Origin of the sequence: Actinomadura sediminis (genome assembly GCF_042675525.1) — a bacterium.
Taxonomy (GTDB): Bacteria; Actinomycetota; Actinomycetes; order Streptosporangiales; family Streptosporangiaceae; genus Spirillospora; species Spirillospora sediminis.
Window position 1 is genome coordinate 1 of sequence record NZ_JBHTJA010000050.1, and the last position, 48,957, is coordinate 48,957.

The 48,957-nt window shown below is 74.6% G+C and carries 46 protein-coding genes and 1 pseudogene; 31 read left to right on the forward strand and 16 right to left on the reverse strand.

Annotation, left to right across the window (positions count from 1 at the left end; translation table 11 throughout):
- Together ACFQ11_RS22630 and ACFQ11_RS22635 are read right to left on the reverse strand one after the other, a co-directional pair.
- Positions 1-580 (reverse strand): carbohydrate kinase family protein (locus ACFQ11_RS22630; protein ID WP_378301791.1); only part of this gene is annotated, 580 nt, incomplete at its 3' end.
- The gene (locus ACFQ11_RS22635; protein ID WP_378301793.1) at positions 577-1,452 is read right to left on the reverse strand and encodes a BtpA/SgcQ family protein; all 876 of its coding nucleotides are present in this window, start codon (positions 1,450-1,452) and stop codon (positions 577-579) included. The genes ACFQ11_RS22630 and ACFQ11_RS22635, both read right to left, overlap by 4 nt.
- 150 nt (positions 1,453-1,602) lie before the next feature.
- Between ACFQ11_RS22635 and ACFQ11_RS22640 the strand changes: the two genes are divergently transcribed.
- Both ACFQ11_RS22640 and ACFQ11_RS22645 read left to right on the forward strand, forming a co-directional pair.
- Positions 1,603-2,619, forward strand: coding sequence for a LacI family DNA-binding transcriptional regulator (locus ACFQ11_RS22640; RefSeq protein WP_378301795.1), 1,017 nt, complete (start codon positions 1,603-1,605; stop codon positions 2,617-2,619).
- 16 nt (positions 2,620-2,635) lie between these two features.
- On the forward strand, positions 2,636-3,736 hold the full coding sequence (locus ACFQ11_RS22645; RefSeq protein WP_378301797.1) for a M20 family metallopeptidase: 1,101 nt from the start codon (positions 2,636-2,638) through the stop codon (positions 3,734-3,736).
- Between the two features lie 119 nt (positions 3,737-3,855).
- On the opposite strand, the gene ACFQ11_RS22650 is transcribed toward ACFQ11_RS22645, so the two are convergent.
- The 4 genes from ACFQ11_RS22650 to ACFQ11_RS22665 form a co-directional block, all read right to left on the reverse strand.
- Positions 3,856-4,521, reverse strand: a complete 666-nt coding sequence (locus ACFQ11_RS22650) for an RlpA-like double-psi beta-barrel domain-containing protein (protein ID WP_378301799.1) — start codon at positions 4,519-4,521, stop codon at positions 3,856-3,858.
- 952 nt (positions 4,522-5,473) lie between these two features.
- On the reverse strand, positions 5,474-6,022 hold the full coding sequence (locus ACFQ11_RS22655) for a hypothetical protein (RefSeq protein WP_378301801.1): 549 nt from the start codon (positions 6,020-6,022) through the stop codon (positions 5,474-5,476).
- Between the two features lie 352 nt (positions 6,023-6,374).
- Positions 6,375-6,545 carry a hypothetical protein gene (locus ACFQ11_RS22660; RefSeq protein WP_378301803.1) on the reverse strand — a complete coding sequence of 57 codons (171 nt, stop codon included), beginning with the start codon at positions 6,543-6,545 and terminating at the stop codon, positions 6,375-6,377.
- Between the two features lie 151 nt (positions 6,546-6,696).
- Entirely contained in the window at positions 6,697-6,981 is a 285-nt protein-coding gene (locus ACFQ11_RS22665; RefSeq protein WP_378301805.1) for a hypothetical protein, read from the reverse strand.
- Positions 6,982-7,250: 269 nt separating this feature from the next.
- Between ACFQ11_RS22665 and ACFQ11_RS22670 the strand changes: the two genes are divergently transcribed.
- The 4 genes from ACFQ11_RS22670 to ACFQ11_RS22685 all read left to right on the forward strand — a co-directional run bounded on the left by ACFQ11_RS22670 (position 7,251) and on the right by ACFQ11_RS22685 (position 11,384).
- Positions 7,251-8,183, forward strand: a complete 933-nt coding sequence (locus ACFQ11_RS22670) for a LysR family transcriptional regulator (protein WP_378301807.1) — start codon at positions 7,251-7,253, stop codon at positions 8,181-8,183.
- Between the two features lie 10 nt (positions 8,184-8,193).
- On the forward strand, positions 8,194-9,285 hold the full coding sequence (locus ACFQ11_RS22675) for a winged helix DNA-binding domain-containing protein (protein ID WP_378301809.1): 1,092 nt from the start codon (positions 8,194-8,196) through the stop codon (positions 9,283-9,285).
- A 142-nt stretch (positions 9,286-9,427) separates the two neighbouring features.
- Positions 9,428-9,706 carry a hypothetical protein gene (locus ACFQ11_RS22680; RefSeq protein ID WP_378301811.1) on the forward strand — a complete coding sequence of 93 codons (279 nt, stop codon included), beginning with the start codon at positions 9,428-9,430 and terminating at the stop codon, positions 9,704-9,706.
- A 397-nt stretch (positions 9,707-10,103) separates the two neighbouring features.
- Positions 10,104-11,384, forward strand: coding sequence for a DUF2786 domain-containing protein (locus ACFQ11_RS22685; RefSeq protein ID WP_378301813.1), 1,281 nt, complete (start codon positions 10,104-10,106; stop codon positions 11,382-11,384).
- Positions 11,385-11,485: 101 nt separating this feature from the next.
- Here the strand turns inward: ACFQ11_RS22685 and ACFQ11_RS22690 are convergent, their stop codons facing one another.
- Positions 11,486-11,698, reverse strand: coding sequence for a helix-turn-helix domain-containing protein (locus tag ACFQ11_RS22690; RefSeq protein ID WP_026402102.1), 213 nt, complete (start codon positions 11,696-11,698; stop codon positions 11,486-11,488).
- Between the two features lie 263 nt (positions 11,699-11,961).
- On the opposite strand from ACFQ11_RS22690, the gene ACFQ11_RS22695 reads away from it, so the two are divergent.
- Both ACFQ11_RS22695 and ACFQ11_RS22700 read left to right on the forward strand, forming a co-directional pair.
- A complete protein-coding gene (locus ACFQ11_RS22695) occupies positions 11,962-12,921 on the forward strand; it encodes a hypothetical protein (protein WP_378301816.1) in 960 nt (319 codons plus the stop codon).
- A 233-nt stretch (positions 12,922-13,154) separates the two neighbouring features.
- Entirely contained in the window at positions 13,155-14,489 is a 1,335-nt protein-coding gene (locus ACFQ11_RS22700) for a hypothetical protein (protein ID WP_378301818.1), read from the forward strand.
- 196 nt (positions 14,490-14,685) lie between these two features.
- Here ACFQ11_RS22700 and ACFQ11_RS22705 read toward each other — a convergent pair whose 3' ends face one another.
- Positions 14,686-15,453 carry a hypothetical protein gene (locus ACFQ11_RS22705; protein WP_378301819.1) on the reverse strand — a complete coding sequence of 256 codons (768 nt, stop codon included), beginning with the start codon at positions 15,451-15,453 and terminating at the stop codon, positions 14,686-14,688.
- 178 nt (positions 15,454-15,631) lie between these two features.
- Between ACFQ11_RS22705 and ACFQ11_RS22710 the strand changes: the two genes are divergently transcribed.
- The 6 genes and pseudogenes from ACFQ11_RS22710 to ACFQ11_RS22735 all read left to right on the forward strand — a co-directional run.
- A complete protein-coding gene (locus ACFQ11_RS22710; RefSeq protein ID WP_378301822.1) occupies positions 15,632-16,570 on the forward strand; it encodes an aldo/keto reductase in 939 nt (312 codons plus the stop codon).
- Between the two features lie 72 nt (positions 16,571-16,642).
- Positions 16,643-17,545, forward strand: coding sequence for a serine/threonine-protein kinase (locus ACFQ11_RS22715; protein ID WP_378301878.1), 903 nt, complete (start codon positions 16,643-16,645; stop codon positions 17,543-17,545).
- Positions 17,546-18,101: 556 nt separating this feature from the next.
- Positions 18,102-19,385, forward strand: coding sequence for a citrate synthase (locus ACFQ11_RS22720; protein ID WP_378301824.1), 1,284 nt, complete (start codon positions 18,102-18,104; stop codon positions 19,383-19,385).
- 139 nt (positions 19,386-19,524) lie between these two features.
- Positions 19,525-20,433: a hypothetical protein gene (locus ACFQ11_RS22725; protein ID WP_378301826.1), complete on the forward strand. Its 909-nt coding sequence runs from the start codon at positions 19,525-19,527 to the stop codon at positions 20,431-20,433.
- Between the two features lie 11 nt (positions 20,434-20,444).
- Positions 20,445-21,068 (forward strand): hypothetical protein, encoded by a 624-nt coding sequence (locus ACFQ11_RS22730; RefSeq protein WP_378301828.1) that lies wholly within the window; start codon positions 20,445-20,447, stop codon positions 21,066-21,068.
- A gap of 132 nt (positions 21,069-21,200) precedes the next feature.
- A pseudogene (locus ACFQ11_RS22735) lies at positions 21,201-21,398 on the forward strand (hypothetical protein); the annotation flags it as partial.
- A gap of 383 nt (positions 21,399-21,781) precedes the next feature.
- Here the strand turns inward: ACFQ11_RS22735 and ACFQ11_RS22740 are convergent.
- The gene (locus tag ACFQ11_RS22740) at positions 21,782-22,378 is read right to left on the reverse strand and encodes a DUF4291 domain-containing protein (RefSeq protein ID WP_378301830.1); all 597 of its coding nucleotides are present in this window, start codon (positions 22,376-22,378) and stop codon (positions 21,782-21,784) included.
- Positions 22,379-22,536: 158 nt separating this feature from the next.
- Here ACFQ11_RS22740 and ACFQ11_RS22745 point away from each other — a divergent pair, with 158 nt between their 5' ends.
- Positions 22,537-23,211: an alpha/beta fold hydrolase gene (locus tag ACFQ11_RS22745; RefSeq protein ID WP_378301832.1), complete on the forward strand. Its 675-nt coding sequence runs from the start codon at positions 22,537-22,539 to the stop codon at positions 23,209-23,211.
- 3 nt (positions 23,212-23,214) lie between these two features.
- Here ACFQ11_RS22745 and ACFQ11_RS22750 read toward each other — a convergent pair whose 3' ends face one another.
- Entirely contained in the window at positions 23,215-23,937 is a 723-nt protein-coding gene (locus ACFQ11_RS22750; protein WP_378301834.1) for a TetR/AcrR family transcriptional regulator, read from the reverse strand.
- 85 nt (positions 23,938-24,022) lie between these two features.
- Between ACFQ11_RS22750 and ACFQ11_RS22755 the strand changes: the two genes are divergently transcribed.
- Positions 24,023-24,928: a TIGR03620 family F420-dependent LLM class oxidoreductase gene (locus tag ACFQ11_RS22755; protein WP_378301836.1), complete on the forward strand. Its 906-nt coding sequence runs from the start codon at positions 24,023-24,025 to the stop codon at positions 24,926-24,928.
- On the opposite strand, the gene ACFQ11_RS22760 is transcribed toward ACFQ11_RS22755, so the two are convergent.
- A complete protein-coding gene (locus tag ACFQ11_RS22760) occupies positions 24,925-25,593 on the reverse strand; it encodes a response regulator (protein WP_378301880.1) in 669 nt (222 codons plus the stop codon). The genes ACFQ11_RS22755 and ACFQ11_RS22760 overlap by 4 nt on opposite strands.
- A gap of 2 nt (positions 25,594-25,595) precedes the next feature.
- Positions 25,596-26,744: a sensor histidine kinase gene (locus tag ACFQ11_RS22765; RefSeq protein WP_378301839.1), complete on the reverse strand. Its 1,149-nt coding sequence runs from the start codon at positions 26,742-26,744 to the stop codon at positions 25,596-25,598.
- Between the two features lie 157 nt (positions 26,745-26,901).
- Here ACFQ11_RS22765 and ACFQ11_RS22770 point away from each other — a divergent pair, with 157 nt between their 5' ends.
- On the forward strand, positions 26,902-27,807 hold the full coding sequence (locus tag ACFQ11_RS22770; RefSeq protein ID WP_378301841.1) for an ATP-binding cassette domain-containing protein: 906 nt from the start codon (positions 26,902-26,904) through the stop codon (positions 27,805-27,807).
- Entirely contained in the window at positions 27,804-28,682 is an 879-nt protein-coding gene (locus tag ACFQ11_RS22775; RefSeq protein WP_378301843.1) for an ABC transporter permease subunit, read from the forward strand. The genes ACFQ11_RS22770 and ACFQ11_RS22775 overlap by 4 nt, the downstream gene beginning before the upstream one ends.
- 104 nt (positions 28,683-28,786) lie before the next feature.
- On the opposite strand, the gene ACFQ11_RS22780 is transcribed toward ACFQ11_RS22775, so the two are convergent.
- Positions 28,787-29,098: a hypothetical protein gene (locus tag ACFQ11_RS22780; RefSeq protein ID WP_378301845.1), complete on the reverse strand. Its 312-nt coding sequence runs from the start codon at positions 29,096-29,098 to the stop codon at positions 28,787-28,789.
- A gap of 886 nt (positions 29,099-29,984) precedes the next feature.
- Here ACFQ11_RS22780 and ACFQ11_RS22785 point away from each other — a divergent pair.
- The 10 genes from ACFQ11_RS22785 (at position 29,985) to ACFQ11_RS22830 (ending at position 39,758) form a co-directional block, all read left to right on the forward strand.
- Positions 29,985-30,851 carry a helix-turn-helix domain-containing protein gene (locus tag ACFQ11_RS22785; RefSeq protein WP_378301882.1) on the forward strand — a complete coding sequence of 289 codons (867 nt, stop codon included), beginning with the start codon at positions 29,985-29,987 and terminating at the stop codon, positions 30,849-30,851.
- Between the two features lie 86 nt (positions 30,852-30,937).
- Positions 30,938-31,339, forward strand: a complete 402-nt coding sequence (locus tag ACFQ11_RS22790) for a nitroreductase family deazaflavin-dependent oxidoreductase (protein WP_378301847.1) — start codon at positions 30,938-30,940, stop codon at positions 31,337-31,339.
- A 93-nt stretch (positions 31,340-31,432) separates the two neighbouring features.
- Positions 31,433-32,593: a phosphotransferase enzyme family protein gene (locus ACFQ11_RS22795; protein WP_378301849.1), complete on the forward strand. Its 1,161-nt coding sequence runs from the start codon at positions 31,433-31,435 to the stop codon at positions 32,591-32,593.
- 74 nt (positions 32,594-32,667) lie between these two features.
- Positions 32,668-33,534: an NAD(P)-dependent oxidoreductase gene (locus ACFQ11_RS22800; protein WP_378301851.1), complete on the forward strand. Its 867-nt coding sequence runs from the start codon at positions 32,668-32,670 to the stop codon at positions 33,532-33,534.
- Positions 33,535-33,625: 91 nt separating this feature from the next.
- Positions 33,626-34,012, forward strand: coding sequence for a VOC family protein (locus ACFQ11_RS22805; RefSeq protein WP_378301853.1), 387 nt, complete (start codon positions 33,626-33,628; stop codon positions 34,010-34,012).
- A 25-nt stretch (positions 34,013-34,037) separates the two neighbouring features.
- Positions 34,038-34,685, forward strand: coding sequence for a class I SAM-dependent methyltransferase (locus ACFQ11_RS22810; protein ID WP_378301855.1), 648 nt, complete (start codon positions 34,038-34,040; stop codon positions 34,683-34,685).
- Between the two features lie 58 nt (positions 34,686-34,743).
- Positions 34,744-35,739 (forward strand): hypothetical protein, encoded by a 996-nt coding sequence (locus ACFQ11_RS22815; protein WP_378301857.1) that lies wholly within the window; start codon positions 34,744-34,746, stop codon positions 35,737-35,739.
- The gene (locus ACFQ11_RS22820; RefSeq protein ID WP_378301859.1) at positions 35,736-36,842 is read left to right on the forward strand and encodes a hypothetical protein; all 1,107 of its coding nucleotides are present in this window, start codon (positions 35,736-35,738) and stop codon (positions 36,840-36,842) included. Before ACFQ11_RS22815 ends, ACFQ11_RS22820 begins: the two co-directional genes overlap by 4 nt.
- 7 nt (positions 36,843-36,849) lie before the next feature.
- Positions 36,850-38,340, forward strand: a complete 1,491-nt coding sequence (locus tag ACFQ11_RS22825; protein ID WP_378301861.1) for a hypothetical protein — start codon at positions 36,850-36,852, stop codon at positions 38,338-38,340.
- The gene (locus tag ACFQ11_RS22830; RefSeq protein ID WP_378301864.1) at positions 38,337-39,758 is read left to right on the forward strand and encodes an AAA domain-containing protein; all 1,422 of its coding nucleotides are present in this window, start codon (positions 38,337-38,339) and stop codon (positions 39,756-39,758) included. The genes ACFQ11_RS22825 and ACFQ11_RS22830 overlap by 4 nt, the downstream gene beginning before the upstream one ends.
- Positions 39,759-39,764: 6 nt before the next feature.
- Here ACFQ11_RS22830 and ACFQ11_RS22835 read toward each other — a convergent pair whose 3' ends face one another.
- Positions 39,765-40,565 carry an ABC transporter ATP-binding protein gene (locus ACFQ11_RS22835; RefSeq protein WP_378301866.1) on the reverse strand — a complete coding sequence of 267 codons (801 nt, stop codon included), beginning with the start codon at positions 40,563-40,565 and terminating at the stop codon, positions 39,765-39,767.
- Positions 40,566-40,797: 232 nt separating this feature from the next.
- Here ACFQ11_RS22835 and ACFQ11_RS22840 point away from each other — a divergent pair, with 232 nt between their 5' ends.
- The gene (locus ACFQ11_RS22840; RefSeq protein ID WP_378301868.1) at positions 40,798-41,313 is read left to right on the forward strand and encodes a hypothetical protein; all 516 of its coding nucleotides are present in this window, start codon (positions 40,798-40,800) and stop codon (positions 41,311-41,313) included.
- 110 nt (positions 41,314-41,423) lie between these two features.
- Positions 41,424-42,113: a hypothetical protein gene (locus ACFQ11_RS22845; RefSeq protein ID WP_378301870.1), complete on the forward strand. Its 690-nt coding sequence runs from the start codon at positions 41,424-41,426 to the stop codon at positions 42,111-42,113.
- Between the two features lie 54 nt (positions 42,114-42,167).
- Here ACFQ11_RS22845 and ACFQ11_RS22850 read toward each other — a convergent pair whose 3' ends face one another.
- Positions 42,168-43,649 (reverse strand): coiled-coil domain-containing protein, encoded by a 1,482-nt coding sequence (locus ACFQ11_RS22850; RefSeq protein ID WP_378301872.1) that lies wholly within the window; start codon positions 43,647-43,649, stop codon positions 42,168-42,170.
- Positions 43,650-43,855: 206 nt separating this feature from the next.
- Positions 43,856-47,824, reverse strand: a complete 3,969-nt coding sequence (gene hrpA / locus ACFQ11_RS22855) for an ATP-dependent RNA helicase HrpA (protein WP_378301874.1) — start codon at positions 47,822-47,824, stop codon at positions 43,856-43,858.
- Positions 47,825-48,063: 239 nt separating this feature from the next.
- Here hrpA and ACFQ11_RS22860 point away from each other — a divergent pair.
- A partial coding sequence (locus tag ACFQ11_RS22860) for a serine/threonine-protein kinase (RefSeq protein ID WP_378301876.1) occupies positions 48,064-48,957 on the forward strand: 894 nt, incomplete at its 3' end.

The following is a 48,957-nucleotide window of genomic DNA, read 5'->3' on the forward strand; positions in this document are numbered from 1 at the left end:
CGGTGACCACCAGGTTCACCCGGTGCGCGGCGGCCGCGGCGAGCAGCGCCGCGTCCGCCTCGGCGCCGGTGACCGCGCCGGCGGCCCGCATCGCGGCGGGCCCGTCGCAGCCGTCGAGGTCGACGACCAGGCGCGGCCGCCCGGGACCGGCGAGCACGTCCGCGGCCTCGGGGAACCGGTAGCCGTCCAGGTAGAGCCACGCGCCGGCCTGCCGCGCGGCCGCCGCCGCGGACGCCACGTGCCCGGCCGTCACCAGGTCGTCCTGGCTGATGATGGAACGTTCCCCGTCCGGGGTGAGCAGGACGACGGCCGTGGTGAGGACGCCCGACCGGGACGTCCAGCGGGTGTCGACGCCGTCTCCGGCGAGCGCGGCGAGGAACGCGGTGCTGTCCGGGCCGGCGCCCACGACCCCGGCGAACCGGGCGTCGGCCCCCATCCGGGCGGCCGCCACCGCCGCGTTCGCCGCCATCCCGCCCTCGCCGCGCCGGACGCGGGTGGCCTGCACGCGCGCCGCCGGACCGGGCAGCACGGGAACCTCGACCGTCAGGTCGACGTTGGCGTACCCGCAGAAGACGATCACGGCAGGTCCGCTCCGGCCTTCGCCGCGGCGGCGGTCAGCTCGCGGACCTTCGCCGGCTCCACGCGGCCCCACCAGCGGCCGTTGTCCTTGACCGACGACGCGACGATGACGCCGTCGCAGGCGGGCAGCAGTTCCCCGATGTTCCCGGGCGTGATGCCCGACCCGATCACGACGGGCAGTCCGGTGTGCGCGGCGATGCCCTCGACCTCGTCGAGGGCCGCGGCGTCGCCCGTCCGGGAACCGGTGGCGATCAGCACGTCGGCGCCGAAGAACTCGGCGTCCTCGGTCTGCTCGGCGAGGGTGCGGTCCGCGACGATCGCGTGCGCCCCGTGCTTGACGTGCACGTCGGCGAAGACCTTCACCGGCCCGGCGCCGATCCGGCTGCGGTAGCGGGCGGCGTGCGCGGCCTGACCCTCGATGATCCCCTCGTTGGCGACGTAGGCGTTCGCCCACTGGTTCACGCGGACGAACCCGGCGCCGCCCGACCACGCGGAGGCGATCGAGCACTCGGCCGCGTTGGACAGCACGCTGACGCCCGTCCGCCCGCCGGTGGCGTGCCGGACCCGGTCGGTCACGACGGCCATCGCGGCGGCCGTCTCGTAGCCGTGCTCGCCGGGCTTGAGGAACGGGATGTCCCAGTGGTTCTCGACGATCACCCCGTGGCAGCCGCCGTCGAGGTAGGCGCGCGCCTCCTCGACGGCGAACGCGCAGACGTCGTCCATCGGGACGCCCTCGTAGTGCGGGCTGCCCGGCAGCGGCGGCAGGTGCACGACGCCGATGACGACCTTGCGGGTCCCGAACAGCTCCTCGATCGCGTTCGGCCTGGGCGGGAAGACGCCCAGCGCCCGTTCGTGCCCCGTCGCCGCCGCCATGCCGCCTCCTGTGTAATCGATTGCAGTGAAGTTCCGAGAACCGTAGGTTTCGGATCCCCAGGCCGTCAAGGGGGTATAGTCACCACATCGCAACTTGATCTGCCAGAGTTCGGCGTCGGCGGCGGCTGGAGGAGTAATCGATTGCAGCGGGTGACGATCGCACAGGTCGCCGAGCGGGCGGGGGTGTCCACCGCGACGGTCTCACGCGTCCTGTCGGGCCGCGGGCCGGTCTCCGCGGCGGTGCAGCGCAGGGTCAGGACGGCCGCCGACGAGCTCGGCTACCAGGTCAACTCGATCGCGCGCGCCCTGCGCAACAGCCGCACCGACACCGTCGGCATGGTCGTGCCGAGCATCTCCAACCCGTTCTTCACCTCGCTGGTGGAGCGCGTCGAGCACGCCCTCGGCCGCGAGGGCAAGGAGCTGCTGCTGTGCGACGCCCGCTCCGACCCCGCCGTCGAGGCGCGGCGGCTCGCGACGCTCGTCGCCCGCAACGTCGACGGGATCATCGTCAGCCCGAGCCACGGCACGCTGAGCGGCGCCGCCGTGCAGGAGACGGCCGACCGGCTGCCGCTCGTCCAGCTCGACCGGTTCGTCGGCGGCACCAGCACCGACTGGGTCGGGGTGGACGACGTCGCCGCGATGCGCCAGGTCATGGACCACCTGCACGCGGGCGGGGCGCGCTCGGCCGCGTTCGTCGGCTCGCTGCTCACCAACTCCTCGACCGAGCAGCGTTTCGCCGGGTTCCGCCGCCGCGCCGACGACCTCGGCATCGCCGTGGCGTCCGAGCACGTCCTCCTCGGCGACTACAGCGTGGAGTGGGGCGAGACCGCCGCCGCGCGGCTCATCGCCGCGGGCGGCCCGCCGGACGCGATCGTGTGCGCCGACGACCTGATCGCCCTCGGCGTCACCCGCGCGTGCCGCGCGCACGGCGTGGACGTCCCGGGCCGGGTGCAGGTGACCGGCTACGACAACATCGAGTTCGCGCGGCTGGGCGAGCCCGCCCTGACGACCGTGGACCAGCCCCGCGAGCGCATCGCGGCCGAGGCCGTCCGGCTGCTGGCCGCGGCGGCCGCGGACGGCGCCGGGCGGGAGGCGCGCGGGCCGTCCGCGCACATCGCGCTGGTGCCGAGCCTGGTCGTGCGCGACAGCACCCGCGCGGACGCCTGAGCGGGAGGATCCGGGAATGGACACGGCGGACCGGACGATCGACGCGCTGGAGCTGGCGCGGCGGCTGGTGCGGACCGACACCCGGGCCGGCGGCGAGCGCGCCGCCGCCGACCTGGTCGCGGGAGTGCTCGACGGCGCGGGCTTCGACGTCCGCGTCGACGAGCCCGAGGCGGGACGCGCGAACGTCGTCGCGCGCCGCGGCCCGGCCGTCCCGCGCGTGCCGGTCACGCTCACCGGGCACCTCGACACCGTGCCCGCCGACCCGTCCGGCTGGTCGTTCGACCCGCTGGGCGGCGAGGTGCGGGACGGGCGGCTGCTCGGGCGCGGCAGCAGCGACATGAAGGCGGGCGTGGCCTGCCAGATCGCGGCCGCGGCGGGCGCCGCCCGCGACCGTCCGGTGCAGCTGGTGTTCACGTTCGGGGAGGAGACCGGCTGCGACGGCGCCGCGCGGCTGGACCCGGCGTCGCTCGTCCCGGCGGACCTGCTGGTCGTCGCGGAGCCGACCGCGAACCGGACGGTCCTCGGGCACAAGGGCGCGCTGTGGCTGCGGGCGACCGCGCGGGGGGTGTCGGCGCACGGCTCGCGTCCCGAGCTGGGCCGCAACGCGCTCGCCGCGCTCGCCGCCGCGGCGACGCGGGTGCACGAGCATCGCGGGTGGCCGGTGAGCCCGACGCACGGGCCGGGGACGGTGAACGTCGGCACCTTCCACGCGGGCGTGCAGCCGAACCTCGTGCCCGACCACGCGGAGATGCGGCTGGACGTCCGCACCGTCCCCGGGTTCGGGTCGGACGCGGCCGTCGCGGCGATCGCGGAGCTGTGCGGGCCGGACGTCGGACTCGAGCGGCTCGTCGACCTGCCCGGCGTAGCGACGGACCCGGCCTCCGCGAACGTCGCACGGGTGCTCGAGCTCCTCGCGCCCGGCGCGTCCGCGCGCGAACCCGTATATGCGACGTACTTCACGGACGCGTCGGTGCTGACGGGGATGCTCGGTGGACCGGACGTGGTGATCTACGGTCCGGGCGACCCCGAGCAGGCCCATGTCACGGACGAGTCGTGTTCGGTGCGTCTCATCGAGGAGGCCGTCGCGGCGTTCCGCCGGCTGCTCGCCGATCGCTGATCGGCGGTCCCCGGCCGGTGCCGCCCCGGGCACCCGGAACGGGGCACGCCCCGGCGATCCGGAGATCGCCGGGGCGTGTCCCGTTCCGCGCGCGGGGTGCGGGGCGCGCGGGGCAGGGGTCAGGAGCCGAAGGGCTGCGGCTCGCCGCGCTCGCCCGCGCCGTCGCCCCACTCCAGGACCTCCCACTTGAGGCCCTTGAGGTGACCCTGGCCGGTGCCCGCGTCGTAGTCGCTCTCGGGCTCCCCGCCGTCCAGCAGGTAGCGGAAGGTGTGGGTGTCGAGGTCGAGCATGATGCCGCGGTGCGAGGGCTCGCCGGGGCCGCGGTCGCCGACGAAGCCGGTGACGGTACGGCCGTTGTAGCTGACCCGGACCTTGGTCATCATCGGCCAGCTCGGGCTGGCGAACATGCCCTCCTGCATGGGCTCACCGCTCGCCGGGGCGCCGGTGTCGCCGCGGATGCCGGAACCGTCGTCCCAGAAGTAGGACGCGGTCGTGGTGCCGCTGAGCAGGACGTCCTCGTCCTTCTTGTCCTTGGCGGCGTCGGGCTTCGCGGGCTTGGCCGCCTCCTCGCCGCCGGACCCGGCGGCCTTCGGGGACTCGGGCTTCGCCTTGCCCTCGCCCGGCACGGGGGTCGTGTGCTCCTGCGCGGTGATCTTCTCGGACAGGAGCTGCTGCTGGTTGGGAGCGCCGTCGTCGCTGGCGGCCGCCACACCGGCCACGAGCATGCCGGCCAGTGCGGTGCCGGTGATGCTGGTCAGGACGACGTTGATCGCTCGCTTCTGCATGTGATTCCTTCGTTCGGCCAACAGGACCGCCGTTCCGCGCCGGAGCACAGGGATGTCCGGGCAGGAGGGAACGGCTTTCGAGACTCGGGACTCGAGATGCACCGCCGCGTGCGGACCCCGCATGCCGCGCCCCGCGGGCATGGCGGGATCGCGCCCGCGCCGTACGCCGGACGCCCGTCTCGGGCGCGCGTCAACGCGGGTGGAATGAAGCGGGAGAATTGCCGACCGGGGGCGCTCAGGCCCGCCCGGCCGCGGCCGGCTGCATGGATGCGGCCGCGATTCGGCAGAGTGGTCCCCGCCTGGCGGGCGGGAGCGACGGCTCTGTGACAGCCCAGGTCAAGGGTTCTTTGACCAGGACCTGACGACGAGCATATACGCCATTACCCGCATTTCGCCAAATCCAGGGATATTTTACCTTTCGGAAGGTAGATCATCTTATCGAGAACTGCGCCGGAACGCCTTTCCCCTAGGCGATCCCGGGCGTTCCGCCCATCCAAAGAACGATCTTCTTCGGGACGGGGCCCGGGCTTCACACGCCCGTTGTCGATCTACCTTCCACGGCGTACGGGTCCGCGAGCGCGTCGCGGGCGCAGGGCCGGGGCCCTCTCGGGCCTCTGCCCCTCGTCGTGTCCCGAGAGTAACGCCGCGCGGGGAGCCCGCATTCCTGGTGCCGCCATGCCGGACTCGTGCCGCTGTTCGGCCCGCCGTCCCGGTCGCGGACGGCTCGGCGACCGCGGCCGCCGGGGGGCGCGAGGACCGCCCCGCCGGGCGGGAGTGGCCGATCACCGGCCCCGCGCACGACTCGGCCCCGGCCGCCCTTGGGCGGCCGGGGCCGGGTCATCGAAACCTGGACGTCGCCTGAGGGGGGCTCAGGCGGCTCCGCACCGGTTCGGGCCGACGCGTCCTCCATCCGGAAGGACTCCCCGCGACCGGGAACGCGCGGCGCGCGGCGTCAGCGCGTGGGGTAGGCCGAGGGCACGAGCGGCGTGGGGCCGGTCCCGCCGACCGTCATGTGCCCGCCGGTGTCCTGCCCCGCGACGGGAGCCTGCGCGTACGGAGCCTGCGCGTAGGGCGCCTCCGCGTACGGGGCGGGGGCGTGCGGGGCCGGAACGTAGGGCGTCTCGGTGAACGCGGGCTGCCCGTACGGGGCGGCGCTCACGCCGAAGGCGGGCTCACCGAACGGAGCGCCCACGGCCGTCAGGCCCTGCGCCGGTCCGGCGGGCGGCGGGCCCTGCGGCGGCGCCGGCGGCGGCACGTGGGAACCGTCGGACCGGCGCGGTTCGGCCGGCCGCTCCCCCGCCGGGGCCGCGCGGCGCTCGGCCAGGACGGCCATCAGCGCGCGGGCCGTGTCGGCGTCCATCCGCAGCAGGACGCTCGGCGTCCCGCCCGGGTCGACGAAGGGGGACACCGACGGGTCGGCCGGCAGCTGCGGGAGTGCGGCCCGCATCTCCTCGCGGAGATCCTGGGCCAGCCGCAGCGCCTGTCGGTCACTGTCGCTCAAGTGTGCGGTCATCGCGATCTCCGGCGAGTTCACGTGCGGGGGGTCCGGGGCAATCCTGCTAGTAATGGCGTGCATGTGCAAGAGCCGATGCACGTGCATTTTACGGTATATCAGCCCGTAACCTTCCCGCCCGCCGCTCGTTCCCGATCATCAGACCCTCCGTTTCCCGGACTCCCGTAACGGCCTGACCAGCGTCGATGCGGAGAAGACCGGTCGATCCGGGACCGGACCCGGCCGCGGGCGGGGCGGACGGCCCGGCCCCGCCGACGCACCGTCTGACGTTGCACTTCCCGGCTGATCCGGGCCGCCGAACCCGCCGCGCGCCGCCGTCGCCGAACCCCTGAGAGTTATCTCACTCGCCCCGGACGCCCGGGGCGCGCGCCGCCGAGGGCCCCGGGCCCCGGCCGTCCCCGTCCCGCCGCCGTCCGGGCAGGCCCCGGACCGCCGCGAGCGCGAGGACGCACACCACGACGGCGACCACCCGGTACCCGGCGGAGAGTCCGTCCGTGAACGCCTCGATCACCCGCGCGCGGAGCGCCGCCGCGGCGCCCGCCGCGTCGACGGCGCCCAGCGCCTCGCCGACCGAGCGCGCGCCCCCCTCGCCGGACCCCGGCAGGCCGTCCGCGCGGCGGGCGGCGTCGCCTGGACGAGCAGCGACAGGCTCGCGGGCATGATCAGGGCGGCGCCCGCCCCGCCGACCAGGCGTCCGGCGACAGCAGGCCGCCCGCGGCGAAGACGCCGAGCCCCGCGAGCAGAGCCCCCTTGCGCCCGTACCTGTCGCCGAGAGCGCCGGCGGGGATCAGCAGGCAGCCGAACACCAGGACATAGGAGTCGACGATCCACAGCAGTCCGGTGGACGACGGGGCGAGCGCGCCCGCAGACAGGGCGGGCAGGGACAGGTTGATCGCGGCGACCATCGCCACGACCAGGACGACGCATCCGCACATCAGCGCCGTCATCCCGCGGCGCGCTTCCGGTCCGGGCCGGGGTGCCTCCGGGCGGTTCGACGTGAGGCGGGGCGGCGCGGGCCGGGGCGGCGCGGCGTCGCGGGCGGCGTCGGACGCAATGGGACCTCCGGGGTCGGTGAAGAGGCGCGGTGACACCGCGCCTGATCTCGTCGGGGACGCGGAGGGGGATCCGGGCCGCGCGCGCCGCCTCCGCGATCACCAACGTTAGGTCGGCGATACTTGCTTTCAAATGCATCTTTCGCAGCCGAGGAGTGCACCGCGTGCAATCCAAACTGGACCTCAACCTGCTCGTCGCGCTCGATGCCCTGCTGGAGGAGGGCAGCGTCACCGGGGCGGCCGAACGCCTGCACCTGTCGGGCCCGGCGATGAGCCGCACGCTCGGCCGCATCCGCAAGGCCCTCGGCGATCCCGTGCTCGTCCGCTCCGGCCGCGGAATGGTCCCCACACCGCGCGCCCTCGCCGTCCGCGCCGAGGTCCACGACCTCGTGCACCGCGCGCACCGGGTGTTCGCGGGCGGGGACGACCTCGATCCGGCCGCGCTCACCCGGACGTTCACCCTCCAGGCGGAGGACGGCACCATCAGCGTGCTGGCCGGGCCCCTGCTCGAGCGGGTCGCCGCGGAGGCCCCGGGCGTCACGCTCCGGTTCCTCGGCGAGGGGCCCCGGGACGTCCACCTGCTGCGCCGCGCGGAGATCGACCTGGAAGTCGGGGTGATCGACGGCGCCGCCCCCGGCACGCGCGTCGAGCCGGTGCTCGAGGACCGGTTCGCGTCGGTCGTCCGCCCCGGCCATCCGCTGGCGGGCCGGACGCCGACGCTCGCCGAGTGGACGTCGGCCGCGCACGTCGTCAACACGCGGCGCGGCCGGCTGACCGGCCCCACGGACGAGCGCCTCGCGGAGGCCGGGCTCGCGCGGCGCACGGCGGCGACCGTCCCGACGGTCGCGGCGTCGCTGCTCGTCGTCCGGGGGAGCGACCTCGTGGGCTTCGCCGCCGAGCGTCTGCACCGGCCCCTCGTGGAAGGCCTCGGGCTCGCCTGGGTACCGATCCCGCTGGCGCTGCCGCCGCTCGTCCTGTCTCTGGCGTGGCACGCCCGCTACGATGCCGATCCCGCCCACGCGTGGCTGCGGCGGCGCGTCCGGGCGGCGCTGCGCGCGGTCGTCGCGGGCCCCGCCGGGACCGGCGGCCGCGAGTAGTCTCGGCGCGGTGACGACGATCCTCGGCATCCGCGACCTCAACCGGGCCACCCTGGCCCGGCAGTTCCTGCTGGCGCGCGAACGGACGCCCGTCGCCGAGGCCGTCGGCAGGCTGCTCGGCATGCAGGCACAGGAACCCAAGCCGCCCTTCCTCGGCCTCTGGTCCCGCCTCGACGGCTTCGAGGCGTCCGAACTCCACGCGGCGCTGCACGACCGCTCGCTCGTCCGGGCGACCGCGATGCGCGCGACGCTCCACCTGATGACGGCGCCCGACTACACCGCCTTCCGCGCGACGCTCCAGCCCGTGCTGGACGGTGCCCTGCGCGTCCTCGGAACCCGCGCCCAGGGCCTCGACACCGAGGCGACCGCCGGTGCCGCGCGCAGGCTGCTCCGGGAGCGGCCGCGGACGTTCAACGAGATCCGCGCACTGCTGCAGGAGGAATTCCCGGACGTCAACGAACGCGCGCTGGGCTACGCCGTCCGGATGTGCGTCCCACTGGTCATGGTGCCGACGGACGACCGGTGGGGCTTCCCGCGCGCGTCCGGATTCGCGCTCGCCGACTCCTGGCTCGGCGCGGCACCCGACGCGGAACCGGCCGTGGACGCGCTCATGCTGCGCTACCTGGCGGCGTTCGGGCCCGCGTCGGCCGCCGACGCGCAGACCTGGTCGGGGCTGTCCGCGCTCGGCGAGGTGTTCGACCGACTGCGGCCGCGGCTGCGCGTCTTCGCCGACGACGCGGGCCGCGAGCTGTTCGACCTTCCCGACGCCCCGCGGCCGGGCCCGGACGTCCCGGCCCCCGCACGTCTTCTCCCCGAGTTCGACTCGCTCGTCCTGGCGCACGCCGACCGGCGCAGGATCATCGCCGACGCGCACCGCCCGCACCTGACCACGAAGAACCTCCGCGTGCGCGCCGTGTTCCTGTGGGACGGGTTCGCGCGCGGCGTCTGGGAGACCGAATACAAGCGCCGGGTCGCCACCCTGCGGCTGCGCCCGTTCGAGCCGCTGCCGCCGGAGGCCGCCGACGCACTGGCCGTCGAAGGCGAGGCGTTGCTGCGGTTCGCCGAACCGGCGGCGAAGGAGACCGTCGTCACCGTCGGATGACGCTACGGGGGCGTCCGGCTCCGAATAGTGATGGATCTGAGATCTGTACTGATTGAAAGATCCACCATTTCGGCGCAAGCTGTCACCGACGTCTGGAATGACCCGCCCGTTCCTTCCGCCACTCCGCCGACAGGACGCGATCATGTTCGAGATCTGGGAGACGAGCGAGCCGGCCCGGCTCATCAGCGATGCGGGGACCCTGGAGGTGGCTCTCGAGAAGGTCGACACCATGTGCCGGCTCCGGCACGACCAGGCCGTCGCGCACGTGGGCGACACCCCGGAGCACTACCACTTCGAGATCCGCGACGACGCCGGCAGGGCCCTCGCGCGCCTGAGCTACGTCCCCGACACCTCCCGGGCCTACAAGAGCGTCGTCGTCGAGGAGATGCGGGACCCCCACCCCGCCTCCGACGGCCACTGACCCCCGCGGCCGTGCAGGCCGCGCAGCTCACCGGCTGCGTCCCCGCGCTGCGCCCGCACCGTCCAGGACGGCTTCGGCCGGGATGAGCGGCTCGCCGGCCGGGCGCCGCGGCTCGGCGAGGCGCACACACCGACTCCCCCAGCGGAAAGCCGGGGCGCTGCTCGCCGCCGCCGGCCACCGACGCCACCGGCCCCGCATCCAGCGCCACCCCATCCCGCCGCACAAACGGGACCGCACCGCCCAACAGCACCCGAACCCTCGGCGCACACACCGACTCCCCCAGCGGACAAGCCGGGGCGCTGCTCACCACCGACGCCACGGCGCGCGTCGACGCGTCCTCGTCCAGGGCCGGGCGGGGACGTGGCAGTATGCCTCCTGTCCTGGACGGAGCAGCCTCATGAGACGGGAGCGGCCGGTGCGCGAGACGTGGCGACCGCCACGGGACGGCGGGACCGCGGAGCTGATCGACGCCGCGCTGACCGCGCTGGCGCACGGCGACGGCGACGCGTTCCGGGAGCGGACGGCCGCGCTCGCCGCGCACGCGGGCGCCCGCGAGGTGGACCGCCGCCTCGCCGGGCGGCTGCGGCGGGCCGTCACCACCGCCTGGGAGCGCGGCTGGCAGCCCGCCGACGTCGTCCGCTACACGACGCGCCGCCGCTCCGCCCGGCACGCGCGGCTCGCGGCCGACGCGGTCGCCGCGGAGATGCGCGCCTACTCCGCCGCGACCGTGGACGAGCGCTGGCGGCAGCAGCTCGCCGACCTCGACGCCCGGGTCTGGTGGGGCGACGACGCGGACCACGCGGACGCCTGGTGCGCCCGCGAGGGCGCCGACCGCGCGACCTTCGTGGGGTGCGCCGCCGAACTCGTCCATCTCCTGGAGGGCCTGCCCCGGCTCGCGAGGATCGGGCCGCCGCCGGGGGCCGCGCCCCGCGACGTCCCCCGGCACCGCGCGCGCGACGTCGACCAGCGGACGCTCGGACGGGTGCGGGCCCTGCTCGCGAAGGCCGAGTCGACGGAGTTCCCCGAAGAGGCCGAGGCGCTCAGCGCGCGCGCCCAAGAGCTCATCGCCCGCCACAGCATCGACCACGCGCTCCTGGACGCCGAGTCGGACGACGTGGCGGGGCCCGCGGGATGCCGCGTGCCCGTCGACAACCCGTACGACGCGCCCAAGGCCGTCCTGCTGACCGTGGTGGCGGACGCCAATCACTGCCGGGCGGTCTGGCACCGCGAACTCGGGTTCTCCACCGTGCTGGGCTTCCCCGCCGACCTGGCGGCGGTGGAGATGCTGTTCACGTCCCTGCTGGTGCAGGCGACGTCGGCGATGGTGCAGGCGGGCCCGCGTCGGGACGCGCGGGGGCGCTCAAGGACGCGATCGTTCCGGCACGCGTTCCTCAACGCCTACGCGGCGCGGATCGGGGAACGGCTGCGGGGCGCCGTGGACGGCGCGGCGGAACGGGTCGCGGCCGAACGGGGCGCCGCCGGGAGGGATCCCCTTCCGGTGCTGGCGGCGCGCGGCGCGGCCGTCGACCGGGCCGTGGAGTCGCTGTTCCCGAACCTGGCCATGGGACGGGCGGGTTCGGTGTCCAACCTCGAGGGCTGGGCGGCCGGGCGGGCGGCCGCGGACCTCGCGAGCCTCAACGGCCGCTCCGAGGTCGCCGGGGCGCGTCGCCGCACGTAGGGCGCGGCCCCGCTGCGCACGGGGTCCCCCCGGGGGGCGAGGGGGACGTCCGTTCATGTGCTCGCCTCTGTTCGTCGGGATCGGTCACGGCAGGGAGCGGTTCAGCCCTTCTTGCGCCGGGTGTTGCCGCCGCGGCCGCGCAGCGGGACTCCCGCCTCCTTCAGGACGTTGTAGATGAACCCGTACGACCGGCCCGTCTCGGCCGCCAGGTCCCGGATGCTCTCGCCGGCCGCGTACCGCGGAGCGAGCTCCTTGGCCAGCTGCGTGCGTTCGGCACCGGTGACTCGGGTGCCCCTCGACAGCGTTCGGGTCACGGGGACCTCCTGTTCGACGGCTGGGCGGCGGGTCCGTCCCCGCAGCTCACAGCAGTGTTGATCTACCCAACGTACACATTCCCCCCAATTACGCCCGCGATGCCGCACGAATCGCCACGAATTCGGCCGAAGCTGGTCTTTTCCATGGTGAACGGCGTGTCGTGACCTGATCTCGACTCCCCGTTATCCACAGGACGCGGTTCGGTCGCGCGGGCCCGCCACGGCGGCGGATGCTTTCCCCGTCCCCACGGAAGGAGTGCCGCATGGCCGCCATCGCGTTGCCCGTCCCCGCGACCACCGTGTCCCGGTTCGCCGTCGCCGCCGACCACGTCCCGCACGACCTCGCGAACCTCCTGCTGCGTACGCCCACCGGCCCGTACGACGCGCACATCGCCGGTCGCGTCGGCTCACCCGCCCTCGACCTCGCCCGCGACCACGTGACCGAGATGCGCTGGGACCCGCTGCGCGTCCGGGCCGTCCGTCCCGAGGACCGGCGGGCCGAGTGGGCCTTCCACGACGCCGAGGAGTTCGCCCTCGTCACGGCCGCCGCGCCGATCACCGACCAGCCCCGGGCGGTCCAGGTCGCGCGGGCCGCCGCCCGCGCCCTCGCCGAGGCCCTCGGCGGCGTCGCCGCCGACCTGGTCACCGGCCACGTCCTCGTCCCCGGCGCCGAACGGCCGCGCTTCGTCCTCGCCGACCGGTGGCTCGGCGACGCCCTGCCGCCCTTCCGCGCGAACGGCCGGTGCACCGCGCCCGACCCCGAGCGGGACCCGGAGGGCGTCAACGGCTGCGCGTGCGTCGGCCTCCGCACTCGCGGCCTCCGCCGGTTCGGACTGCCCGAACTGCAGATCACCGGCGTGGCGTGCCCGCACGACCTCGCCGCGCTGAACGTCCTGCGCAGCACCGCCCGCCGGCTCCTGACCGACCACTGGTCCTGGCTCGCCACCGGTCCCGCCGACCGCTCGCGGACGGTCGACCGGGACGTCCACCTCACCGAGGCGGACTTCGGCGACTTCTGGGGCTCCGGCCGCCGGGTCCGCCTCACGACCCCGAGCCCGTTCCAGGTCGCCCTGGCCCCGCTCACCCCGCGCCTGCTGACCGTCGGTCCGCCCGCGGACTTCGAGGGCACCGTCAACGACTGGCTCTGGGGCGACCAGATCCCGCTGGGTCTCTACGATGTGATCAGCTCGCCCGCCGACCCGTCGCTGCCCACGGCCGCCTGACCCGACGGTTCGACATGTGTGGCTCCCACGCACCGTGGGAGCACCGCACGGCCACGCGGACCGGGCGCGCAAAATACGCGATATCACCAGGCAGCGCCCCGGGGCGCACGAAAAAAGATCTTCACCCCCACAGCCTTAATGTGACCAAAAGTCAACGCTCCGTAGTCGCCATGGCTACGATCGGGTCCCGACGGCGACCAAGGCGATCCCCCGGGGCGAACATGAACCGTTTCGTGGCAGACCTCAGACTCGCAGCCGTGCTCGGCGGGCTGTGCCGCTCCGCATGCGGAGCGCTGGGCTGCACGGCGGCGGCCGGCGTCATCTCCATCGGCGCCCCCGCGACGACGGAGGCGACGGCCCCGGGCGAGCCCCGGCCGCGCCGCCAGGTGCCCGCCGTCGACCGCGTGGCGTTCACCGGCGTCCACGAGGACGACCACCGGGGCGACCGGCTCCCGGTCCGCCCCCGGCCGCCCGCCGGCGCCCCTCAACGCCCGAGCCGGCCTCGCGACCACGGCGGCCCCGGGCAGCCCGGCTCCCCGACCGAGCTCCCCTCAGCTCACGCCAACGCGGCGAGCACACCCGGTGACAACTCGTCCGGCCCGCCGACACCCCGACCCGCGGAGGAACCGGCCCGCCCTCACCGGACCGGCCTCGTCGCCACGGCACGCACCGCACAACGGGAACGCCCCGGCCCGGCACAGCCGCCGACACCCGGATACGACCGGGCGGCGTTCCGCCACCAGCCGGGCACCCCCGATCCCCTCGCCGCGATGAACGCCATGCCTGGCGAGCACCTCGCCGACCCCCAGGCGTCGACACCCCGCCCCGACCGGCATTCGCCTCCCCCGGCCGCCCGTTCCGAAGCCGGCACCACCGCGGTGGCCACGGCCCTGCTCCTTTCGCTGTTCCCCATCGTCGCGGCGGCCATCTGCTACCCGCTGCGGCGCCGCGCCGCCGCTCCCCAACGGCCCGAGCCGTCTCCCCGCACGGTCGTCCCCTACAGCCCCCCGCTCGACCCGTTCGCCATCGGCGCCGTCGGGCTCGCCGGCCCCGGAGCCCTGGCCACGGCCCGGGTGATGGCCCTCGCGGCGCTCGGAACGCGACCCCCGTCCCTGGTCGTGATCCCCCGCCCGGACGTCACCCGGATGTTCGGCCTCGACGAGGACGAATTCCTCGACGACGACATCGCCGAACTGTTCATCCCCGGGAACCTCGACGCCGCCCTGGCCTATCTCGAAACCGAGCTGGCGATCCGCCGGAACACCGCGAAGGCCCCCGGGCCCCGGCTGCTCCTCATCGCCGACTGCGCCGGCGAGACCGACCGTATTCACGCTCTCCTGGACGTCCACCGAGGCGGGGTGTCGGCGATCCTCCTGGGCCCCTGGACCGGCGACCGGGCGACCGTCGCCGCCGGCGGCCTGGTGACCGCCCCCCCGGCCGAGACGGTCCTGCCCGCCCGCCTGCCGACGATGTCCAAGGCGCAGGCCAACGAGCTCCTCTACGCCGCCGCCACGCCCCCTCCCGTTCGCCGCCGCCCCTCCCGCCGGTCCGCCGCCCGGCGCGCCTGACGTCGACGCATCGGACGGACGCCGCCGGCACGGTGACTCGCGGACGACGCGACGGAGGCTTCCGGAGATGGCAGGGCTCCCGCTGTACCGGCCGCCGGACGGTACGTCCCGGCGCCGCGAGGCGGACCGGTGGCACGGCTGGGGTGGGCGTCGCCGCATCGGAGGGCCGGGGCGGTAGTCGCGCGGACCCGGGGGGTCAGGGGTCCGGGAACGGCTCGTCGGTTTCGGCTCTGGCCTTCCGGAGGGCGCGCAGCGCTCGCCGGAGCACCGCCGTGTCGGGTGGCTCCTCGCCGGCGCGGTCGAGGTAGGCGGTGCAGCGCGCGAGCCAGGTGCGGGCGGCGTCCTCGATGCGGGCCTCGGCACTGCGGGACCTCGCCAGGGCCAGGTCGCGTTTCTCGGCGCGGACCCGGCGGGCGAGTTCGGCGTCGTCGGCGAGGGCCCGCACGTCGCGGAGGGCGAAGCGGCCCAGCCGGTCGCGTTCGAGACCGCGTTCCTCGGCCACCCGGTCGAAGGTCTTGCGGGGCCAGTCGAGGAGGGTCGCGGCGCCGCCGGCGTCGACGCTGTCGAGAAGGGGACCTTTGCGGGCAGCGACCACGTCCCGGACGGCCGCGGCGTCGAGTGCGTCGAGGTCGCGGAGGAGGTAGACGGGGTGGCCGCGGAAGCTGCTGATGACGGCCAGGTCGCCGCGGGCCGCGAGGACCTCGACGTCGCGGCGTTCCACGTCGAGGCGGACTCGGGCGGCGAGGCGGGCGGCCGCGCGGGTGGACCCGATCGGCGGCTCCGCGCCGAAGGCGGCGACGATGCGTTCACCGTGGTCCTTGCATTTCTCGGCGAGTCCGGACGACCAGCGTTCGCCGTCCAGGTCGGGTTCGGGGAGGAGGCCGTGCTCCCTCCCGACGCGCATCTGCCAGCGGGAGATCCCGAGGTACCGGGCGAACTGGTGGGTGCCGTAATGGGCGGGCATGGCGGGCCTTTCGTCGTGAAGTCGTCGCTGCCCACCTTCGCCCGCATGACCGGAGGCCGCGCACGGAACAAGCATCTGTGGATAACTCCGAAAGAACGTTTCTCCCATTTCGGTAATTGGTGGTCATTTCATTGCCCCGCGTGGCTGGGAAGGGCCTAGAGCATGCAAAGGTAAGGGCATGAACTCGACGAGACGGCTGGGAATCGGGCTGGCCGCGGTGGGCCGGCCGGCGTACATCAACGTGGGCAGGGCGGAGGAACTGCCGTTGCGCCGTGGCGTCGACGACCTGCGCCGGGCCACCTGGGAACTTCTGGACGCGGCGTACGCGGCGGGCATCCGCTGGATCGACGCGGCGAGGTCGTACGGCAGGGCCGAGGAGTTCCTCGGCGGGTGGCTCGCCGACCGGGCGCCCCGGAACGTCACCGTGTCGAGCAAATGGGGCTACGCGTACGTCGGCGACTGGGACGTCGATGCGCCGGTGCACGAGCGCAAGGAGCACAGCCTCCAGCGGTACCGGTCGCAATACGCGGAGACACGTGAACTCCTGGACGACCACCTGTCGGTCTACCAGGTGCATTCGCTCACCATGGACAGCCCCCTCTTCAAGGACGCCCGGCTCCAAGCCGCCATTGCGGAGGCCGCCTCCGACGGGATCCGCGTGGGCTTCTCCACGTCTGGGCCGCGGCAGGGCGAGACCATCCGCCGTGCCATGGCCCTGGAGGTGTCCGGGCAACGCCTCTTCAGCACGGTCCAGTCGACGTGGAACATCCTGGAGACCTCGGCGGAGGACGCGCTGCGCGAGGCCCACGCGGAGGGGCTGCACGTGATCCTCAAGGAGGTGATGGCGAACGGGAAGCTCGCGCTGCGACCGCCCTTCGCCGCGCGGACGGTCGCCTTCGAGAACCGCGTGGAGCCGGACGCCCTCGCCATCGCGGCGGCGCTGAGCCGTCCCTGGGCGGGCACGGTCCTGGTCGGCGCGGTCAGCCCCGCGCAGCTCGAGGCCAACCTGAGGGCGACGGGCGTCTCCCTGGACGAAGCCGAACTGGACGTGCTCGCGGGCTTGAGCGTCCCGCCGGAGCGCTACTGGGCCGACCGGAGCGCCCTCCCCTGGACCTGATCGGCGCGCGGGCGGGGCGTCCGCCGGTTCATGGCACGATGAAGCGCGCCCACCAAGATCGGAATCGTGTCGATGCAGCCAGCACCCCCAGAGATGATCGGCCCCTACCGCGTCGTCGCGCGGCTCGGCTCGGGCGGGATGGGCGAGGTATTCCTCGCGACGTCGCAGAGCCGCCGGGCGGTCGCCGTGAAGGTCATCCGGGAGGAGCTGCTGGGCGACCCGAAATGGCGTGCGCGGTTCCGGCGGGAGGTCACGTCGGCGCGATCGGTCAGCGGCTTCTACACCGCACCCGTCGTCGACGCGGACCCCGACGCCGACCGGCCGTGGCTCGCGACGCAGTACATCCGCGGTGTGAGCCTCGCGAAGGCGGTGCTGGAGAAGGGGCCGTTGCCGGAGCAGGCCGCGTGCCGGCTCGGGGCGGGGCTCGCGGAGGCTCTGATCGCGATCCACGACGCGGGGATCGTGCACCGCGACCTCAAGCCGTCCAACGTGCTGCTGGCGTCGGACGGCCCCCGCGTGATCGACTTCGGCATCGCGCGGCCGCTGGGGGCCGTCCCGCTCTCGCGCACGGAGATCATGGGGACGCCCGCGTACATGTCCCCCGAACAGGCGCTCGGCGAGCCGGTGACGCCGCGCAGCGACGTGTTCGCGCTGGGGTCGACGCTCGTCTTCGCGGTGACGGGCTCGGCGCCCTTCGGCACCGGGCGCAAGGTCCGCGGGCGGATCGTGCACGGCGTGCCCGACCTGAGCAGACTGCCCGAACCGATGTGGGGCGTGGTGACGCGCTGCCTCAGCAAGATGCCGGAGGACCGCCCGTCACCGGACCAGGTCCTCACCGCTTTCTCCACACTCCTGGACGCGCACTACGGCGTGGAGTGGCTGCCCTCGGGGGTCGAACAGCTGATCGGCGCGAACGATGTGACGCTCCGGGAGGTCACGGCCGAGCTGCCCACGCTCCGTGAGCCGTCCCCCTAGGGGCGGAGCCCTTCGGCGAACGCTTCCCGCGCGGGCGATGGCGTGCGCGCGGTCTTGGGCCCGGCGGTCGCCCAGCCCCAGATCGGCCTGCGTGCCGGGTGACCGGAAGGGGGTTCGGGCCGTTGAGATTCTTCTCACTCTCGTGGAGCGCCGCGGCGAGGTCGTCCGGCGGGCGGAGCGCGTGCCCCGGCCTGCGCGGGCTCCGGGACAAGGCCGCCGGAGGGCGGATACGGATGGCGTGCCGCGAGGAGGGCCAAACTACGCCGATCGCTGCGCACGATGCGATACTCCTCGACGGCCAGCCAGACCAGGCGTTCTCGGGGCAAGTCGCCCGTTTCACGGAGATCGAGGATGCGGTCGCCGCTCGCGGCGGCCTCGGTCTCCCCGCGGGCGCGCGTGGGCGGCCCGGCCGCCGCACGGGCGCCCACGGCCCCGCGTGGGCACCCGCCGGACCGTCCGCCGACGCACCGGGCCCGAATCGGCCCATGTGATCACCTGGATACGATGAAGAACGGAACGTCTACGCAGGTGTGGACGCAGTTGGGAGCGAGCGAGTATGTCGGATTTCGAGCTCAACCACGCGGGCGGCCGGATGCCCCTCGAGGTGACCGAGGCGACCGAGGGCCCCTCCGGCCTGGGGGTGAACACCCTGCTCAAGGACACCGGGCACGTCACCCTTGATCCCGGTTTCACCAACACCGCGTCCACCACGTCGGCGATCACCTATATCGACGGCGAGGCGGGCATCCTGCGCTACCGCGGGTACCCGATCGAGGAGCTGGCCGAGAAGTCGTCCTTCCTCGAGGTGGCCTACCTGCTGATCTACGGGGAGCTGCCGACCGGCGACCAGCTCGCCGCGTTCACCGACAGCGTCCGCAACCACACCCTGCTCGACGAGAAGTTCCGCGCGTTCTTCTCCGCGTTCCCGCGGCGCGCGCACCCGATGGCGGTGCTCTCGTCCGCGGTGAGCGCGCTGTCGACGTTCTACCAGGACAGCCTCGACCCCTTCGACCCGCAGCAGGTCGACCAGTCCAGCATCCGGCTGATCGCCAAGCTCCCGACGATCGCGGCTTACGCGTACAAGACGTCCAACGGGCAGCCCCTGCTGTACCCGGACAACAGCCTCGGGTACGTCGAGAACTTCCTGCGCATGACGTTCGGCCTGCCCACGCAGCCGTACGAGGTCGACCCGGAGATCGTCCGGGTCCTGGACATGCTGTTCATCCTGCACGCCGACCACGAGCAGAACTGCTCCACCTCCACCGTGCGGCTCGTCGGCTCCAGCCAGGCGAACCTGTTCTCGTCGGTCTCCGCGGGCGTCGACGCCCTGTTCGGCCCTCTGCACGGGGGCGCCAACCAGGCGGTTCTGGAGATGCTGGAGCGGATCCACCAGGACGGCGACGACATCGACACGTTCGTCCGCCGGGTCAAGGACAAGGAGCCCGGCGTCAAGCTGATGGGCTTCGGGCACCGCGTCTACCGCAACTACGACCCGCGCGCCGCAGTGGTCAAGAAGGCCACGAGCAAGGTCCTGGACGCGCTCGGCAAGTCCGACCCGCTGCTCGACCTCGCCATGCGCCTGGAAGAGGTCGCGCTGAGCGACGACTACTTCGTCGAGCGGAAGCTCTACCCGAACGTCGACTTCTACACCGGCGTCATCTACAAGGCGATGGGGTTCCCCACGAACGCCTTCACGGTCCTGTTCGCGCTCGGCCGGCTGCCCGGCTGGATCGCGCAGTGGCGCGAGATGCTCAACGACCCCGCCACCAAGATCGGCCGCCCGCGCCAGGTCTACGTCGGCCCGGGCGAGCGTCACTACGTGGACGTGTCCGCCCGCTGAGGCGCACGCCGGACGGCGGTGGACGGGCCCGGCCCGCCCGCCGCCGTCCGGCTTTATCCACAGAATCTCGTTCTAGTCACATGCCTCCCGGCGCCCGCCGAGGCTGGGTTCCGTACCGGCCGAGCGCGAGGAGGCAGCCATGCCAGTGACGATCACCGTCCCCGAGGAGACGACCGCGCGGTTCGTCGTCGCCGCGGACCGGGTCCCCGGCGACATCACCGCCGTGATCCGCCGTGCCCTGCCCGGGCCGTACGCGGAGGCGGCGGCCGAACGGCTCGGCACGCCCGGCCTGATGGTCACGGTCCATCCGGCCGACTCGGCGCCGTGGAGCCCGCACCGGGCGATCGGCGCCGACGCCGCCGACGCCGAGGCGATCGCACGGGCCGACCGGCACATCGGCGTCACGTCCGTCATCCCGGTCGACGAACTCCCGACGGCGCCGCACATCGTCCGCGCCACGGCCCTGGCGATCGCCGAGGAGGTCTGCGGCGTCCCCGTCGACCTCGACACCGACCAGGTCCTGCCCGCATCGCGCCCCGGCGGTTTCGTCCTGGCCGACGGCTGGCTCGGCGCGTCCCTCACGCCCTACCGGGACGGTGGACGCTGCGAAGCGGAGCCCGGCGACGCCGAGGGCTGCACCTGCGTCCGCCTACGGTCCCGCGGGTTGCGCCGCTTCGGGATCCCGGAGCTCGAGATCACCGGCGTGGCCTGCACGCAGGACGTGGCCGCGCTCAACGTCCTGCGCGCGACCGCGCAGCGGCTGCTCCCCCTCGGCCGGCACCCGGGCCGCCACACGGTGACCTCCGAGCCGGCGCTGACCGGCACTGACTTCGCCGAGTTCTGGGGCGCCCGCCGGCCGATGTGGGACGACGGCCCCGTCCCCGTGCGGCTGGTCGAGGCGGGCCCCGGACGGCTGGCCATCGAGGCGCCCGCGGACTTTCCCGGCACCTTGAACGACTGGCTGTGGGACGAGCTGCCCTCGGCCCTCCACCGGGTGCTGAGCCGCGACCCCGACCGAACACCGGCCACGTCCTCGCCCGGCGGCTAACGTCACCTGTCATGGACGAGTCTCTGCAGAAGGTGCTGGCGGACGTCGCCGCAGAAAGTGCGGCCCAGAACCGCGACCGGGGCGTCCACGACTTCCCGGACGGCAGCGGTCGGGCGTCTGAGCACACCGGTCCCTCCGAGCGTGCCTGCGCGGACGCCGCGGCGTCCGGAGGACCGGCCTGGCGGCACATCCTCGAAGGGAAGTTCTGCGCAGGCCTCGCCAAGTCCGATCCCGCCCGGCTGCGCAAGGAACTCGTGCAGACGGCCGCGGTCGCGGTCCAGTGGATCCAGGCGCTCGATCGCCGCCAGACCGGCGGCGCCGGGCCCGAGAAGCTGGTCCGCGACCGCATCCCGGAGATCGTCCTCCGCTCCGGCCGGACCCCCACGACCCGGATCGCCGCGCGGGAGGAACACGCGACCCTGCTGCGCGCCAAACTCATCGAGGAGGTGACCGAGTACACGACCGACGCGGATCCCGACGAGCTCGCCGACGTCCTGGAGGTCCTGCACGCCCTCGCCGCCGTCCACGGACTCACGCCCGCCGACCTGGAGCACCGCCGCGCGGCCAAGGCCGCCGAACGCGGCGGCTTCAACCGCGGAATCGTCCTCCGTCTCCCGGCGCCCGAGAACGGCTGAGCGGACACGCACGGACAGCGTTCCCCACACGGAACGCCGATCCTCAAGGCCCGCCGCAGGAGAGGCACCCGTGCAGGAGAGGCACCCCTGTAGGAAAGACATCCCAGCAGGAGAGGCGCCGCCCTTGCACGATTGTCCAACGAGGAGATCGCCGGGCGGCTGGTGCTGCCGCCCGCCACCGCCAAGACCCACGTCAGCCGCGCACGGGCGTATCTCGGACCGTCCACGCCTCCCGCACCAGCGGCTGTCAGACCCGGTATTCCGCGACCGAGTGAGCTCGCGTCCCCGGCGAGGTCCTGCATGGTGACGGGTTCACCGGCGGTGGTGTAGGCGGAGAGTTCGTGGGGCGCCCGGCGGACGAGCGGGTGCGGCTGTTCGCGGCCGCCCTGATGCACGACATCGCCAAGCCGCACTACACCCGCAGCGAGGACGACAGCCGCATCACCGCGCGCGGGCACTCGCCGTGCCCGGTCGTGGGCGCCGACCTTGGCCAGGATACGAGCAACGTGGCACGGGACACGTCAACCTGGAACACCTCGGCACGGGATACGCCCGTGCGACATACGCCGGCGCGACAGACGCGGGGGAAGCAGTGGCGCGGGGAGTGCCGAGGGCGGGGGCCGCTGGATCGGTCGCCGACACGGACGTCTTGGGGGGTGTCCTTCGGTGTTCCCTGCTGGCCGTCCGGGCGGTTTCATGGTCGCGTTCGTGGTTCAGGTTGCGCCTACGCGTCTTGCCGACTCCGGGTCCAGGGGGTAGGGGCGTTCCCGAGGGAGGAGTCTGCTCGCCTCCGATGTTCTTCCGTCCTGGAGCAGTCGGTGGATTCGGCGGACGAGCAGCGTGCGGTCTTCGATTCCGAGGATCCAGGAGTCCACATAGCGGTCGATCACGTGGCGGCTCAGCCCCACCTGGATGCTGCGGTGTTCGAGTTTTCGCCCGCGCAACGACCGTTCCGGGTCCCATTGGACGTGGACGGCGGCTTTCGCGAAACTCCGGCGCCATTCGTCCGAATCACGGAAGACACGGCGATCCGCGTGGGTGGGGACGGCCAGTGCGAGAGCCTCTTCCCAGCCGGCGCGGGATATCCGTACCGCGAGGACCATCTCCTGGCCGGGCTTGCGGGCCCAGTTGCTGCGGGCCATCAGCCAGAGAAAGGACGGCTTGATCCAGGTCATCCGGTTCCGCGAGAAGGGTTCGACGAACGTGCCGTTCCGGACGGCCGGAACGCCGATCTCCGGCCGGTAGGCCTGGTAAACGGTGATCGAGTCACGATCGTGTTCGGCGCGGATCTGCCGGAGCGGAACGGTCATGTCATGCCTTCATCGTGCCTCAGAGTGCGTCGTCGCGGCTCGCCGGTGATATTGGCCGTTCGGCGGTCCGGGGTCAACGCGTTCTATCCGCCGGAGTCGCGGGCCGGGGCACGGGTAGCCTGCTCGCCGAAGCCTGTTTCCATGCGGGGGCGGTGACCGTGGCGACGTTCGTTCTGATTCCCGGGGCCGGTGGGCGTGCCTGGTACTGGCATCGGCTGCCGCCGGAGTTGCGGGGGCATGACGTCGTGGCCGTGGACCTGCCGGCGGACGACGATGCCGCTGGGCTGCGGGAGTACGCCGACACGGTGGTGTCCGCGATCGGCGGCAGAACGGGCGTGGTCCTGGTCGCGCAGTCGATGGGCGGGCTGACGGCGCCGCTCGTGTGCGCACGGGTGCCTGTGGAGCGACTGGTACTGGTCAACGCCATGGTGCCGGCGCCCGGGGAGACGGGCGCCGAATGGTGGGGGAACACGGGGCAGCCGCGGGCGGCGGCCGAGCTGGCGGTGCGGCAGGGACGGACGCCGTCGGAGGAGCTGGACCCGATGGAGATCTTCTTCCATGACGTCCCGCCGGACGTGGCCGCGGAGGCGATGCGGGAGGAGCCGCGGCAGTCGTCGGCGCCGTTCGAGGAGCCGTGGCCCCTGAGCGCGTGGCCCGATACGCCGACCGTGTTCCTGCAGGGACGGGACGACCGCCTGTTCCCGCTCGAGTGGCAGCGGCGACTCGTCCGGGACCGGCTGGGGATTCCCGTCGAGGACCTGCCCGGCGGGCACCTGGTGGCGCTCGCGCGTCCGCGGGAGCTGGCGGCGAGCCTGGTCCGCGCGGCGTCCTGAGGCTCAGGCGCGGGTGCGGCGGCGGTGCGCCTTCTGGCGGCAGGCCGGGCCGCAGTAGCGCGCCGGACGGCCGGTTCGCGAGGTGTTCAGGGGACGGTCGCAGATCTCACAAGCACCGTCCTTTCGTGACACCTCGGTTTCGTTACCCTGTTTCGTTACGTCCTGTCGGGGGCGCAGGGCGTCCAGCGCCAGCGCGGTGATGCGGCGCGGCGGCACGGCGGCGCGCCGGAAACGTTCCATGGCCATGCAGCCGTTCATCAGCGTCCGCACCTCGTGGACGTCCACGTCGCCCCGGACGTCCCCGGCCTCGATCGCCCGGCGGAGCAGCACGTCCAGAGCGTCGGTGAACGCCGCGTCCATGCACTCCCCCTCCAACGCCCCCGCCCCCTGTTCCATGAGGGCCTCGCAGAGCGCGTGGTTGACCATCGCGGCCTCGACGACCCGGGCGAGGAAGTCGTAGAACGCCGCACCGGGGTCGTCCGCCGCGCCGAGCGCCCTCGCCTCGTCCACCATGGCTCGGACACGGTCCGACACCACGGCCTCGAACAGGGCCTCCTTGGTGGCGAAGTTGCGGTAGACGGTTCCCGCGCCGACGCCCGCCCGGCGGGCGATCTCGTCGAGCGGGACGAGCCTCCCGTCCGCGGCGAACGCCTCCAGAGCGGCCCGCATGACGCGTTCCCGGTTGCGGCGGGCGTCCGCGCGCATGGGCGGTCGATCGGTCGGCACGGGCCGCTCCCTTCCATTGACAACCGGGGCGATCGTTCCGGTACGGTGCTAACCGGGTGGTACGTTCCGATTCTACGGGAGAGTCATGACGACGACGGTGGACGAGGCCGGGCGGCGACTGGGACGGATCGGCGCGGTGCTCATGACGCCGATCGCACCGGCCGGCGAGTGGCGGCGGGCGGCGCGGCGGCTGGAGGACGCGGGCTACGGGGCGATCTGGGTGAACGAGGCCATCGGGGGCCGGGAGGTGTTCACGCAGCTCGGCGTGATGCTCGCGGCCACCGAACGGGTCGTGCTCGGCTCGTCGGTCGCGAGCCTCTGGGCGCGGCATCCCGCCGTCATGCAGGGCGCCGCGTCCGTCCTCGCGGACGCTTACCCGGGGCGGCTCGCGCTCGGCGTGGGCGTCGGCATCCCCGGGATGGTCGAGCAGAGCGGGCAGAAGTGGACGAGCCCGCTGGCCCGGATGCGCGAGTACCTGGACGGGATGGACGCCGCCGTCGAGGCGGCCCCCGCGCCGGAGGTCCCCTTCCCCCGGCTGCTCGCCGCGCTCGGCCCGAGGATGCAGGAGCTGGCCCGGGAGCGCGCCGACGGGGCGCTGCCCGCGGCGATGCCGGCCGAGCACACCCGCCGCACCCGCGAGCGGCTCGGCGCGGGGAAGCTGGTGGCGGTGCTGCAGCCGGCGATCCTCGAGACGGCTCCGGCGGCGGCGCGGGAGACCGCGCGGAGCACCGGGCTGCTGTCCCTTCCCGGATCGCCCTATGTCCGCGCGCTCAGGGAGCTGGGCCACGCGGAGGCGGCGCTCGTGGACGGCGGCTCCGACGAGGTCGTCGACGCGTGCTTCGCCTGGGGGGACGGGGAGGCGATCGCCCGGCGCGTCCGCGCGCATCTGGACGCGGGCGCCGATCACGTGGCCGTGTCGGTGCTCGCGCCCGATCTCGCGTCGGCCGCCGACCGGTACGAGCGGCTCGCGCCCGTGCTGCGGACTCTCTAGCCGGCCGCCGGGCGGACGAGCCCGGTCTCGTAGGCGGCGATGACGAGCTGGGCGCGGTCGCGGGCGTCCAGCTTGGCCAGCAGGTGGCCGACGTGGGTCTTGACCGTGGCCGGGCTGAGGTGCAGGTGCTCGGCCAGCTCGGTGTTCGACAGGCCGCGGGCGATGAGGGTGAGGACCTCCCGTTCGCGGGCGGTGAGGGCGCCGAGACCGGCGGGCGCGGGCCGGACGGGGCCGGGGCCGCGGACGAACTCGGCGATCAGCCGCCGGGTCACCGTGGGCGCGAGCAGCGACTCGCCCTCCGCGACCACCCGGACGGCCGACAGCAGATCGGCGGGCGGGGTGTCCTTGAGGAGGAAGCCGCTGGCCCCCGCCCGCAGCGCCCCGTAGACGTAGGAGTCGAGGTCGAACGTGGTGAGGATCAGCACGCGGACGTCCGGGAGCGCGGCGCAGATCCGGCGGGTGGCCTCGAGCCCGTCCATCTCGGGCATCCGGACGTCCATGAGGACGACGTCGGGACGTTCGCGCCCGGCGAGTTCGACGGCCTCGGCGCCGGTCCCCGCCTCCCCCACCGAGCGGAATCCGGGCGCGGTGTCGATGAGAACGCCGAAGCTGCCGCGGACCAGGGCCTGGTCGTCGGCGACGAGGACGCGGAGTTCTTCCACGATGCTCACGTTTCGTAGGGGAATCGGGCCGTGACGGCGAATCCGCCCTCCGGCCGGGGCGCGGCATCGAACTCGCCGCCGTACATCATGACGCGTTCGCGCATCCCGATGATGCCGTGCCCCTCGCCGGGGCCGCCGCCCGGCAGGACGCGCACGCCCGGGCCGTCGTCGGTGACGTCGATGCGGACGCGCCCGCGCCCGGCGGCGACGCGGACGCGGCAGCGGGCGGGCGCGGCGTGCTTGACCACGTTGGTGACGGCCTCCTGGACGATGCGGTAGATCGCGAGCGCGACGCTCTCGGGCACGTCGCCGGCCCGCACGTCGAGGTCGACGCGGACTCCCGCCAGGGCCGCCCGTTCGGCGAGGCCGTCGAGGGCGGAGAGGTCCGGGGGCGGCGCGAGACCGCCGTCTCCGCCGGAGTCGGCCCGCAGGACGCCGAGGAGGTGGCGCATCTCGGCGAGGGTGCCGCGGCTCGTGGCCTCGATGACGCGGAGGGCGTCGACGGCCTCGGCGGGGCGGGCCTCGGCGACGTGCACGGCGACGCCGCTCTTCACGGCGATGAGGCTCATGCTGTGGGCGACGATGTCGTGCAGCTCCCGGGCGATGCGCAGCCGTTCCTCCCCGACGGCGCGGTCGGCGAGTTCGCGGGCGAACCGCGCGGCGTGCTCGCGGCGGTCGCGGACGGCGCGGCCGAGCGCCCAGGACGCGCCGAGCATCGCGAGCGCGAGCGCGAGGAGCCCGAGCCGTTCGGCCTGCGGGCCCAGCGGCCCGGTGAGGGCGACGGCGAGGATGACGACGCAGCTCGGCACGCCGATGAGGGCGGTGGGCACCCGGCCGCTCCGGCGCCGGGTGACGGCGACGGGGTAGAGGGCGTAGGCCGCGGCGACGAAGGCCTCCGGCGGCATGTCGAGGAGCATCATCAGGGCGGACGACGCGGACACGACGGCGAACACGGGGACCGGCCAGATCCGCCGGACGGCGAGCGGGAGCCCGGACGCGGCGACGAGGAGCCCGGCGGCGGCCGCCGGGACGCCGGTCCGCGCGGAGGCGAGCATCACGAGCACGTAGAGGAGCGCCGCCGCGACGTCGAGGGCGATCAGCCGGGACCGGGCGACCCGCGGGGCGAGCGGGTCGCGCGCTTCGGGTTCGTCCACGTCGCAACGGTATCCAGGGCCGCGCGGGGACGCGTCCGCCCGGCGGGCGTCGGACCGGGGTCGGAGGTGTGCGGGCGGGCTACGACCACGGTCGGACGCGGGAGACCGGACCGCGTTCCGATGTGCGCGGGCCCGCCCGGGGACGACCGTTGGCGGCATGATCGAGGTACGTGAGCTGACCAAGCGCTACGGCGCGACGACGGCGGTGGACCGCCTGTCGTTCACGGTGCGGCCCGGGGCGGTCACCGGGTTCCTCGGGCCGAACGGCGCGGGGAAGTCGACGACCATGCGGGTGCTGCTGGGCCTGGACGCGGCCGGGTCCGGCGAGGCGCTGGTGAACGGCGGCCGGTACGCGGCGCTGCGGCGGCCGATGTTCGAGGTGGGCGCGCTGCTGGACGCGGGCGCCGTGCACGGCGGGCGGCGGGCGGTGGACCACCTGGGGTGGCTGGCGCGCGGCAACGGCGTCGCGCCGCGCCGGGCGGCCGAGGTGCTGGAGATGGTCGGCCTGGCCGGGGTGGCGCGCAAGCGGGTCGGGAGCTTCTCGCTGGGCATGCGGCAGCGGCTCGGGGTCGCGGCGGCGCTGCTGGGCGATCCGGGGGTGCTGCTGTTCGACGAACCGGTGAACGGCCTGGACCCGGACGGCGTGCGCTGGATCCGCGAGCTGATGCGGTCCCTCGCGGCGGAGGGCCGCACGGTACTGATCTCCAGCCATCTGATGAGCGAGATGGAGCTGACCGCCGACCGGCTGATCGTCATCGGCCGCGGCCGGCTGATCGCCGACACGTCGGTGCGGGAGCTGGCGGACCGGTTCGCGCGGGGGGTGCGGGTGCGTTCGCCGCGCCCGGACGAGCTGACGGCGGTGCTCGCGGCGGCCGGGGGACGTGTGGAGTCCGCGCGGGGCGGCGCGCTCACGGTGACGGGCCTGGACGTGGCCGAGATCGGCGACCGGGCGGCCGCGCACGGCATCCCGCTGCACGAGGTGGCGTCGCAGAGCGCGTCGCTGGAGGAGGCGTACATGGAACTGACCGCGGATCACGCCGAGTTCGGGGCGGTGACGGGATGAGCGCGACGGGGACGGACGGCGCCGCCCGGGACACGGCGAGGCCGCGCGGCGCGCGGGACGGCGCGGCGCGGAGCGGCGGGACGGGGGCGGGCGCGACGGGGGCGGGCGCGATCGCCGCCGAGTGGTACAAGCTGCGCACCGTCCGTTCGACGGCGGCGATCCTCGCGGTGATCGGGGTGGCGTTCCTGTGCTGCCTGCTCTGGTCCCTGTACGCGGTGCGGTACTGGGACGGGCTTTCCGCCGCGGAGCGGGCGCGGCTGGGCGCGGCGCCGCCGACGCAGTTCCTGACGATGGCGCTCCCGGTCTGCGGCGTGGTGCTCGGCGCGCTCACGCTGACCTCGGAGTACGCGACCGGGATGATCCGCACGACCCTCACCGCCCTCCCGCGCCGGCTGCCGCTGCTGGGCGCCAAGGCGCTGGCGGCGGGCGGGCTGATCGGCGCCGCCGGGCTCGTGAGCATCGCGGCGGCGCTGCTGGCGGGCCGGGCGATCGCGGGCGGCCGGCCGATGCCGGGGTTCGGCGGTCCGCTCGCCGAGCACGCCGCCAACGCGGCGGCGGTGGCGGTGACGGCGGCGGCGATCACGCTGATGACGCTGGGCCTGGCGGCGCTGCTGCGCTCGACGGCCGCGACGATCACGACCGGGATGGCGCTGATGTTCGTCGCGCCGCCGCTCGTGCGGCTGCTCCCCGCCCCGTGGGACGACCGGGTCTGGTTGCTGCTGCCGACCGGGTTCCCGAACCAGATCGCGCCGCTGCCGGGTTCGGCGGAGGGCCAGGACGGCATGCCCGCACCCGTCGCGGCGGCGCTGCTGGTCGCCTACGTCGCGGTCATGCTGGGCGCCGGGGCGTTCGCGTTCGCGCGCCGGGACGCCTGACCGGCGCGCGCGAGCGCGGGCGGGGCCGCGGAGGCAGGCGGAAGAACGGCGGCGGAAGGACGGCGGCGTCCGGAGGACGGGCGCCGCCGTCGGCGGGTGCGGACTCAGCCGACCCGCAGGGTCGTCATCCGGACGGCGAGGCGGTCGCGCAGCAGCGCGATGGCCTCGGCGAGCCGCGGGGCGGCCGCCTGGGCGCGCACGATCCGGCCGTCGAGCTCGATGACGGCGCGGGCCAGCGCGGGGCGGGGCAGGGCGGGGTCGGCCACGACGCTGAGCGTGACCTGGACGGACGTGACGGCGCCGTGGGCCTCCGCCAGCGCCTCGCCGACGGCGCGCTCCGCGGCGCCGCGCTCGTGGGCGGTGACGTCGCCCGAGATCAGGAACCGGATGTCGGGTCGCTCACGGGTCGCGTTCATGATTCCCCCAAATCTGGTCGGTGATGGGCCGGAATCCGGCGAGCGCCGCGCAGGACATCGCGGATGTCCGCTTTTGTCCGCTTTCGCGGTGCGCGTGCGCCGCGCCTCCGTACCAGTGAACGCCGGAACGCCGCGAAGTACGCCCGGTGGCGGCGAGACCTTCGTCACCGCGCCGCGTACCTGGGGCGTCCCGCACGAGATCCGCGTCACGCACGGGCGGCGCCCGGCCCCGCGCCCGCCCGGTGGCCGCTCCCCGCGGCGGCCCCGAGCCGGGGACGGTCGCGCGCGCGGGCCTCACCCCCGGCGTCCGGTTCGACACGGCCTCACGTATTGTTCGGCACACCGCCGGGAGCCCGTCATTATCGCGTCACGCGGGACGGCACGGAAAATCGCCGCCGATTGGTCGACGGCGGCACCCGAGAACGCCCGGCAATTCATGGGCCATTGGGGATGCGCCGCCGTTGAAGCGGCCGTGGAATTGGCGCCCCCGCGGCGCCCCGGCGGGGGCGGCGGACACGGTGCGCCGCCGCACCGCCACCGACCGCGTCGAACGACCCCGTGGTCACGCTCCAAGCCGCCCATCCGCGATCACGGCGGGTGAGGGACGCGTTGGCGCGGCATAGGCGGGAGGAGTATCGTCTGCGGCTCCGAACGGCGGGACCGTCCGCACTCGGAGCCGCACGGTACCGCACCGCGCCGCCTGTTCCAGCACGATTGGGAGATTGCCGAAGACGCCTTTTCCATACTTCCCAAAATCGTGCTTCCATCCCCTAACATAGGGCGGTGCCGTTCCGCCCCACGCAGACCCGTCGACTGGCTGGTGACCCCCTTGCCCCAGGATTCAGCTGTTCCGACTCCTCCGGCCGAAGATGATCCGGCCGGACGGCTGATCGACTATCCGCGGCGCGGCGGGCCGACCGTCCTGCGCATTCTGCTCGGCGCGCAACTGCGCCGCCTCCGCGAGGAATGCGGCATCTCCACCGAGCAGGCCGGGTACGAGATCCGCGGCTCCCATTCGAAGATCAGCCGGATGGAGCTGGGCCGGGTCGGTTTCAAGACCCGCGACGTGGCCGACCTCCTCACCCTCTACGGCGTCACCGACCCCGCCGAGCGCGAGCAGATGCTCGAGCTGGCCAAGGAGGCCAACACCCCGGGCTGGTGGCACCGGTACGGCGACGTGCTGCCGAACTGGTTCGAGGCGTACCTCGGGCTCGAGGAGGCCGCCTCCCTGCTGCGCTCCTACGAGCTCCAGTTCGTCCCGGGCCTGCTCCAGACGGAGGACTACGCCCGCGCCGTCGTCCGCCTCGGCTTCCCCGACGCGTCGGAGGAGGAGGTCGAGCGGCGGGTCTGGGTCCGGACCACCCGGCAGGAGCGGTTCACCGCGCCGAGCGCGCCGACGCTGTGGGCGGTCGTGGACGAGGCGGTGGTGCGGCGGCCGCTGGGCGGGCGCGACGTGATGCGGCGCCAGCTGCAGCACCTGATGGAGATGTCGGAGCTGCCGAACGTGACCCTGCAGATCGTGCCGTTCGGCGCGGGCGGGCACGCCGCGGCGGGCGGCCCGTTCACGATCCTGCGGTTCGCGGAGCCCGGCCTGTCCGACGTCGTGTACCTGGAGCAGCTCACGAGCGCCCTGTACCTCGACAAGCCCACCGACGTCGACACCTACATGCGCGCGATGAACAACCTGTGCATCACCGCGGCGCGCCCGGACGACACCGGCGGCCTGCTGAGCGGCGTCCTCGCCGACCTGTGAGGGACCCGGTCCCGCGATCGCGCATCGGCGGGCGGGCGGCGGGGAAGATCGTCCGCATCGGCACGGACCCACGGAAGGGACACGGGATGCTGTTCGGCAAGGAGCACGTCGACCGCTACCGGGAGACCGACGGCGCGGAGGGGCACGACTGGCAGGGGACGGTCACGCTGCTGCTCACCACGACGGGGCGGCGCACCGGGCGGCCGCGGACCACGCCGCTGATCTACCAGCGGGAGGGCGACGCCTATCTGGTGGTCGCGTCCAAGGGCGGCGCGGACGAGCCGCCGCTGTGGTACCTGAACCTGCAGCAGGACCCCGAGGTGCAGGTCCAGGTGAAGGGCGACAGGTTCGCCGCGCGGGCCCGCACCGCCACGCCGGAGGAGAAGCCCGGCTTCTGGAAGAAGATGGCCGCCGTCTGGCCCCAGTACGACGAGTACCAGGCGAAGACCGACCGCGAGATCCCCGTGGTCGTGCTCGAGCCCGTCTGAGCGCGGGCGCCTTTCCCCGCGGTGACGGGCCGTGTAGCGTCGGCCTGGAACATCCGTTCGACCGCCGTCCGTCCGAGGCCGCCGAGGTGCACAGTGCCGACGTCAGAGGGTCCGGCGTCAGAGACGCCCGCGTCACAGTCCGCTGACACCGCCGCGGGCGGAGGCGCCGCCGGGCCGCCCGCGCGGCTCCTGCGGCGCTGGGAGATCGGGCCGGACGCGCGGTTCGCCGACCCCGGTCCGGACGGCGGCGCCTCCCGGCGGTCCCGGCGCGTCGACACGGGGAACGGGTCCTACCTGCTGAAGGAGCATCCCGCCCCGGACCGGCGGCGCATCCTGTTCCGGCATCGGATCGTCTCCGCGCTCGACGAGGCCGGGCTGCCCGTCCTCGCGCCCGTCCCGGCCCGGACCGGGCGGACGCTCGTCACCGCCGCGGGCCGCGGCTACGAGCTGTTCCCCTGGGCCGGCGGGCGCGGGCGGGACGGCCTGGAGCTGACGTTCGCGCAGTGCGAGGCGCTCGGGGGGCTGCTCGGCCGGCTGCACGCGGAGATGGAGCGGCTGACGCCGCCGGTGCAGCAGAGCATGCTGGTGCCCGCGCCGCGCGCCGCGGACGCCGCGGCGGCGGTCGACGCCATGCTGGCGTCCGTCCCGCGGGGCGGCGGCACCGACTTCGACGCGCTGTCGGAGCGGCGGCTGCGGGAGCGGCGGGCGCTGCTGGAGGAGTTCGCCGACCACCAGCCGCCGGACGCGGAGGTCTGCACGGTCGGGCACCTGCACGGGTCGTTCCACGGCGGGAACCTGCGGTACGGGGGCGCGGGCAACGTGACCGCGGTCCTCGGCTGGGACGGGCTCACGACGGGCCCCGTGGCGGGCGAGGTGGTGCGGGCGGCCGCGCGGCTGTTCGCGGGCGAGGACGACCGCGGCCTCGATCTCGACCGGGTGCAGGCGTTCGTCCGGGGGCACCGCGCGTCGTTCCCGCTCGACGCGGGGCAGATCCAGTCGGCGGTGCACCGCGCGTGGTGGGAGCGGCTCTGCGACGTCGCGCCGCTGCGTCGGCGGTACCTCGGCGAGGACGGCGCCCGCGGCGCGGAGCGTCAGGCGCAGGTGCGCGGGCACGCGGCGCTGGTGACCTGGTGGTCGGCCCATCTGGAGCGGACGCTCGACGCGTTCGCCGCCCCGTACGCGCCGGGCGCCGGGGACGGTCCGGCCGCCGAGGCCGGCGCGGACGTCCCGGGCGACGAGCACGCCTACGGCTGACGTCGGCGGATGCCGGCGTCCCGTGATATTCATGGGAACAGATTTGTACCATTCAGTCCAAATAGGAGACGATCATGAGTGAAGTCGCCCTGCTCGGAACCGGGATCATGGGCACCGCGATGGCCCGCACCCTGCTGCGCGACGGGCACCGGGTCACGGTGTGGAACCGGACGGCGGCCCGCGCGGAGCCGCTGCGCGCCGACGGCGCCGCCGTGGCGTCCTCCCCCGCCGAGGCGGTGACCGGCGCCGAGGTGGTCATCACCGTCCTCGGGGACGGCGAGACGGCGCTGGCGGTCATGGCCGACGCGGCGCCGGGCCTGCGCCCCGGGCAGGTCTGGGCGCAGATGGGCACCGTCGCCGTGGACGACGTGCCGCGGCTGGCCGCCCTGGCCGCCGAACACGGCCCGACGTTCGTGGACGCCCCCGTCCAGGGCACCAAGCAGCCCGCCGAGCAGGGCAACCTGGTCGTCCTCGCCGCGGGGCCGCAGAAGGCGCGGCCGGTGCTGGAGCCGGTGTTCGGCACGCTCGGCAGCCGGACGCTGTGGCTGGACGAGGACGGTTCGGCCGCCGCGGGCACCCGGCTGAAGCTCGCCGCCGTCAGCTACGCGATCTCGCTCACCTCGGTGATCGCCGAGTCGGTCGCGCTGACCCGGGCTCTCGGGCTCGACGCGGCCCTGCTCGGGGAGGTCCTCACCGGCGGCCCGCTCGACAACGCGTACCTGCAGGTGAAGATGAAGGCGATCGTGGACGACGAGCTCGCGCCGAGCTTCGCCGTGCGGACCGCGGAGAAGAACACCCGCATCATCCACGACGCCGCCGCGGCCGCCGGGATCCGCGTCGACGTCAACGACGCGGCGGGCGAGCGGTTCCGCCGCGCAATCGAGCAGGGCCACGGCGACGCCGACATGGCCGCGACCTACCACGCGAGCTTCCCCGGCTGACCGGGGCTCGCCCGGAGACGGCCCGGGAACGGTCCGGTTTCGGGCGGGGGCCGCTTCCGGGGCGGGGCGGGCGCCGGGTGAGGATGGGGTCATGGAGGTATTGAGCAGCCGTATTCTGCTTCGTCCGGCGGACCCTGAGCGCAGTCAGCGCTTCTACCGGGACGTTCTGGGGCTCGCCGTCTACCGGGAGTTCGGCCCGCCCGACTCCCCCGGCGTCGTGTTCTTCCTCGGCTCCGGGTTCCTGGAGGTGTCGGGGCACGGCGCCGGCGAGGGCGGGCCGGCCGCGATGATCTGGCTTCAGGTGCGCGACGTGCGTGCCGAGCACGAACGGCTCGCGGCGGCCGGGGCGCGGATCGTCCGGGAGCCCCGCGAGGAGCCGTGGGGACTGGTGGAGATGTGGATCGAGGACCCCGCGGGCGTCAAGATCGTTATCGTGGAGGTGCCGGAGGGGCATCCGCTCCGCCGCGACACCCGCTGACCCCGTCCCTCCCCCGGTGGCGCCCATGGCCGTGAGCGCGGCAGACGAGTACTGGAACCACAACACCCACTACCACCCGCTCGTGCTGCGCGGCGTCCCGCGCGGCTGCCGGGAGGCGCTGGACGTCGGCTGCGGGGACGGGCTGCTCGCCCGCCGGCTCGCGCCCCACGCGGGCCGCGTCACCGGGCTCGACCGGTCCGCGGAGATGATCGAGCGCGCCCGGGCGCTGACCGGGGACGCGGCCGGCGTCCGGTTCGTCGAGTCCGGGCTGCTGGAGTACGACCTGCCCGAGGCCCGCTACGACTTCGTCTGCAGCGTCGCGGCGATCCACCACATGGACTTCACCGCCGCGCTGACCGCGATGCGCGACGCCGTCCGGCCGGGCGGGACGCTCGTGGTGATCGGCCTCGCGAACAACGCGGGTCTCGGCGACCTGCTGTATTCGGCCGCCGGAGTCCCGGCGCACCATTTCCACCGCTTCCGCAACCGGCGCACCGCCGGCGACCCCGGCGCCCCGATCGCCGATCCGGACATGACGTGGGCCGAGGTGCGCGACGAGGCCCGGCGCGTGCTGCCGGGCGCCGCGTTCCGCCGTCGTGTTCTCTGGCGGTATTCGCTGGTGTGGCGGAGGCCGCGCCGATCTCCCGGACATCCCGGGGCAACCTCCGCATAACGCGCCGAAACACTGGAAAACCCTGGAATTGTCTGGGACCTCCTGTACCGTCTGCCGCATGTCCCGCTCCCCCGACGCGCCGACCCCCGACGCGCTCGAAGCCCGCATCGCCGAGCTGCGCACGGGCGTGCGCCGGGCGATGGCGGCCGGGGACCGGCGGACGGCCCGCGAGCTGCGCGGGGAGCTGCGGCGCGCCGAGGACGCCTGGGACGACCTCGTCCTCGGCGACGCCACGGACGCCGGGGCCCCGGCGGACCTCCGCGCGGCCGGGTCGCGGCGCCCCTCCGGCGGACGGGCGCAGGCCGCGGCGCCAGGGAAGGGCGGGCGCGCGAAGAGAACCCCCAAGGGGTCCGCGAAAGGCTCGTCCGGGAGCGGCGCGAAGGCCGCGAAGGGCGGCGGCAAGGGCGCGCGCCGCGGCCTCCTGCCGGTCCGCGAGCAGGTGCACCAGGCGCTGACGCTGCTCGGCGTCCCGTCCGCCCCCAAGCTCGTCGGGTCGGTGTACGCGGCGTTCTTCCCCGGCGAGATCGCGGCGGGCAGGCTGTCGAGCCTGCGCCGCGACGAGGAGCGCTCGTTCCGCACCGCCCCCTACGCCCGGCCGTACTACCTGTGCGCCGCGCTCACCGCGGACCTGCTCGCCCCCGCCCGCGGCCTGCTCACCGTCAGCACGTGGCCGCTGGAGCGCCGCATCGTGGGCCCGCTGAGCCCGCGCACCGATTTCCTGACGTCCGCGATCCGGCTGGCCGAGCACGCCGATGCCCGGCTGACCGGACGCGGCGAACCGAACGCCGAAGTGCAGCGGCTGCTGTGGCGTTTCGCGTCCAACATTCCCGGTGCGGTCGACGGTACGGTCGGTACCGTCGATCCGGCCGTGCTCGCCGAGGCCGCCCGGGAGGAGCTGGAGGTGCACCGGGAGGCCGACCGGCGGCGGCGCGAGTCGGCCGCCGGGCGCGCCCTGGACCGGCTCGACGACGCGGAACGGCTGTTCGGCAGCCGGCTGCGGGCCCTGCAGGACGCCCCACGGCGCCCTGCCGTCAATGGAGAGACGGACCGATGACCGAGACCGCGCCGGACCTGGACCGGCTGCGCGGCGGCGCTCCCCCGCGCAACCACGACGCACGCACGATCGCCGCGCTGACCGGCAATCCCGGTTGCGCCCGCCGCGGGGTGATGGACGCGGCGGGGGTCGACAAGGACGCGGTGGCGCGGGCGCTCGGGTTCCCGGCGCCGTTCGGCCAGTCGCAGTTCGCGATCACGCGCGGGAACGCCTTCGAGGCGCAGGTGAAGGCCGACGGGTGCGCCGAGCTGCTGACGCTGCTGCGCGACACGCTCGGGCTCGCCGTCCCGGAGGTCGCCTACGACGACCTCGAGGTGGTGGCGGGCAACGAGGGCCGGGAGCTGCGCCACACCCGGACGCGGCGGCTGCTCGCCCGCGCGCTGGAGTCCGGCGAGGGCACGCTGTTCGACCACCCGCTGCTGCGCCTCGACATCGCCGGGCGGCCCGCCTACCTGGAGCCGGACGTCATCGCGTTCCAGTTCGCGGGACGGCTGCACGTGATCGAGATCAAGTCGTTCGCGGTGGTGGACGGGCAGGCCGAGCCGGAGCAGGTCGCGGCGGCGGCCCGGCAGTCGGCGGTGTACGTGCTGGCGCTGCGGCGCCTGGTGGAGGAACTGGGACACGACCCGGCGCGCGTGTCGCACGAGGTGTTCCTGGTCTGCCCCGAGAACTTCTCGAACCGGCCGACGGCGACGCCGCTGGACGTCCGCCCGCAGCTCGCCGTCCTGAAGCGGCAGCTCGCCCGGCTCACCCGCATCGACCGCATCCTGGACGAGCTCCCGGACGACCTGACGTTCGAGCCCGGCGACGCGCTCGCCGAGTCGGTGCGCGCGGTCGAGGCCCGGTACGCACCCGAGTGCATGGCGGGCTGCGAGATGGCGCTGTTCTGCCGCGACGAGGCGCGGGCGTGCGGGGCGACGGGCGCGCTCGGCCGCGCGGTCCGCGACGACCTCGGCGGCGTGGACGCGATCGGGACCGCGCTGGCGCTCGCCGACGGCACCCTGGCGCCGTCCGACGACCTGGCCGAGACCGCCGAGCAGCTGCGCACCGCCGCCCGGCTGCGCGCCGAGGCGCTGGCCGGAGCGGCGCAGGGCGCCGCGTGATCGGCACATGAGCGCGCTGTCCTCGCTCGCCCGCCTGCAGGCCGCGGCCGCCGGGATCGCGCAGCCGCTCGCCACCGTGCGGCACTGCCACGTCTCGGCGGCGCCGCTGGTGCTGATCCCGCTGCGGCTCGCCGGGGAGGCGGCGGCGCCGCTGGCGATGATGCTCGGCGCCGACCGCGACGACCCGTCGCTGCTGGTCGTCCCGCAGCCGCGCAACCGCGACCTGCGGTTCGCGTTCGCCGCCGAGGCCGCCAAGCTCGTCCTGAACCACATCGAGACCAGCCGCGGCGCCGTCGAGAGGCCCCCGCCGAGCCGGTCCGCCGCCAAGTCCGGGGAGGCCGAGGAGCGGATCCGGTACGGGGACGCGCCGCAGGTGCTGGTGCCGAACCGCGGCGGCGTCACGTTCCTGCGGCTGCTCGGCCGCTCCACCCGGTTCCGCAGCACCGAGGGCCCCTACGCGGTGGACCCGGCGGTGCCGGTGCTCGGCCGGTGGCTGACCTGGTTCGCCGACCGGCACGACCATCCGGGGTCGTCGCTGCTGCTGGCGATGACGGAGACGCTGCGGCTGCACTGGGCGACGGGGCAGAGCTCCCTGGAGGACGGCAACCTCGCGGCGCTGCTCGGCTGGATCGATCCGCCGGACGGCATGGACGGACCGGCCGCCGCCGCCCGCGCCGAGGACCCGGTGACGTGCCCGCCGGCCGGGCCCGCGACCGACCCGACGTTCGACAACGAGGTGCTCGCCCCCGCGATCGCCGCCTACGACCGGTCCAACGGCGCGCCCCGTGCCGAGGAGCGACTGCGCGCCGCCGTCGCGTCCCAGCTCGCCCCCACCTGGGACCTGATGTGGCGGGCCGTCGACCTGCTGCGCGCCCTGCCCGAGGGCGCGAGCGTCCCGCGCCGCTGGGAGCGCGACCGGGACTCGTTCACCTATTACCACCAGACGTTCGGCGAGGCGTATCCTCAGGCGCGCCGCGACACGCCCGTCCGGGCGGCGCGGCGGCTGCACGATCTGGAGCGCGCGCAGGACGCCTACGAGGCGCAGCGGGCGTTCGACGACCCGCTGGTCATGGCCGAGCACCGGCTGTCCGGCCAGGCGTTCGGCGGCGTCGTCACCGAGTGCGACCCGACCCGCCTGGACGAGACCGGCAAGCGGCCGAAGCTGCGCCCGTACCTGCGGGTCGCCACCGAGGACCCGGTCCGGCTCGACGTGGGCACGACCGTGTGCAACGCCGCGCGGCCCGCGCTGAAGGGGAGGATCGTGGAGTTCGGCACGGGGGGCGTGCTGCTGGAGCTGACCGGCGGGATGGGCCGCAAGCTCACCCCGGAGCCCGGTGCCGTCCCGCGGGTCGGCGAACGGGTGTGCTTCACGTCGCTGACCGAGGGCTCGTTCGGGCAGGCGAAGTTCCCCGACCGGGAGGACACGCCGTGGACCCACGGCGGGCCGCCCGCGGACTACGTGCCGACCGACGAGGACGCCGAAGAGGAATGGTCATGACCACGGGCGAGACCACGGGCCGTGCCGCGCCGGGAACGCGCCGCCTGACGCCGGTGCCCTCGCCGGCTCCCGCGCCCGCGGGACGTCCGGACGCCGGGGCCGGCGGGGCTCCCGCGGAGGATCCGGGGAAGGCCGCGGCCCGCGTCGTCGACGCCGTCCTGGCGGACCTGTCCGGCGCCCACCGCGGCGTGGTCGTCGACTCCCCGCCCGGCGCGGGCAAGTCCACGCTGGTGGTCCGCGCCGCCGGGCACCTCGCCGACGCGGGCGAGCGGCTGATGATCGTCGCGCAGACGAACGAGCAGGTCGACGACCTCATCGAGCGGATCGCCGACGCGCATCCGCGGCTGACGATCGGCCGGCTGTCGGCGTCGCAGTACGTGCCGTCCGAGCGGGTGCTGGCGCATCCGCAGGTGCAGGTGCGGCAGAAGGCCGGCGACCTCGCCGAGCAGGCCGTCGTGATCGCGACGGCCGCGAAGTGGGCGACGCTGGCGGACGGATCGTGGCCGTGGGCGATCGTCGACGAGGCCTACCAGATGCGGTCGGACATGCTGCTGCGCATCGCCGGCCGGTTCGAGCGGGCGCTGTTCGTGGGCGACCCGGGCCAGCTCGACCCGTTCTCCACGGTGGAGGTCGAACGCTGGGCGGGGCTCGCGTGGGACCCGATGCGCAGCGCCGTGTCGGTCCTGCTCGCCCACAATCCGGACCTGCCCGTCCACCGGCTGCCGGTGTCGTGGCGGCTGCCCGCGTCGGCGGCGCCGGTCGTGGCGGACGCCTTCTACCCGTTCACCCCGTTCCGGGCCGGGACGGGCCCGGACGACCGGCGGCTCGAGTTCTCCGCGGGCGGCATGGGCACCACCTACGACCGGGCGCTGGAGGAGGCCGCCGCGACCGGCTGGGCCCTGTTCGAGCTGCCCGCCCGGCACACGCTGCGCACCGACGCCGAGGCGGTCCGGGCGACGGCGGCGCTCGCCGTCCGGCTGCTGCAGCGCGGCCCGGTCGCGCACTCGGAGAAGGGGACGGCGCAGGTCGACGCGTCCCGCGTCGCGATCGGCGCGGCGCACCGCGACCAGGTCACCGCGATCCGCGCCGCGCTCGGCCCGCACGGCGCGGGGATCACCGTCGACACCGCGAACCGCCTGCAGGGCCGCGAGTACGACGTCACGGTCGTCCTGCACCCGCTCTCGGGCCGCCGCGACGCCACCGCGTTCCATCTGGAGTCGGGGCGGCTGTGCGTGCTGACGTCCCGGCACCGGCACGCGTGCGTCGTGGTGGCGCGGGCGGGCATCCCCGAGCTGCTGGACGCCCACCCGTCGGCCGAGCCCGTGCACCTCGGCGTCCCGGTGAAGTTCCCGGACGGGTGGGAGGCGAACCAGTCGGTTCTCGCGCACCTGTCCCGGCACCGCGTCGCGGCGGGCTGAGCCCGGCTACGCGGGCCCGGCGGTCGCGGCCCAGCGGCCGTTGTGCCGGGTGATCGTGATCGGGTGGTCGAAGCACGCGCTGACCGCCTCGGTGGTGAGCACGTCCCCGGCGGCGCCGGACGCCAGCACCCGCCCCTCCCGCAGGAGCAGCGCGTGGCTGGTGCTGGCCGGCAGCTCCTCCAGGTGGTGGGTGACGAGCACGGTCGTCAGGTCCGGGCGGTCGGCGCGGAGCCGGTCGATTCCGGCGAGCAGCCGCTCGCGGGCGGCGACGTCCAGGCCGGTCGCGGGCTCGTCGAGGAGCAGCAGCGGCGGGTCGGGCATCAGGGCCCGCGCGATCAGCGACCGCCCGCGCTCGCCCTGCGACAGGTTCGGCCAGCGGGCGTCCGCGCGGTGCGCCAGGCCCATCAGCGCGATCAGTTCGTCCGCGCGGTCCAGCTCGTCACCGGTGGGCGTCCAGCGCGGCACCAGCTCGATCGTGCCGGTGACGCCGGTGAGGACGATCTCGCGGACCGTCCGCGCAGACTCCAGCGGGTGGCGGGGGTCGACGTGGCCGATCATCCTGCGGACCCGCTGCACGTCGACGCGGCCGAGCCGGTGCCCGAGGATCTCGGCGGAACCACGGGTCGGGTGGGTGTAGGCGCCGAGGATGCCGAGCAGGGTGCTCTTGCCGGCGCCGTTCGGCCCGAGCAGCGCCCAGTGCTCGCCGCGCAGCACGGTCATGGTCACCCCGTCGAGCAGGAGGCGCCGTTCGCGGACGAGGTCGATCTTGTCGGCGTTCAGGACGACGCCGGGCACGGCGGGGGGCATCGGGACCTCCGTTCGGGAGCCGGGCGCGCGCGGAGGGTCGTGGAACACCGGGTCACGGGGACCTGAACCGCGGGACGCTCCGGGGCGGACGGACGCGGGCGTGGGCCGGGGTCGCCGGGCGCGGGCGTCGAAAGTGATCTTCAACTTATCCGAACCGCCCGGCACCCGGGTACAACGGAAGCCCCCGGACGGATACTGTGAGAGCCGGTGCCTCAGCGATCAGGGGAGGGACATGGAGGACATCGGCTTCATGTGCGCCCGCTGCGGCGGCGAGGTGCACGACGTCACGCACAACCGCGAGGGATCGCTCGACGGCGTCGGCTACCGCCACAACCGCAGGGTGGAGCCGTGGGATCACGAGCTGGAGCTCGCGGTCGGCGAGCCCGCCGTGCAGGACCGGGCGTGCGACTTCTGCGGGGGCCCGGAGACGAGCTGGCTGTACTACCCCACGCTCGACCCCGAGGACACCGACATGTTCGAGGTCGAGCTGGACACCACGCACCTGTCGGACGACGACACCGCGGTGGCCGTCCTGAACATGCTGTACCCGTGGTACGCGTGCGACACGTGCTCGGTGCTCGTCGCCGACCGCAACGTCGACCGGCTCATCGCCCGCGCCCTGGACCGCACGCCCGTCCGCCCCGACGGGCCCGTGGACGAGGAGACCGTCCGGGCGCGCCTGCGGGGCTCGCTGTCGGTGTTCTTCACCACGCGGCCGGGCCGGCCGCAGCCGTCGCGCGCCGTCTGAGCCGCCGCCCGCGCGCCGGTGCGAGCGGGGTCGGCGCTTCGGACGTCCGACCGGCTCATTATGATCGGTCCCGTTTTTGCGGCGGATCGTGAGCGCGGGGGAAACGGCAAGTGATCATCGAAAGACGGTTCCACGGCCCGGACGAGTCGGGCAACGGCGGCTACGTGGCGGGGCTGCTGGCGAAGCGGGTGCCGACCGACACCGTCACCGTGACCCTGCGGCTGCCTCCGCCGCTGGACGCGGAACTCACCGTGACGGCGGAGGACGAGCGGTGGCACAGCGTCCGGCTGTGGGACGGCGAGCGGCTGATCGCCGAGGCGCTGGCGGGCGCGATCGTGGTGCCGCCCGTCCCGGGCGTCCCGTTCGAGGAGGCGGAGAAGGCCGCGGAGAAGTACCGGGCGGCGGAGAACAACCCGTTCCCCGGCTGCTTCGTGTGCGGCCCGGACCGCGAGCCCGGAGACGGGCTGCGGCTGGAGCCGGGCCCGGTCGCTGAGGACACGGTGGCGACGCCGTGGACGCCCGAGGACGTCCCGGGACGGGAGCTGGTGTGGGCGGCCCTGGACTGCCCGGGCGCCTGGTCGTTCGACGTGGCCGCCCGCCCGGCGGTGCTCGGCACGATGACCGCGCAGGTCTCCGACGTGCCCGAGGCCGGGGAGCGCTGCGTGGTCATGGGGGCTACGCGCAGCCGCGAGGGCCGCAAGACGCACACGGCGACGGCGCTGTACGGGGCGGACGGCCGGCTGCTGGGCCGCGCCGAGCAGATCTGGATCGAAATCGACCCGGAGCGGTTCGGGAGCTGATCCGGGGCCCGGCGGCGGGGCGTCCGCGCCGCCGGGCGGGCCCGCCGGGGCGGGTCACGGGCCGGTGAACAGGGGGTCCTCCCGGTCCGAGCCGTTCACGGTGCGGCCCTGCTCGGCCCGGGCGCCGTTCGGGGCGCCGTTCGCTCCGGGGACGGGATACGGCGCGGCGCCCGGGGTCCCGTGGGGTCCGGTGCCGCCCTGGGCGGGGCCGCCGATGGGCGGCGGGCCCGGGGGCACGCCCGGCGCCTGCGGGCCGTTCTGGGCGGGCCCGTTGCGCATGGCGGTGCTCTGCATCTGGCCGCTCTGCATCCGGCCGCCCTGCGGCGCGCCCGACGCGAAGGTGCCCTGGGTGAACTGGTCCACCTGGCGGCGGGCCCGGTCGGCCTCGGCGCGGGCCGCGTCGCGCTCCTCGGCCAGCGCGGTCAGCGCGGCCTGCTGGTCGGCGACCGACTGCGACAGCTGCCGCACCTGCGCCGCCTGCTCGTTCAGCCGGCCCGTCAGCTCGTCCCGTTCGGCCGCCGCGGCCTGCGCCTGCGCCTGCGCGGCGTCGCGGTCCTTGACGGCCTCGTCGGCGCGGGCCTGGACGCGGACGACCTCGGCCTCCGCCTCGGACTGGGCGCGCAGCGCGGCGCTGCGCTCGGCCTCCGCCTTGCTGGCGGCCTGCATCGCGCGCTGCCGCTGCGCCTCGGCGTCCCGCATGGCGTTGCGCAGGTCCTCGGCGCCCTGCTTGGCGACGGCCGCCTCGACGCGCTGCGACTCGGCGGCGCTCTCCGCCTCGGACACCTTGGCGTGCAGCTCGACGAGCTCGGCGCGGGCGCTCTCCAGCGCGGACAGCAGCTCGGCCTCGCGGGCGGCGATGCGGTCGCGCTCGCTCTCGGCGGCCAGTTTCGCGGTCATCGACTGCTGCGCGATCTGGTGCGCCTCCTCCCACGCCTGCTGGGCGGCGTCCCGCTTGGCGGTCGCGAGCCTGGCCTCCTCCCGGGCGCGCTCGGCTTCCCGCTCGGCGTTCTCCGCGCGCTGGCGGGCGGAGGTCGCCTCCTGCCATGCCTCCTCGGCGCGGCGCTGGGACGCGTCGCGCTCGGTCTGCGCGATGGCCAGCTCGCGGGCGGCCTCGGCCCGCACCTCGGCGACGCGCCGCTCCACCCCGGCGACGCTCAGCTCGGAGGTCAGCGACTCGGCGAGCACGTCGGCGGCCTTCTCCAGCCGCTCGACCATCTCCCAGGTGGAGGCGACGTGCCCGGTGAGGCCCGGCGCGTCCCGGCCGCGTTCCCGGCGCTCGCGGGCCTCGCGGGCGCACGTGCCGTCGTCGTCCTGGCAGTAGCGGACCACGCGGGTCGCCCCCACCGGCTGCGGCACGGGACGCCCGCAGTTCGCGCACGGCCACACCGTGACGGGGTCGCCCATGCGGGCCACCGCCGTCTCCCCCGATCCCCCGGACGCGCCGACGTCGCCGCCCGGCCCCCCGGGGACCGCGGCCGAAGACGTCGCGGCCGTCTCCTGCGGGCCGCTATTGTCGCGCTCTTGGCTGTTAGGCATGGAATGAACGATACGCACTAGTCGTCGGGACCGCAGTGACTTGGGTGGCAGATGTGGGGCCGCCCGCGACGCACCCGGCGACGGAAAACGGCCCCGCCCGGCGGCCGGGATCGCTTCGCGGGACGCCGCCCGCTCCGCGGGGATGGGCTTCGGCGCGCCGCCGGGCGCCTGCCCGCGCCCCGCGACAAAGGGGACGCGGGAGCGGGTCACAGCTGGGCCATGGCCTTGCGGATGCGCTTGTCGGACACCGGGTAGCGCGTCCCGAGCTGCTGGGCGAACAGGCTGACCCGGAACTCCTCGATCATCCACCGGACGTGCCGCACCGGCTCGTCCTCGCGGCGGGCCGGGTGCAGCCGCTGGAGCGTCCGGCGGTACTCCTCCTTGAGCGCCTCGACCTGGCCCGCGAGCAGCCGGTCCCGGTTCGGGTTCTCCGGGAGCTTGTCGAGCCTGGCCTGGAGGGCGCGCAGGTAGCGGACGAGGTCGGGCAGCCGCGCCGCGCCCGTCGCGGTGACGAACCCGGGCCGGACGAGCGACTCCAGGTGGCCGCGCGCGTCGGACAGCGCCGGGACGAGCGCGATGCTCTTCGTCCCGCGGATGCGGCGGTCGACCTCGTGCGCCTCGGCGAGGATCCGCTCGACCTGCGCGACGATCCGCGCCGTCGCGTCGTGCAGGTCGGCGCGGACCCGGTCGTACAGGGCGCGGAACCCGGCCTCGTCCCACGCGGGCCCGCCCGCCTCGGCCATCAGCAGGTCGGCGGCGGCCGTGACGCAGTCGTCGAACAGCGCGGCGGTGGAGCCGTGCGGGTTGTGGCTGAGCGCCAGCTTGCCCTGGTTCGTCAGGCGGCTCTGGATGAGCTTCACCGGCGACGGCGCGTTCAGCAGGACGAGGCGGCGGGTCCCGCGCCACATCGCGCGGCGCTGCTCGGCCTCCGTCTCGTACATGCGGACGGCGACGGCGTCGCCCTCGTCGGTGAGCGCGGGGTAGGCCTTGACGTCGTAGCCGGCCTGCTTCCGCTCGTAGGTGCGGGGCAGCTCGCCGATCGTCCAGTCGGTGAGACCGGTCCGCTCAACGGTCGACGCCGCCTTCGACAGCGTGCCCCGCACCTTGCCCGCGAGGCGGCGCTTCAGCCCGTCCAGGTCGGTGCCCTCGCCGAGGGTGCGGTTCCGGTCGTCGACCACGCGGAACGTGATCCGCAGGTGGGCGGGCAGGCGGGCGGGGTCCCACGCCTCCCGCGCCACCGGGACGCTCGTCAGCGCCGTGAGCTCGCGCTCCAGCGCGTCCAGGAGCGGTTCGCTGCGCGGCGCGACCCGGTCGAGGACCTTGCGGGCGTAGTCGGGCGCGGGCACGAAATTGACCCGCAGCTGCTTGGGCAGCGACCGGATCAGCTCGGTGACCAGTTCGGCGCGCAGGCCGGGGACCTGCCACTCGAACCCGTCCGGGCGGACCTGGTTGAGGACCTGCACCGGGATGTGGACGGTCACGCCGTCGGCGTCCGCGCCCGGCTCGAACTGGTACGTCAGCCGCAGCCGCAGCGGGCCCTGCTTCCACACGTCCGGGTAGTCGGCCTCGCTGACCCCGTCGGCCGAGTCGTTGATGAGCATCGACTTCTCGAACCCGAGCAGGTCGGGGTCGGTGCGGCGGGCCTTCTTCCACCAGGCGTCGAAGTGCCGGCCGGACACGACGTCCGCGGGGATCCGCGCGTCGTAGAAGTCGAACAGGGTCTCGTCGTCCACGAGGATGTCGCGGCGCCGGGCGCGGTGCTCCAGCTCCTCGACCTCGTCGAGCAGGGCCCGGTTGTCGTGGAAGAACCTGTGGTGGGTCTCCCAGTCGCCCTCGACGAGCGCGTGCCGGATGAACAGCTCCCGCGACAGCGCCGGGTCGATGGAGCCGTAGTTGACGCGGCGGTCCGCCACGATCGGGACGCCGTAGAGGGTGACCTTCTCGTGCGCCATGACGGCCGCCTGCTTCTTGGACCAGTGCGGCTCGCTGTAGTTGCGTTTCACCAGGTGCCCGGCGAGCGGCTCGACCCACTCGGGCTCGATCTTGGCGTTGATCCGGCCCCAGAGCCGGGACGTCTCGACGAGCTCGGCCGACATCACCCAGCGCGGCGGCTTCTTGAACAGCGCGGACCCGGGGAACACGGCGAACTTCGCGCCGCGGGCCCCGATGTACTCGTGCCCGCGCCGCGGTTTCTCGCGCTTGGCCGGGTCGCCGCGCCCCGCCCGTTCGGACCGTCCGGGCGTGTCCATCAGCCCGATGTGCGACAGCAGGCCCGACAGCAGCGACACGTGGACGCGGTCGGGCGGGGCGTCGGCGTCGTTCAGGGTGACGCCGAGGGACTTGGCGACCTGCTTGAGCTGGCCGTGCAGGTCCTGCCATTCGCGGATCCGCAGGAAGTGCAGGAACTCGTTCTTGCACATGCGGCGGAACGCGCTTCCCGACAGCTCCTTCTGCCGTTCGCGCAGGTAGTTCCACAGGTTCAGGTAGGCGAGGAAGTCGGAGGTCGGGTCGGCGAACCGCCGGTGCATCTCGTCGGCGGCCTGCTGGTGCTCGGCGGGCCGCTCCCGCGGGTCCTGGATGGACAGCGCGGCGGCGATGACGAGGACCTCGCGGACGCAGCCGTTGCGGTCGGCCTCCAGGACCATGCGGGCCAGCCGCGGGTCGATCGGGAGCTGCGCGAGCCGGCGGCCCAGCGGGGTGAGGCGCTTGCGCGGGTCCTTCTCGGCCGGGTCGATCGCGCCCAGCTCGTGCAGCAGGTCGACACCCGCCTTGACGTTGCGGCGGTCCGGCGGCTCGACGAACGGGAACGCGGCGATGTCGCCCAGCCCGAGCGCCGTCATCTGCAGGATCACGGACGCGAGGTTGGTGCGCAGGATCTCGGGGTCGGTGAACTCCGGGCGGGACTCGAAGTCCTCCTCGGAGTACAACCGGATGCACACGCCCTCGGAGACGCGGCCGCAACGGCCCTTGCGCTGGTTCGCCGACGCCTGCGACACCGGCTCGATCGGGAGCCGCTGCACCTTCAGGCGGTGGCTGTAGCGGGAGATCCGGGCCGTGCCGGGGTCCACGACGTACTTGATGCCGGGGACGGTCAGGGACGTCTCCGCGACGTTCGTCGACAGGACGATGCGGCGCCCGCGGTGCGGCTGGAACACCCGATGCTGCTCGGCCGCCGACAGGCGCGCGTACAGGGGCAGGACCTCGGTCGTCCCCCGCTGCCGCGCGAGGTGCTTGGTCAGGGCCTCCGCGGTGTCGCGGATCTCCCGCTCGCCGCTGAGGAACACGAGCACGTCCCCGGGGGCCTCGCGGCCCAGCTCGTCCACCGCGTCGATGATCGCCTGGATCTGGTCGCGGTCCGGGTCGGCGGACGGGTCGTCGGGATCGGTGACGGGCCGGTACCGGACCTCGACCGGGTAGGTGCGGCCGGACACCTCCACGATCGGGGCGTCGTCGAAGTGCCGGGAGAACCGCTCCGGATCGATCGTGGCCGAGGTGATGATCACCTTGAGGTCGGGCCGCTTCGGCAGGATCTCCTTGACGTACCCGAGCAGGAAGTCGATGTTGAGGCTGCGCTCGTGCGCCTCGTCGATGATCAGCGTGTCGTACTGCCGCAGCAGCCGGTCCGTCTGGATCTCGGCGAGCAGGATCCCGTCCGTCATCAGCTTGACGAGCGTGCCGTCGCTCGACTTGTCGGTGAACCGCACCTTGTAGCCGACGGTGTCGCCCAGGTCGGTGCCGAGTTCCTCGGCGATACGGTCGGCGACGGTGCGGGCGGCCAGCCGGCGCGGCTGGGTGTGGCCGATGGAGCCGAGCACGCCGCGCCCGAGCTCCAGGCAGATCTTGGGGATCTGGGTGGTCTTGCCCGATCCGGTCTCGCCCGCGATGATCACGACCTGGTGGTCGCGGACGGCGGCGAGGATGTCGTCCTTCTTCTGCGCGACCGGCAGTTCGGCCGGGTACGTGATCGCCGGGACGGCGGCGCGGCGCCGCTCGACGCGGCGCTCGGCGGCCGCGACCTCGGCGGCGATCTCCTCGGCGACCTTCGCCCGCCGCGCGGCGTCCTTGATCTTCTCGGTGCCGTCGATGCGGCGGCGCAGCCTGCTGCGGTCGCGCGGCATCAGTTCGGGCAGGCGCGCGCGCAGGTCGGCGAGCGGCGATCTCACAGGCGTCCTCATAACCGTTGACAAGGATAGGCCGCGGGCGTCGCGCCCCTTCCTCGGCCGGGGGCTCATCGGGCGCCGCCCTCGGAACCTTTGCACGGTAGCCGGACGGCTCCCGGCGGGGCGATCCATTTTCCGGCGGCGCCCGAACCACAACGCGTCGCCGGAGGCCGCCATTCCCCGATCGCCGGACGTACCGGAATCATCACGCAACGTAGTGCGCGGGCGCCCGCGTTGAGTCACCATGGGTAGACGTGAGCACACCGAGCGCCGCCGGCCGCTACCGGATCGACCGCCTCCTCGGGACGGGCGGCTTCGCGTCCGTCTGGCTGGGCCACGATCCGGACCTCGACTCCCCCGTCGCGATCAAGATCCTCGGCGAGCACTGGACGCTCCACGCCGACGTGCGGGAACGGTTCGTCCAGGAGGCCCGGCTGCTGCGCCGCGCCGACTCGCACCGGCTCGTCCAGGTCTTCGACATCGGCGAGCTGCCCGACGGGCGCCCGTACTTCGTGATGACCTACGCCGACCTGGGCACGCTGGAGGAGCGGCTCGCGGCCGGGCCGCCCGCCGGGCCCGGCGCGCTCGCGGACGCGCTGGCCCTCGTCCGCGAGATCGCGCGCGGCGCGCAGGACCTGCACGACCTCGGGGTCGTCCACCGGGACCTCAAGCCGTCCAACGTGCTGCTGCGGACGGCGCCCGGCGGCGGCGAGCGCGTCATGATCGCCGACCTGGGCATCGCGCGGACCGGCGACCGCCTGTCCAGCCTGACGCTGCCCGCCGGGTCGCCCGGCTACATGGCGCCCGAGCAGACGCAGGTCGACGGGGCGCCCGACCACCGCGCCGACGTCTACGGGCTCGGCGCCCTCGCCCACCATCTGCTCACCGGGGAGCCGCCCGGCACCCCGGCCCGCCCGCCGGGCGACGTCCGTCCGGGCGTCCCGCCGGAGGTGGACGCGGCCGTGCTGCGGGCGCTCGATCCCGACCGGGAGCGGCGCTGGCGGACGGCGGCCGACTTCGGGGCCGCGCTGGAGGGCCGGGCAAGCCCGGAGGGAGCGGAGGGGGCGGAGGGGGCGGCCGGTCCGCCCGTCGGGCCGGGCGCGCCCGCGGACGCGCCGCCGACCGTCCCTGACGCGGGCCCCCCGCAC

Coding starts and splice junctions, on each gene's coding strand:
- ACFQ11_RS22840 (WP_378301868.1), top strand. CDS start 40,798: ATGGAGGACATCGGCTTCATGTGCGCCCGCTGCGGCGGCGAGGTGCAC.
- ACFQ11_RS22805 (WP_378301853.1), top strand. CDS start 33,626: ATGGAGGTATTGAGCAGCCGTATTCTGCTTCGTCCGGCGGACCCTGAG.
- ACFQ11_RS22710 (WP_378301822.1), top strand. CDS start 15,632: ATGAACTCGACGAGACGGCTGGGAATCGGGCTGGCCGCGGTGGGCCGG.
- ACFQ11_RS22770 (WP_378301841.1), top strand. CDS start 26,902: ATGATCGAGGTACGTGAGCTGACCAAGCGCTACGGCGCGACGACGGCG.
- ACFQ11_RS22775 (WP_378301843.1), top strand. CDS start 27,804: ATGAGCGCGACGGGGACGGACGGCGCCGCCCGGGACACGGCGAGGCCG.
- ACFQ11_RS22835 (WP_378301866.1), bottom strand. CDS start 40,565: ATGCCCCCCGCCGTGCCCGGCGTCGTCCTGAACGCCGACAAGATCGAC.
- ACFQ11_RS22810 (WP_378301855.1), top strand. CDS start 34,038: ATGGCCGTGAGCGCGGCAGACGAGTACTGGAACCACAACACCCACTAC.
- ACFQ11_RS22695 (WP_378301816.1), top strand. CDS start 11,962: ATGGCCGCCATCGCGTTGCCCGTCCCCGCGACCACCGTGTCCCGGTTC.
- ACFQ11_RS22730 (WP_378301828.1), top strand. CDS start 20,445: ATGGACGAGTCTCTGCAGAAGGTGCTGGCGGACGTCGCCGCAGAAAGT.
- ACFQ11_RS22720 (WP_378301824.1), top strand. CDS start 18,102: ATGTCGGATTTCGAGCTCAACCACGCGGGCGGCCGGATGCCCCTCGAG.
- ACFQ11_RS22825 (WP_378301861.1), top strand. CDS start 36,850: ATGAGCGCGCTGTCCTCGCTCGCCCGCCTGCAGGCCGCGGCCGCCGGG.
- ACFQ11_RS22645 (WP_378301797.1), top strand. CDS start 2,636: ATGGACACGGCGGACCGGACGATCGACGCGCTGGAGCTGGCGCGGCGG.
- ACFQ11_RS22635 (WP_378301793.1), bottom strand. CDS start 1,452: ATGGCGGCGGCGACGGGGCACGAACGGGCGCTGGGCGTCTTCCCGCCC.
- ACFQ11_RS22705 (WP_378301819.1), bottom strand. CDS start 15,453: ATGCCCGCCCATTACGGCACCCACCAGTTCGCCCGGTACCTCGGGATC.
- ACFQ11_RS22830 (WP_378301864.1), top strand. CDS start 38,337: ATGACCACGGGCGAGACCACGGGCCGTGCCGCGCCGGGAACGCGCCGC.
- ACFQ11_RS22780 (WP_378301845.1), bottom strand. CDS start 29,098: ATGAACGCGACCCGTGAGCGACCCGACATCCGGTTCCTGATCTCGGGC.
- ACFQ11_RS22715 (WP_378301878.1), top strand. CDS start 16,643: ATGCAGCCAGCACCCCCAGAGATGATCGGCCCCTACCGCGTCGTCGCG.
- ACFQ11_RS22790 (WP_378301847.1), top strand. CDS start 30,938: ATGCTGTTCGGCAAGGAGCACGTCGACCGCTACCGGGAGACCGACGGC.
- ACFQ11_RS22740 (WP_378301830.1), bottom strand. CDS start 22,378: ATGACCGTTCCGCTCCGGCAGATCCGCGCCGAACACGATCGTGACTCG.
- ACFQ11_RS22650 (WP_378301799.1), bottom strand. CDS start 4,521: ATGCAGAAGCGAGCGATCAACGTCGTCCTGACCAGCATCACCGGCACC.
- ACFQ11_RS22665 (WP_378301805.1), bottom strand. CDS start 6,981: ATGACGGCGCTGATGTGCGGATGCGTCGTCCTGGTCGTGGCGATGGTC.
- ACFQ11_RS22820 (WP_378301859.1), top strand. CDS start 35,736: ATGACCGAGACCGCGCCGGACCTGGACCGGCTGCGCGGCGGCGCTCCC.
- ACFQ11_RS22800 (WP_378301851.1), top strand. CDS start 32,668: ATGAGTGAAGTCGCCCTGCTCGGAACCGGGATCATGGGCACCGCGATG.
- hrpA (WP_378301874.1), bottom strand. CDS start 47,824: ATGAGGACGCCTGTGAGATCGCCGCTCGCCGACCTGCGCGCGCGCCTG.
- ACFQ11_RS22685 (WP_378301813.1), top strand. CDS start 10,104: ATGAGACGGGAGCGGCCGGTGCGCGAGACGTGGCGACCGCCACGGGAC.
- ACFQ11_RS22680 (WP_378301811.1), top strand. CDS start 9,428: ATGTTCGAGATCTGGGAGACGAGCGAGCCGGCCCGGCTCATCAGCGAT.
- ACFQ11_RS22850 (WP_378301872.1), bottom strand. CDS start 43,649: ATGCCTAACAGCCAAGAGCGCGACAATAGCGGCCCGCAGGAGACGGCC.
- ACFQ11_RS22755 (WP_378301836.1), top strand. CDS start 24,023: ATGACGACGACGGTGGACGAGGCCGGGCGGCGACTGGGACGGATCGGC.
- ACFQ11_RS22815 (WP_378301857.1), top strand. CDS start 34,744: ATGTCCCGCTCCCCCGACGCGCCGACCCCCGACGCGCTCGAAGCCCGC.
- ACFQ11_RS22725 (WP_378301826.1), top strand. CDS start 19,525: ATGCCAGTGACGATCACCGTCCCCGAGGAGACGACCGCGCGGTTCGTC.